Raw genomic sequence first — 57,155 nt, 5'->3', positions numbered from 1 at the left:
CGTGGTACGGCCCTCGCGGACCAGGTCCAGGGCGGATGCGCGCAGCAGCCGCAGGCCGCGCTGGCAGGCCAGCGCCTTGATCTGCGCCAGTGGGCGACGTTCGACGATCATCTGCCGCAGGTCATCGTCCAGGTGCAGCAGTTCGGCGATGGCACTGCGGCCGCGGTAGCCACTGCCGCGGCACTGGCCACAGCCCGGGGCACGGACGAACGTCCAGCCCTGCACGGCGTCACGGGTGAGGCCAGAGGCGGCCAGGGTTTCGTCATCGGCCTCGCACGGCGTGCTGCAATGGGGGCAGGCCAGGCGGATCAGGCGTTGGGCCAGCACGGCGTTGAGGGCGGAGACGAAGCTGTAGGGGTCGACCTGCATCTGGCTGAAGCGGCCGATCACATCGAACACGTTGTTGGCGTGGATGGTGGTGAACACCAGGTGGCCGGTGAGTGCCGACTGCACGGCGATTTGCGCGGTGTCGGGGTCGCGTATTTCGCCGACCAGGATCTTGTCCGGGTCGTGGCGCAGGATCGAACGCAGGCCACGGGCAAAAGTCAGGCCTTTCTTCTCGTTGACCGGGATCTGCAGCACGCCGGGCAGTTGGTACTCGACCGGGTCTTCGATGGTGATGATCTTGTCCACCCCGTGGTTGATCTCGCTGATCATGGCGTACAGGGTGGTGGTCTTGCCGCTGCCGGTGGGGCCGGTGACCAGGATCATCCCGTAGGGCTCGGCGGCCAGGCGGCGCAGGGCGCGCAGGGTTTCATCGGCAAACCCCAGGGCCTGCAGCTGTACGCCGCTGACCCGGTCGGACAAATCCTGCTTGTCGAGCACCCGCAGCACGGCGTCTTCACCGAAGATGCTAGGCATGATCGACACGCGGAAATCGATCTGGCGTTCGCCTACGGCAACCTTGAAGCGGCCGTCCTGTGGCACGCGCTTCTCGCCGATATCCAGCTCGGCCATGACCTTGATGCGCGAAATCACCTGGTCGGCGAAGGCGCTGCCACTGGCCTTGCCGGCCGCGTTGAGCACGCCGTCGATGCGGTATTTGATGGTCAGGCCCTGGCCGGTCATGCCCAGGTGGATATCGCTGGCATGCTGCTTGAGGGCGTCGTAAAGGGTCGAGTTGACCAGCTTGACCACCTTGCTCTGGTCTTCGCTGATGCTGGTCAGCGACAGCCGTTGCAGCGGGTCGCTTTCGCTGCTGGCTTCGGCGTCGTGATCCAGGGCATCGACGGCGTGAAAGCTTTCTTCGTGGCGGGCCAGGAACGTGGCCAGGTCGGCGGCGTGGGCCAGGTACAACGGCGCCCCTTGCAGCACATCGTCGATCCAGGCCAGGCGGGCGTGGTCGAAGGGGTCGGCGAACACGCCCAGCAGTTGACCGCCCTGCTCTATCAGCACGAACTCGCGCTTCAGGCATTGGGCCAGGCTGATCTTGTCGAACCGGGGGCTGCTGGCCAACAGGCGCTGGCTGTCCAGCACCGGGTAATGCAGGGTGCTGCCCAGGCGGCGGATGAAGGTGTCGGGGGTGTCGCAGGCGAGGCGCTCAAGGCAGTTGAGCAGGCGCTCCTCGCCGGCTTGCAAGCGGGCCTGGGCCAGCAAATCGCGGGGGTATCCCGAGATTGGCAGAGGTTGTACTGCATCGGACATGGCCTGCGACTCCGCTCAGGGGGCGCGTCGCAGGCTCGTTGAGGGCTGCGGGCGCCGCTATTCCCCGGTGAGCAGTTGGTCGTCGTCGGGTCCAGGGGGCTTGGCGCCATTACGGCGGCGGTCGGCCAATACCCAGCTACCATCGTACAACTGCAAGGGGAACGATTCGTTCCTGTTCTGGCGTCGTTCGACGAACCCTTCTGCCGGGTTGTCCGTGGCCCTGCGCCGGCGCTCGATGCCCATCAGGTCGAAGATCGGGCGCGCCAGTTCCGAGAGCGGGAACGGCTTGAACAGGACATGGGTCACGCCAAGTTCGGCGGCTCGCTCACGGACCTCGGCGGTCGGGTGGGCGGTGATGAGCACGAAGTGGCACTGCCTGTTCTTGCGCACGGTCTGCAGGACCTGAAAACCCTCCATATCGGGCAAGCGGTAATCCAGCACAATCACATCCGGTGCCAGGCGTTCAGCCAGGCCGATACCACTGGCACCGTCGTGGGCAACATGGACTTCCAGGCCTTGCGCCTGCAGGTACGCTTGCAGGTTTTGCGCAAGGGTCTGTTCGTCATCGACTACCAATACTCTGTTCACCAAGGTCGACTCCCAAGAACTGCCCGGTTCCCCGGTCTGCGAAGTGCGGCCTTGGGAAGGCTTGAGCAGGCTTCGTGCCAGGCATGAATAGTCATGTTGCACCACGTCAAGTTGTTGATTTTCAAAGCACCTCTGATAGCCCTACGAATAGGCCGAGGCCCGGTGCCCCACATCCGGGGCAGCTGATGGCACTTTGCCAAGCCGTTATTCCCCAGCTTTGGGGAAACGCCATCGCAGGCTTCAGTCAGCGATTTCCACTTTAGCGGATTCGCGCAAACGTTGGCGCGCCGCTTGCCGTGCTTGCGCCTGCAATTGGCTGATGAGCGAAGCCCTGGCCAGCACCAGGCCCTGTTCGCGTATGACCGAAGAATTATCACTTTGGTTCTGCGCTCCTTGCAGCCGCTGTTGGTTGGCCTGATAAAACGCTTCCACCTCGGCCTGGGTGGGTGCGGCTACCGCGCTGAGCTGGGCATACACCTGTTGCGCTGCCAGCTCCCGGTGCAGGTAGTCAGCGTATGCTGCGCGGTCGAACCCTGCATCTGCAAGCCGTCTTTCAAACAGCGCCGGGTCACCGAATGCTGCTTCCACTTCACCTAGCTGCGCCGACACCTGCTCATCGCTGATGGCGATGCCGCGGCGCTGGGCTTCTTGCCAAAGCAATTCCTTGTCGATCAGTTCATCCAGCGCCTGGCTACGCAGACGCTTGTACAGCGTGGGGTTACGGATGCTGGTCACAGCCCGCCCCTGTGCCTGCAGATATTCACTGAAATAGCGCTCCAGGCGCATCAGCCCGATGTCCACACCATTGACCCGCGCCGCCGGGCTATCGGCCCAGCCCGCCTTGGCGATCAGCAGCAACAGGCACAGCATCACGATACGCATGGCAACCTCCATTTATGGGCTGACCGGCACAGGCCGATAGGGGGCGACAGCGGTAAAGCGTGGCCCAGGCAGCGCCACCGCCACCACATGGGCACCGGCCAGGCCCTGGCGCTGGCCGGGCCCGAAACCCAGCGGCGGGGTCAGGCCGGTATCGACGTCATGCAGGCCCTCCAGCGCCGCCACCAGGCGTTCGCGACTGGCATCACGGCCGATCTGCTTGAGGGCTTCACCAAGCAGGCGCAGTGCGCACAGGGTGTTCACCTGCAACGAGGCCTGGCGTGGGTCGAGGCCTTGGCGCTGCTGCAGGCCGGCCAAGGTCGCCATGCCTTGTTCGGTCCAGTCGCTTGGCACGAACGGATAGGCCAGGAACACCCGCTGCGACCACTGCACCGGCAGCGCGGCCACGGCGCCGGCCACCTGGCTGGAGGTGGCGAACAGGTAGGGGTTACGGCCTGCCGCTTGCAACGCCGCAGCCACCTCGGCAAAGGCCTGGGCGCGGCCGACGAACACAATGCCCTGCCCCTGCACCGCCTGGCCACTGAAGGCCTCGATCGGCCCCGGCGCCCAACCCTGCTGCTGCAGGCGCTCGCGCACCTGTTCGGCCAGCATTGCCTGGTCATCGCCGGCGTACACGACGCGCAAGCCATCTGGCGCCAGGCCCAGGGTCTCGCGGGCATGCACGGCCAGGCTCAGCAATTGCGTGGCGATGCCTGGCAAGGGGTCGAAGATGTGCGCGTTGCCGCCGCTACGCGGTGCACTGCCAACCAGGGGCACGCCGTGTTGTTCGAGCAGCAGGGCCAGGCGCGACTCGAGCATCGGTGCCAACGGGCTGATCAGCGCAAATACCCGCTGCTGCTCTAGCAACTGGCGCAGCGCATGCTCGGCACTTGCCGCATCGCTGCCGGGGTCGACCACCATCAGCGCCAAGCGCCGGCCATGCACGCCGCCCTGTTGATTGAGTTGGGCCACCCCGTCTTCGAGCACCGCGCGCATTACGTGCCCGGCCTCGGCCAACGGCCCGCTGGCGGGCAACAGGGTACCCAGGCGTAGCACCCCTTCTTCCACGCCGGGGTCGCGCTCGTCAGCCAGGCGCTTGAGGTAGGCGGTGAGGTTGCGCTGGTCAGCCAGGGTGAGCTCGAATCGAGGCATGGCCGGGTCCAGGCGGTTGCCGGCGGGGTCCACCCCGTGCTGGATGGCGCGGGCCAGGCTGTTATCGGTGTAGGCCGGGTAGCTGCGGCCGTTGCTTTGGCGTGCACCCTGGCCCAGGGCCAGGCGCTGCCAGTCGAGGCTGGGCGGGCGCACCCCGCCTTCGGCGCGGCCACGGCCGTCATTGCCGTGGCAACTGGCACAGGGCAATACGCTAGCGGGGACGCTCATGTCGCTGGCACCTACCCGGGCCATCAACTGTGCATCGCTGCTGGATACGCCCTCGCGGTACAGGCGTTTACCGGCTTGCTCGTGAGCGGTGAGGTCCAGGGCAAGCGCCTGAACGCAGCCGGTCAGGCCTAGCGCCAAGCAAAGTAATCTCGCTGTGTTCATTCTGGCCTCATCGCCGGCAAGCCGGCTCCCACTGTGTTCTGCGCCGCTGCACAGATCCTGTCAGTGCTGCCACTGTGTTCTGCGCCGCTGCGCACAGGCTGTCAGTACATTCAGCGTCCGGCCAACGGCTGGGCCAGCAGCTTCATGCGCTGGGCGATGGCCGCTGGCGGTGCATCGGGGCGGATCTTGCTCCAGCGCTTGCCCGCCACGTCACCGGCTATCAGCTGGGTCGAGTGCTGCTCGGGGCTGGGCAGGAACTGGCCGATACGCCCCAGTACCAGGTCGACGCTGGCTTTGTCGCCGGTCAGGAACAGCCAGTTGGCGCTGTCCACCCCTTGTTTTTCAGCAAAGGCCTTGAGCGCAGCTGGGGTGTCGTTGAGCGGGTCGCTGCTGATGGACACGAAGGTCACCTGGCTGGCCAGCTCAGGGCCCATGGCCTCACGCACCTCACGCAGTTTGCGGGTGATCAGCGGGCAGGCATCGGTGCAGTGGGTAAAGATGACGTTGAGCATCACCACCTTGTCTTTGAGCACATCGCTGTAGAAACGCAACGCGCGGCCGTTCTGGTCCTGGAGCACGGTGTCGGTGAACCAGGTCTGCGCGTCGCGGGTGCCTTCGCCACTGGCCATCGCCGGTGGCGAAGGCTGAGGGCTGGGCGCGCTCGGTGCGTGGCCTTCATGGGCCAGGGCCACCGACGCGAAGATCCACAGGCAACCGGCCAGGGCCAGCCAGTCGAAGCTGCGCATGCCGACACGACAGGACGCTTGGCTGCTCATGGTTGCACCTCCTGGTGTTCGGCGATGGCCGTGCTCTTGGCATGCACCCGACGGGCGCTGAGGCGGTTGATTTCGTCGATCAGCACGGCCGGGTCGGTGAAGCCGTAATAACGCGTCCAGTGCCCGCTGTGCCCGTCCCCCACCAGAATCAGCGGCGGGTGCTGGCTGAGGTCGGCACTGAAGCTGCCCAGGCCTTTGAGGGTCTCGGTGATGGCATAGGGCGAGCCGGTCAGCCAGCTCCAGCCTGGGCCATGCTGGAAGGCCTTGGCGTAACTCTGCAAGCGTTTGGAGTCGTCACGTTGTGGGTCCACGCTGATCGATACCAGGCGCACTTCCTCGCCTACCCGCCCCCCCAGTTGCTGCTGAACCTTGCCCATGATCGAAGACACCACCGGGCACACCGTGGTGCAACTGGTGTAAATGAAGCCCATCACCACCAGATGATCGCCGACCAGGTCCTTTTCCAAGCGCACCGGCATGCCATCCTGGTCAAGCAGTGAAACATCGGCGAAACGCACGCTGGCTTTCTCCTGATGTGCCGCTGGCGGCTGCGCATGCCCACTGTGGTCATGGCCCGCGTGGGCCAGGGCGAGTTGGCTGGCCATGGCCATGGAAAGTACGAGCAGCTTGCAAGAATGTCTGGCGTTCATTGCACATTCCTCACTTCAGTCTGGGAAGCGGTAGACGCTGCGGCCGGCAGGACACGCAGGCTGGTGTAGTTCTCTTCGGCAAACTTGTGCCCCAGCGATGGCGACTGCACATGCAGGTACCACGCGCCGGCTTCAGGCAGCATCAGTGCAGCCTGGTAAATGCCCTCGCCTACTTCCTCCAGGCGCAGGTTGCGTGGCATCGATGACGGCGCCAGGAAGTAGCGCAGGGTCAGGTCGTCCAGGCCCACCCGCGGGCGGCCGTCGTCACCGAAGATGCGCACTTTGGCGGTGATGGCGCGGTGCTGCGCCAAGGGCTGGTCGAGGCCGATGAACTCGGCATGCGCGCCCTTGCGCTTGGCCGCATCCGGCACGGCGGCCACGTCGGTGCTGAAACAGTGGATGATCTGCGGCTGGTTGAGCAGGAACGCCACGTCGAACTTGCCCGACGCCGGCATCTTCACCGTCGAGCCATACACCCCAGGGGCCAGTTCGCGCAGGCTGCGGTCGATGACGATGGCGGCGCGGGCCTGGTGGCCGCGGTTGTTGTAACCCGACATCGGTGCATTCATGCCTTCGGTATAGAAGTACGTGGTGTTGTCCACCGGGTTGACCACGAACACCGAATTGTCATCGCGTGACACCGACAGCGCCTGGGCCAGCGGCAGGTCGCCGGCCTGGCGCGGCGCGGCGGGGCCGGCATCGAAACCCTGGACGATCGGCTGACGGCCTTCGCCCAGGCTGCTCAGGTTGATCATGCTGACCTTCGAAGACGCCAGGCCGCGCACGTAGGCATAACCTTTGGTGAACGTCAGTTGATACGGCTCGGCGGCGACCGGGATGCGGTGGATCAACCTGTCGGTACTGGCATCGATCACCAGGGCCTGGTTTTCCAGGGTGTTGAGGACGATGCCGTACCGGCCATCACTGCTGAAGCGCATCGGCCCGAGGCCTTGCTCGGCCTGGACGGTATGGCGCAACTGATGGCTGCGGGCATCGTACACCCGCACCGTGCCCTCTGAACCATCGCTGACGTACACCGCCTGTGACAGCGCCGAGTAGGCCACAGCCAATGGATGCGGGCCGACTTCCAGGGTGTTCACCAAGCGCATCTCGGGGATGTCGATAATGCTCAGGGTGCCGCCGTCGCGGTTGCTGACGAAGGCGTAGCGCGAATCGGCGCTGAAGGCGATTTCGTGGTGCCCGGAGCCGGTGGCGAAGCTTTTCAGCATGCTGCGGCTGTGCACATCGATCACCGTCACCCCGCCCTTGGCCGGGTCATCGCTGTTGTTGCCGACCCACAACCGGCGCTGGTCCGGCTGCAGGGCCACACGCAGCGGCATCTCGCCAGCCTCCAGGTTGGCCACACGGGTAAAGGTTTCGGTGTCGATCACCGCGACCTCGCCGCGCTCAGGTATCGACACGAATACCTGCTTGTCATCGGCGGTAGCCACCCAGTCCATGGGCCGCCCCGGCAGTTCGATGCGTGCCAGGGTGCTGGTGACACCGCCCACCGAGACGGTCGGGTCGATCACCGTCAGGCTGGCATCCTTGTTCAGCACCAGCAGGAAGTAACTGTTCAGATCCAGCAGCGGCCTGGCACCGATGCTGCTCTTGAGAAACAGCGCCACCCGGGCCTTGCAGCTCTGGTCACGGCTGCTTTCCTGCGGTGCCGCTTGTGCCGGGTCGATCCACGCCCCTGGCGCCATCCCCGACAGCGGTTGGCCGCTGGTCTGGTCGGTGACCTTGAAGCGGATATTGGCGAAGGCGCCTTCGCGCAACTCGCTCCCGGCCAGCGGCCGGGCCTCGAACTCCACCGTCACCCCATCCCGGCTGAGCCGGTGCAGCGCCTGCGGGTCGGCAGGCGCCTGCAGCAGCTCGCGCGGGTCGCACCAAAGCTCCTCGTAGGCCACGCCCAGGCCGATCAACGCCGCGCCCAGCAATACCCCCAGCACGGCGGGGCGGGTTTTCTTGTTATGCATGTTGGTACGCCCCTTTTCTTATTGTGCTGGCGCCGTTGCCGGCGGTGCGTCGTCGGTAACCCGCAGAATCCCCCACAGCCCCGATGTATTGCCGTAGGCGGCATAGTCACGGAACAGGTAGTCGCCCGGTACGGCGTTGGCGCCCCCGGCGCTGGGCAACATGAAGCTGAAGTGCGCGGCGGGCAGCACGCTCTCCTGGGCACCGATGTACATCGACATCGGGTTGTAGCCAAAGCGTACCGAGCCGATACCAGGCTGCTTCATCGGGTAGCCATCGAGGTCATTTTTCTCGGCCTGGTAGGCATGCAGCGGCCACAGGTGCCCATCGAGCTGGTAGGTGATGCCACGGCTGCCGCCACTGGGCATCACCACATGGCTGCGCACGGGTTGGCCGGGTTTGGCGTACAGCACCGGGGTTTGCGGGTCGCTACCCACCAGGGCATTGCTGTAGGCCATGTGCGCGTTGGGTACATCGCCGAAGCCAAAGCCATCGGCACGGCCGAACGGAGCGTCCGGTGCCAGGCCGAAGCGCAACCACAGCGGCTCGGTCTTGTAGTTGATGGCCATGTTGCCGTTGTCTTTCGGGTCACCCGGCACACCATTGCCTTCGGTGGCGATGCCCTCCACCGGGCGGCCGTCGGCCCAACGCATGTTCAGCGCCCGCTGCCAGACGGTGACGAAGTCACGGTAGTCTGGCTGGCCACTGACCTTGACCGTGGCTTGCACGCGGCTGGCCGCGTCCTCGGTGAAGGTAGCGGTCTGCGGCAGGATGCTCATGGCACCGACCAGGCCTTTCTGCGGTTGCTTGATGACATCCGCCGGGGTCAGGTTGAGAGCGCCGAACTCGATTGCCGTGTTGCGGATGTTGTCCACCGTGCGGCCCAGTTGCAGCACCGGCTTGCCTTCGCGCTCCAGGTGCCCGGCATAGTACTGGTACACCCTGGTCGGGTAGGCACCGCTGTTACCGCTGCGCGGCGGTACGGTCTGCACCGGGTTGAGGCCGACGTTGACGCCATCGGACTTGGTGATGTCATAGGCCAGCAGTTGGGCGTGCAGGCCGACGTGGCTGGAGGGCCGCATCAGGTTGTTGTTGAAGGCGGTGGAGCCTTCGCTGTCGTTGCGGTCGCGCTTGACCACGTTCTGCATCACTGCCGTGCTGGGCAGGTCCGGCATCACCAGCGGCAGGCGGTTCTCCAGGGTGATGCTGATGCAGTCCCCGGCATTGGCGCGCAACACCAGAGGCTCGACCGGCACCCCAGCCTTGAGCTTGCCGGTGCTGGTATCCAGGTCGGCCTTGCGCACGTACAGCACGGCGGTGGGGTCGTGCAGGGGCGCGCTGTGCCCGCCCACGGTGAAGGTGGTGCCGTCCTCCTCGTCGGTCACCGTCACCTGCGGGATGCTGGTGGTACGGCTGTTGAATACCAGGGTGCCGCCATTGGCCTTCAGCGGGCCGCCGACGTGCTGGCCGATACCGGCCGGGTCGCTGATGCTCACACCATGGCGGTTTTCCAGGATGTCGTTGGCCAGCGCGGCGACCACTTCGTAGTTGCGCTTGACCGTTGGCCGGGTGCCGACGCCGTTGGGGTTGGCCGTGGTTTTCGGGCAGATGCCATCGAAGTTCACGGTGTTGCGCATGGCCACCGGTTGCGGGTTGTTCGGCAACGCGAACAAGTCGGGCCGTTGCGCGGTGTAGTTGCGCATGACGCCCCAGATGCCGTTCCAGTAGCCTTCCAGCGCCGCGTCCAGCGAATACAGGTAGTCACCATTGGTGGCTGCCGAGCTGGAAATCATCGATACCGGCGCCAGGAAGCCCAGCTGCTCGGAAATGCCGATCATCTGCGAGGCCTTCCATCCCGAGTTGGAGCTGCTGCCGTAGCCGGTGCCGTTCTGCAGCCATTTGACGCCGTGCATCGTGACGTTGTGCTCCTCCTCATAGCCGCCCGCGTGCATACGCAACCGCACGTTGTCGCCAGAGTAGGTGCGCAGCATCGGGGTGAATGGGTCGCCTGGTTCGCTGCCTGCTGTATTGATGTGCGGTGGGAACAAGGTGGTGCCACCGGTGGGGCCAACCGCCGAGTTGATCGCCGAGGGGGCCAGGTTCATGGCCGGGATGGCTCGGTCGGTGCGGCTCTGCAGGGCATACCCCAGGTCGCCTCCCAGGCCATCGGCCTGCATGCCGCGTTTGCCATCCGGCGCCACCTTGTTCGGGTCGAAGACGCGCAGGGCCAATGGCTCGTTGCGGTAGTTGACGACGAACATGCCCGGGTCATCCACCGAGATCGCCTGTGGGCATGGCCGGGTCGGGCAACCAGGGTTGAGGCCCCCGCGCGATTCGACGACCGACTCCAGCAGGTTCGAGGCCTTCTGCCGAACGGGCGGGTTGATGGCGTAGCGGAAGCTGTCGCCCGAGGCTGGGTAGGCCTGGGCGTTAGGCACGCCATCGGGGCCGGCGCCCACATACACGCCTGCTTCATAGGCATGCTGAAAGTCGCTGTACTCGAGGAAGAACTCGCGGTAGCTGTCGTTCTTGCCATCGCCGTCATTGTCGCCGGTATTGATCACCGCCTGCCACGAGGTCGGGCCACCGTCCTGGCGCAGTGCCGGGTTGTACAGCTGCTCGCCGGTTTCGGCGTGGTGCCAGGTAGAGCCGGCAGGCTCGGCCAGCACAGTGGCGTACAGGCCCAACTGCTGGTGGGTCGATGGGCCGAAGTGGTCATGGGTGAAGATGGTGCCCAGCCCCCGGTCGACGTTGTGCACGTTGACCAGCGGGTCGGCGAACCAGCGCTGCATGGCCGTGCGCGCGCCCACCCAGTCGGCCCGGCCAAAGCGGCCGAAGTACGGGTGCGGCTTGGCCGTCGGGCAGGCTGCAGTGCCGTCGCGGCTGTCGCCCTCGGAACAGCCATTGAACGCACGGATGGCATGCACGCGCTCCACCACGCTGCCGGGCGAGAGGACACCGTCTTCGTAGTTCCAGCCATTGGCCGAACCGTCGGCTGAGGTCAGGTCCCACTTGGGCAGGTGAATGTGCTGGCCGATCACATCGGTCGGTGTGCGCACCTGGTAGTCGTCCATTTCATAGAACGCCGGGATCAGGTTGGTCTGCTGGTACATGGTGCAGTCGAAGGTGTTCATGCGCATCACCAGCGGCTCTGGCGGGCGCTGCTTGGTGATCACCGGCCAGGCGTCTTCCCACAGCGCAAGGATGCGCGTCTGCGGGAAGTGATAGCCGACCTTGTTGAACACCGCGTCGAACTGGATATTGGCCGCCTTGTAGATGCGAGGACGGTCGGCAGTGAACGTGGAGGCACCCCGGAAGCTGATGCTGGTCAGGCTTTCACCGCTGTTGTATTCGCCCGTGGACGAGGCTTGGGTCAGACGTTTGCCGCGGTCATCCATGCACGGCTCGAAGAACGGGGCGCCGGCGGTTGGCAGAGCACCGTTGGTGCGAAACGCCTTGGCCACCGGCTGGCTGCCAGGGATCAGGGCAAAGCTTGGGTGCTCGGCCTTGGCGTGGAACTGCATGGCGGCCTGCTCGACCTCGGTGCCCTCCTCGGGCAGGTAGATCGGTTTGGCCTTTTCCACCACCTTGGAGAAATCGAGCTTGGTGGTGGTGGTCACGGCTTCGCCCCCAGCGGAGACGCCATCGAGCGCATGTCGGCCCAGGCCGCCGTCCCATCCGTCGACCTGGTTGCCGTCGAGGTTGGCCCACAGCGCTGCGCCGCTGTCCTTGAGCTGGCGAGCCATGGCCGGGTCGAGCATGTCCAGCGGCGGGGTCGGCGGACGCTGGCCGACGCTGCTTTCCATACCGCCGATCCAGAAGGGGTAGCCTGGGTTTTTCAGGGTGCCATCAGCGTTGCGGTTGGTTTCACTGCGGTCGACCAGTGCCAGCGAGCCTATAGCCTTGGCCGCGCCCGGCGCACCGCTGTGATCGTCATCGCCATGCTCTGGGTCTTCGTGATCGTCGTCACCTTCGGCGACCAGCTCTTGCGCCAGCTTCGGCACGACCACCACCTTGCCCGGCATCGGCGCCATGGCTTTGCCTGGCAGCGGCACGATCGCCGGTATCGGCGTACCCGCGATGATTTCGCCGTCAGGCAGCGCACGTGCGCCGGCCGCCGGCTTGCCGCTGCGCAAGGCGAACGGCGTGTCATGGAAGCCATCCTGGCCCTGCCCGCTGACTTCCAGGCGGGTCCCCTCCTCGAACACATCGTGCACCCGCCACATGGCCCACATGCCTTGGGCGAAGTGCGGGTAGAAGTGGCAATGGTAGATGGCATCGCCCGCCACACGGTTACGGTTGCCCGAGCCGCCATTGGCTATCTCATAGGTGTACCCCACACCTGGGCCTATGCCCTGGGCATCGATGTAGTCGGAGTTGTCGTCATTGGGGTTGAACAGCCACTGGTGGCCGTGCAGGTGGAAAATGTGTTGCTCATGGCCGTTGTGGGTGTTGCGGAACTTGGTGAAGTCGCCAATGTAGCTGTGGTGCACGTTGGACGGCTCGGACGGGTACAGCGCCATGCTGGCCTTGACGCCAGTGGCGCTGGCCGGTGGGGTATCGCCTGGGCGAATGTGTTCAAGGCCGACGTTGGCTGGCACGTCCACCAGGGTGCCGATATCACCCACGGTGTGCGCGCTGAGGAAGAACTCCTCGAAGGCGCAGGACAGGCAATCGTGCATCGGCCCGACACCCAAGCGGTTGGCAACGACTTCGGCACCCATGCCGCCCGAGCCGTAGTTGATCATGAAGGCGTCGCGCGCAGGCTCCAGCACGTGGCCCATGACAGGGTCAGCCCAGTAGGCCGGGAAGGCCTGGGTGGAGGCCACTTCATCGGCAAACTGCGAGGCGAAGTCGCGAAACGCTTCCAGCCGGTTGGGCAAGGCTGGGTTGCGCTTGTTGATGCTTTCCAGGGGGTAGGTGGAACGTGGGAAGCTACCGTCCGGGTTGGGCCCCATGACGATGGCATCGGTTTCACTGCTGAGGATTTCGTTGCCGTCGACCATGGCGATGATCGGCTTGCCCGCCTTGCCTTCGGCGATCCACGGCTCAACCTGAGGGTAGCGGGCCTCATAATCGACCACGGGCTGGCCGGTGGCGGCCCGGCCGGTACTGGCCAGGCGCATCTCCTCTTCGCTCAGGGTGTTGCGGTAGGTGCGCCCACCTTTGGGTACCACGACCACTTGGCCAAACAGGCCATTGGCTACGTTGCCGGCGTTACCCTGGCCGCCGAACGTAGCGCCCTGGCTGGTGGCGGCGAAGGCACCTTCGCGTTCGGCATAAAGGGTGTAACTGCGGGTGGCGCCTGGGGCGATCAGGAAGTTGCCGTTGCGGCCGGTGATGGCGGCAATGTCGCCGATGCTGTTGACCGCCTGCAGGCCATTGACCTGAAAGCCGACGTGGCGGTCAGTGACCTGCTCGTCGACAACGAAGTTGTCGCCGCCCTCATTTTCCACCTCTGCGGCTTCTTCGCCTTCTTCGCCTTCTTCTTCCTCTACACCTTCGACCTCGTTGTCATCATGGTCGATACCGTGTTTATTGGGATTGGCCTGGTAAGCCAACAGGTTGGTCAGGTTGACCGTCAGGCAATCACCCGCGGCCACCCGCAGCACTATGGGGCGCGGGCGTTTGTCCGGGCGCAGGGTTACCTTGCCCGGCACTGCGGCGCCCCCCTTGCTCAGCGGTACCTGGTGCTCGTCCACCACATCCTGGCGCAGGGCGAACATCATGCCGTTGGCGTTTTGCGCACCAAGGCGGTTGAACATCAGCGGCTGGTCAAGGGCAATCACGTTGGCCACCAAGGTGCGCTGGCATTGCACAGCCGCTTCGCTGGTCGCTGTAACGCTCAGCAGGGCCAATACAAGTGATGTGAGGACGGGGCCTTTATTGGGGGTCGACATGCTGCACCTCCGGGACACAGAAACTGTGCAAGAGGGTCAGCAAGGTGTATGCCAGAAGAAAAATTTCCGTTTAGTCAATGACTTAGGCTGGCAATTGAACCGGATTGGGGAGGATTCCCCGCTGCGATCCCCACATCAGGGGATGGTATTGGTTGTCATTGCAGGGAGCGGCACACCTGGCAACGGATTATTCACGGATGGTTTTGGGGGCCCGGGGTGACTGTTTTGTCTACAACTTTCGAAAAAAATTGAACGTCCACGCACACGCGCTTTCAAGATGATGATTGAGACCAACTCCCTGGAGCCCCGCAACGATGAAGATGCCCGGCCGCGCCCCGAACGCCAATGTGCAACTCGATTATGTGCGCGACACGCTGTTTGGCCCGGTCGCCCTGAGCGTCGAATGCCAGTGCCAACTCGCCGCGCTTAATTTGCAGGGCCGCCCTGCCCTGCGCTTGCACATCTGCCCGCCGCTTCCGGACAAAGTCGAGCGCGCGCACAGTGTGGCTTTCGTGTGGGATGGCCGCAATTACCACGGCGTCGTTCGTGACAAGGGCAAATGCGGCGATGGCGGTCTTAATCTGCTGGTTGAATTGCAATGAAGCGGCGGTCAACCAACTTGAACTGGCAGGGGACTGACCTATATGTGCCATGGCCAGCCTCGGCTGACCTTGGCACACCGTGTGGTCAGGCAGTGGCCCTTAGCGACGCTGGCTGACGGTCGCGCAGCGCATGCAGCTGATCGACCAGTTTCACCACGTCACGGCAACTGTTCAGGTCCTGCAATGAGACCCCACTGAGCGTCACGCCCTGTTCCATGTTCTGCCCATGAGCTAAACGAATGGTCAGGCTGGTGCCGTCCAGGCAACTGACTTCACAGTGATCAGGCAGGCAGGCCTGTTCAATCATTTGCCTCATTTCCAGCATCGAAACGCCTATCAATGACATTGTCGCGACCCTCTCTTGAGTGGATGGCCTGTTTATTGGAATACGCCTTTGGCAGGCGCGGTGCCAATTGATAATGAGCATGCCAGGGCGGCCGTCCATGCGCCGCGGCAATAGTGATGCGGAGAATCATCTAGCACCTTAGTAAAAGAACGGGCGCGCCCCGCTACCGTTCGATCCAATCATGGCACTTCACGACAGGCGGTCAGCGGTGCAAGGCCGGTCAGCGTGGCTCAGCCGCCATCTGGCCGAAGCGCCCGGCATGGAAATCATCGAAGGACTCGGCAATTTCCGCTTGGCTGTTCATCACGAATGGCCCGTAGCCCACGATCGGCTCGTCGATCGGCTCGCCGCTGAGCAGCAGCACGCTTGCGCCTTCCAGCGCCTCTATGGCCACGCCTTCCCCCGCTCGCTCCAGCAATACCAAGCTGGCCGGCCCGGCGTCACGCTCACCGTTGACCCGCACAGTGCCGCGCAACACCACAAGTGCAGCATTGCGACCAGCAGCGACTGGCAGTTGCAGCGCAGCACCTGCACCCAGGCGCATGTCCCAGACATCCATCGCGGTGAAGGTGCGCGCCGGGCCTGGGTGCCCTTGATAACTGCCGGCGATGACCCGGAGGCTGCCTGCCTCGCCCTGCAACGGCACCTCAGGAATGTCCGCTGCCAGCAGCGTCTGGTAACCGGCAGCGGCGCGTTTGTCCTGGGCAGGCAGGTTGACCCACAGCTGCACCATTTCCAGTGTGCCGCCACTGCGGGCGAACGCCGGGGAATGGAACTCCTCGTGGAGGATGCCGTTGGCGGCTGTCATCCATTGCACATCGCCAGGGCCAATCAGGCCGCCGGCGCCAGTCGAATCACGGTGCTCCAGTTCGCCCTGATAAACGATGGTCACCGTTTCGAAACCACGGTGAGGGTGCTGGCCTACGCCACGCCGGGCACTGGTGGGGGTGAAGGCATGCGGGCCGGCATAATCCAGCAGCAGGAACGGGCTGATCTGGCTGGCCAGGTTGTCGTAGGTGAACAGGCTGCGCACCGGGAAGCCATCCCCCACCCAGTGGATGTGGGGGCTGCGATGAATACCCAGGATTTTTTTCATGAGAAGTCTCCTCTCTAAGGCTAAGTTAACCTTACCAATGAGACCAATCGGTCGGTAGCCCGCGCAAATGGCATGCATCGTCCCATTAATGGAACAGTCATTCAGCCCTGCAGATATCCCAGCACCTGCTGCGTTGCCATGCCGGGATCTTCCTGCATGAAACAATGGCCTCCGGCAACCTGGCAGGCTTCGACACGGGGGTTGATCGACGCCAGCCGCTGCACCGAACGTGGCACGAAGGGATAGGTCTGTTCGCCATACAGCACCCGGGTGGGCGTTTGGATGGCGGCAAGATGCGCCCACATGCGCGTGGGGAACGAGCTGAAAATTTCCACTTCTCGGCTCGGCCGGCACTTGAGCACCACGCCTTCACCGCACTCACCGATGGCATGTTCGATGTAGGCCTGCAGCGCGGCATCGCTCCAGCCCTTGAAGATGCCCCGCCCCTGCAGCGAAGCCAGTGCCGCTTCGCGGTCGGGCCAATGGCTGCGGCGGTTGGCGGCCTTGCGTGCCAGGGCGTGCCGGCGGTGCAGCCCCATCAGCGCGGCAGCCCCCATCACCCCGATCATGCGCCGGCTGAACAATACCGGGTCGAGCAATACGGCGCGCTCGAACAACCCAGGCCTGCTGGCCAGGATGAGCCCCGTGAGCACGCCGCCAAAACTGTGCCCCAGTGCATAGCGAGGTACCTCGCCGTACTCGCCACGGCCTGCTTCGAAGGCCTCAACCGCCAACTCAGCCGTGCGGTTCCAACCGCGGAACACACCGCCATGATCACTGTCGCCATGCCCCTGCACATCACTGAGCCACAGGTCGAAGTGCTCGCTCAGACGCGCCAGCATCGGCTGGTAGGCCAGGCAGCAAAAGCCATTGCCGTGCAAAAAGTGCAGCAGCGGCTTGCCGCTGGCCGGCGAGCGCCAGCCGCGCAAGGTGAAACCTTCGGAGCATTGGTGAGACCAGGGGATCAACTGCATGGGTGTGCCGTACTCGACGCGTTACGAAAACGCCGATTCTACAAACAGCAGCGGGTAAAGCGATATCACCAGCAGCAAGGCCATCAGGACATTGAACAGCATCAGCCAGCGCGGGTTTTGCAGCAGGTTACGCAGCGCACTGCCAAACATCACCCACACGCCGACGCTGGGCAGGTTGACCAAGGCGAACACAGCCGCGATGACGATCACGTTCATCACATAGCCTTGGGCCGGTGTGTAGGTGGTGATCGCCCCTACCGCCATGACCCACGCTTTGGGGTTGACCCACTGGAACGCTGCAGCCCCCCAGAAGCCAAGTGGCTTGCGGGCATTGGGCGAATCGGTGCTCAGCGGGCCGGAAGTGGCGATCTTCCACGCCAGGTAGAGCAAATAGGCAGCGCCCACGTAACGCAGCACGGTGTACAACGCAGGCCAGGCCTTGAACACCTCGCCCAGGCCCAGGCCAACGGCCAGCACCAGGACCATGAAGCCGATGCTGATGCCCAGGGCATGAGGGATGGAGCGCCGCACGCCAAAGTTCACCCCTGATGCCAACAGCATGGTGTTGTTGGGGCCCGGGGTGATGGAGGAAACGAAGGCAAACAGCACAAAGGCCATCAGCAGGTCGAAAGAGGCAAGCATGGCAGGCGTTCCAGAATCGTTATGAGTGCTGTCACACTACGGCAGTCGCCTTCCGCGCGACCGGTACAGTTACATTAAATTACGCAGATACACATGACTGTATCGATGAAACGCCCTGCATTTCAAGGAAGCCCAGCATGAGCCTTACCATCCGCCCCGCAGTACGCACTGACGCCGCGCAAATTCTTGCTTTCATCACCGAACTGGCCGACTACGAGCGGGCACGCCACGAAGTCATCGCCACCCTTGCCGATATCGAGCACAGCCTGTTCGATGAAGGCAGCACGGTTCACAGCCTGATCTGCGAGCGCGATGGCCAGACAGTGGGCTTCGCCGTGTATTTCTATAGCTACTCGACCTGGCTGGGGCGCAACGGTATTTACCTGGAAGACCTGTACATCACGCCAGAACAGCGCGGCGGTGGCGCAGGCCGCGACCTGCTGCGGCACATTGCCCGCGAAGCCGTGGAGAACCGCTGCGGGCGGTTGGAGTGGAGTGTGCTGGACTGGAATGAGCCGGCGATCGGGTTCTACAAATCGCTGGGTGCCGAGCCGCAGGATGAGTGGGTGCGGTACCGGTTGGATGGGGACAAGCTGCTGCAGTTTGCCCGGGGTTGACCGGTAGCCCGGATGCCCTTGGCGGTTGGTCGGTCGCTGGCAGTGCCGGCCTCATCGCCGGCAAGCCGGCCCACAATATGGACAGCGCCTGGACTTAGGATTGTTGTCCAAATCTGGCAATAACTGTCTTGCTCAACTTGCAAAAGCTGGCGCGATCCCTGTGGGAGCCGGCTTGCCGGCGATGGGGCCAGTATTGCCTACATCCATTTCACGCCCGTCACGCGCTGCTGCGCACCCGCTGCATCACCATCCCCACGAACACCACATTGACCAAGGCCAACAGGCACAAGGTCACCAGCACCCCCATCGCGCCGAAGTGCTCGAACAGGTAACCCCCCACCACGGGCGTCAACGCCTGCCCGATCAGCGAAGGCCGCGACATGCGCCCCATCAACAGCACGTATTGCGCAGGCGGCATCATCGCCAAGGGTAATAGCCCGCGCACGATCGCCCGCAAGCCATTACCGCAACCGAACACCAGCAGGCCCACGGCCGTGGCCGCCGGGACCAGCGTCACCAGCAGCAGGCCGACCAGCACCAGGCTGACCCAGGCCAGCGCCGTCCAGATCGGATGGCGTTGGCCGGCCAGAATCTGCAACACCCTGGACGCCACCTGGCTGGGGCCGAGCATCGCCGCCAGGCCGATGGCCACATGCAGCGAATGCCCCAGGCCCTGAAGCACGGCCACCAGTTGCACGGCAATGGCGGTCATGATGATCGCGCCAATGGCGAACATACCGGTCAACAGCAGGTAAAGCTGGCGATCGACCCCAATCGCGGTGCCTTGGCCCTGCGCCCTGCGTACCTCCACCCGCCCTCCGGCCGGCAACACTCGCCAATACAGCGGCGCCACCAGCAACAGCAGCACCAGCGCATAGCAACCGCACGTGGTGCGCCAGCCCAGGTGTTCGATGGCCAGGGCCACGGTGGGCCAGGACAGGGTCGAGGCGAAACCGGCGATCAGCGTGATCCCTGTGATGGCCTTGCCCGCACCCTCGCCATACAACCCGCCAAGGGTGGCGAACAGTGCCTCGTACAGCCCCATTGCCATGCCCACCCCGATCACCACCCACGCCAGCAAGAACAGCGCCAGGCTCTGACTGGTGGCTATGATCAGCAAGCCCACCGCGACCACCGCGCCGCTGGCGGCCATCTGTGGACGGCCACCGAAGCGTGCGATCAGGCGGCTGGACAGCGGGGCGCACAGCGCCGAGACCATCAAGCTCAGCGATAGCGCACCGTACACCCACTGGCTGGGCCATCCCGTATCGTGGCTGATCGGCTCGGCCATCACCGCCATGAGGAAGAACGAACCGCCCCACACCAGGATTTGCAGGATGCCCAGGCAGACGATGCCGAGGGGCCCGGGGAGTCGGGGGGAGCTGTTCACGATCGGGCCTTGGGTCACATGCGGGGAGAGATCAGAACGGGCACCCTACCATGCTCGCCATCGATGAAATATCCCGACCTATCATTGCGCGTGATATTAACCTTCGCTGCGTTCGATTCGTGCGTCACGCGCAAGGCACTCACACTCCGCCCACTACTAATACTTTGGCGGAGTTCTCCATGGACCACTCACTCAAACCCCTGCGCTTTCCCCTCGCTGCCCTGGCAGTGGTGGTGCTCAGCGCTTGTGGCCGCACCCCAGATGCCGTGCAGGCTCCCGCCGCGCCCAAGGTCACCGTCGCCAAGGTGATCGAGCAGCCGATCAACGAATGGGATGAATTCACTGGGCGCCTCGAAGCACCGGAAACCGTCGAAGTACGCCCGCGCGTGTCCGGCCAGATCGACCTGGTGGCCTTCACCGAAGGCGCCAAGGTCAAGAAAGGCGACCTGCTGTTCCAGATCGACCCCCGCCCGTTCCAGGCTGAAGTGCGCCGCCTCGAAGCCCAGTTGCAGCAAGCCAAGGCCACCGCCGTGCGCAGCGCCAACGAAGCCCGCCGCGGCGAGCGCCTGCGTGACAGCAACGCCATCTCCGCCGAGCTTGCCGAATCGCGCAGCAGCGCCGCCGCTGAGGCCCGCGCCGGTGTCGATGCGATCCAGGCTCAGCTCGACCTGGCACGCCTGAACCTGAGTTTCACCCGCGTCACCGCGCCAATCAGTGGCCGTGTCAGCCGCGCCCAGTACACCGCCGGCAACATCGTCACCGCCGATGTCACGCCACTGACCAGCGTGGTCTCCACCGACAAGGTCTATGCCTACTTCGATGCCGACGAGCGCGTGTACCTCAAGTACACCCAGCTGGCGCGTGAAGGCCAGCGCGGCCAGGCGACACCGGTCTACCTCGGCCTGACCAACGAAACCGGCAACCCGCACCTGGGCCAGATGAACTTCGTCGACAACCAGGTCAACCCGCGCACCGGCACCATCCGTGGCCGTGCCGTGTTCGACAACCGCGACGGCCAGTTCACCCCTGGCCTGTATGCCTGCCTCAAGCTGGTGGGCAGCGCCCAGTACGACGCTGTGCTGATCAACGATGAGGCGGTGGGCACCGACCTTGGCAAGAAGTTCGTGCTGGTCATGGACAAGGACAACAAGGCCAACTACCGCGCCGTTGAATTGGGGCCCAAGCTCGAAGGCCTGCGTATCGTGCGCAGCGGCCTGGACAAGGACGACCGCATCGTGGTCAGAGGCCTGCAGCGGGTGCGCCCCGGCTCGCCAGTCACCCCCGAAGAAACACCGATGGCCAGCGAACAGACCCTCGCTGCCCTCGCCCAGCAGCGCCAGGCGCTGGAGGCCAGCAACCCGGCGCCAAAGGTGGCCGGCACCAATGCAAAAGTCGCCGGCGCCCAAGCGCCGCGCGGTTAAGGGACAACACCGATGAACTTCTCCAAATTCTTCATTACCCGGCCAATCTTCGCCGCGGTGCTGTCGCTGGTACTGCTGATCGCGGGCTCTATCTCGCTGTTCCAGTTGCCGATCAGTGAATACCCGGAAGTGGTGCCGCCTACCGTGGTGGTGCGCGCCAACTTCCCGGGCGCCAACCCCAAAGTGATCGGCGAAACCGTCGCCGCACCGCTGGAGCAGGCCATCACCGGTGTCGAGAACATGTTGTACATGTCCTCACAATCCACCGCCGACGGCAAGCTCACCCTGACCATCACCTTCGCCCTGGGCACCGACCTGGACAACGCGCAGGTACAGGTACAGAACCGTGTCACGCGCACCCAGCCCAAGCTGCCGGAAGAAGTGACCCGCATCGGTATCACCGTGGACAAAGCCTCGCCCGACCTGACCATGGTGGTGCACCTGACCTCGCCGGACAACCGCTACGACATGCTGTACCTGTCCAACTACGCCATCCTCAACATCAAGGACGAACTGGCACGCCTGGGCGGCGTGGGTGATGTGCAACTGTTCGGCATGGGCGACTACTCGCTGCGGGTGTGGCTCGACCCGAACAAGACCGCTTCGCGCAACCTGACCGCCGGCGACGTGGTCGCGGCCATCCGCGAGCAGAACCGCCAGGTGGCGGCAGGCCAGCTGGGCGCCCCGCCCGCCCCCGGCTCCACCAGCTTCCAGTTGTCGATCAACACCCAGGGCCGGCTGGTCAACGAGGAAGAGTTCGAGAACATCATCATCCGCGCCGGTGCCGATGGCGAAATCACCCGCTTGAAGGACATCGCCCGGGTCGAGCTCGGCTCCAGCCAGTACGCCCTGCGCTCGTTGCTGAACAACCAGCCCGCAGTGGCCCTTCCGATCTTCCAGCGCCCTGGCTCCAACGCCATCGAGATCTCCGACGAAGTGCGGGCGAAGATGGCCGAGCTGAAGAAAGACTTCCCCGAAGGCATGGACTACAGCATCGTCTATGACCCGACCATCTTCGTGCGCGGCTCCATCGAAGCGGTGGTGCACACCCTGTTCGAAGCGCTGGTGCTGGTGGTGCTGGTGGTGATCCTGTTCCTGCAGACCTGGCGCGCCTCGATCATCCCGCTGCTGGCTGTGCCGGTGTCGCTGATCGGTACCTTCGCGGTGATGCACCTGTTCGGCTTTTCGCTCAACGCCTTGTCGCTGTTCGGCCTGGTATTGGCCATCGGTATCGTGGTGGACGACGCCATCGTCGTGGTGGAGAACGTCGAACGCAACATCGGGCTGGGCCTCAAACCGCTGGAAGCCACGCAAAAGGCGATGGGTGAAGTGACCGGGCCGATCATCGCCACCGCCCTGGTACTGTGTGCAGTGTTCGTGCCCGCCGCATTCATCTCCGGCCTTACCGGGCAGTTCTACAAACAGTTCGCCCTGACCATTGCCATCTCGACCGTGATTTCGGCGTTCAACTCGCTGACCCTGTCACCGGCACTGGCCGCAGTGCTGCTCAAAGAGCACCACGCACCCAAGGACCGTTTCTCGCGGTTGCTGGAAAAACTGCTGGGCAGCTGGCTGTTCTCCCCGTTCAACCGCTTCTTCGACCGCGCCAGCCACAGTTACGTCGGTGGCGTGCGCCGGGTCATCCGCTCCAGCGGCATCGCCCTGTTCGTCTATGCCGGCCTGATGGGCCTGACTTACCTCGGCTTCTCGTCCACCCCGACCGGCTTCGTACCGGCCCAGGACAAGCAGTACCTGGTAGCGTTCGCCCAATTGCCTGATGCCGCCAGCCTCGACCGCACCGAGGCGGTGATCAAGCGCATGAGCGAAATCGCCTTGAAGCAACCTGGCGTGGCCGACTCGGTAGCCTTCCCGGGCCTGTCGATCAACGGCTTCACCAACAGCCCCAACAGCGGCATCGTGTTCACCCCGCTCAAGCCGTTCGATGAGCGCAAGGACCCGAGCCAGTCGGCCGCTGCCATCGCTGCAGCGCTGAACGCCCAGTTCGCCGACATCCAGGATGCCTACATCGCGATCTTCCCCCCACCGCCGGTACAAGGCCTGGGCACCATCGGCGGCTTCCGCCTGCAGATCGAAGACCGCGGCAACCTGGGCTACGAAGCGCTGTACAAGGAAACCCAGAACATCATCGCCAAGAGCCACAACGTGCCGGAGCTGGCCGGCCTGTTCACCAGTTACCAGGTCAACGTGCCCCAGGTCGATGCAGCCATCGACCGGGAAAAGGCCAAGACCCACGGCGTGGCGATTACCGACATCTTCGACACCCTGCAGGTTTACCTGGGCTCGCTGTACACCAACGACTTCAACCGCTTTGGCCGCACCTACCAGGTCAACGTCCAGGCTGAGCAGCAGTTCCGCCTCGATGCCGAGCAGATCGGCCAGCTGAAGGTGCGCAACAACCTGGGCGAAATGATCCCGCTGGCGACCTTCCTGAAGGTCAGCGACACCTCCGGGCCAGATCGGGTGATGCACTACAACGGCTTCATCACCGCTGAAATCAACGGTGCGGCAGCCCCGGGCTACAGTTCCGGCCAGGCTGAAGCCGCGATCGAGAAACTGCTGAACGAGGAACTGCCCAACGGCATGACCTTCGAGTGGACCGACCTGACCTATCAGCAGATCCTCTCCGGCAACACCGCACTGTTGGTGTTCCCATTGTGCGTGCTGCTGGCGTTCCTGGTGCTGGCGGCCCAGTACGAAAGCTGGAGCCTGCCACTGGCGGTGATCCTGATCGTGCCGATGACCCTGCTGTCAGCGATCACCGGGGTGATCGTGTCCGGTGGCGACAACAACATCTTCACCCAGATCGGCCTGATCGTACTGGTGGGCCTGGCCTGCAAGAACGCCATCCTGATCGTCGAGTTCGCCAAGGACGAGCAAGCCAAGGGGCTCGACCCACTGGCGGCGGTGCTGGAAGCCTGCCGCCTGCGCCTGCGGCCGATCCTGATGACCTCGATCGCCTTCATCATGGGCGTGGTACCGCTGGTGTTCTCCTCCGGGGCCGGTTCGGAGATGCGCCATGCGATGGGTGTCGCGGTGTTCTCGGGGATGATCGGCGTGACGGTGTTCGGCCTGTTCCTGACCCCGGTGTTCTTCTTCCTGATTCGCCGTTTCGTCGAACGTCGCCAGGCGCGCAAGGCCGAACGCGTTCAATCGCTGGAGAACCACGCATGAAGCTGCTCAAACCCCTGACCCCGAGCCTGCTGGCCCTGGCCCTTGCGGCCTGCGCGGTAGGCCCGGACTACAAAGCGCCAGCCACTGAGCCTGCGCGTATGGCCAGCGACGTGCCGGCCAAGGCCTTCGACCGTAGCCGCTTCGAGAGCGTGTGGTGGAAGCAGTTCGATGACCCGGTACTGAACCAGTTGGTGCAGGCTTCGCTGGACGGCAACCGCGACCTGCGCGTGGCCTTTGCCCGGCTCAAGTCGGCACGGGCGATCCGCGATGATGCCGCGAACGACCAGTTGCCAGTGGTCACCAGCCGCGCCAGCAGTGAGATCGGCAAGGGCCAGGTGCCCGGCCAGACCGATCAGCGGGTCAACAGCGAGCGTTACGACCTGGGCCTGGACATGGCCTGGGAGCTCGACCTGTTCGGCCGTATTCAACGCCAGATCGAGGCCAGCGACGCGCAGGCCGCGGCCGCCGAGGCCGACCTGCAACAGTTGCAGGTCAGCCTGATCGCCGAACTGGTCGACGCCTATGGCCAGCTGCGCGGTGCACAACTGCGCGAGAAGATCGCCGTGGCCAACCTCAAGACCCAGCAGGAGTCGCGCAGCATCACCGTGACCCTGCGTGACGCCGGGGTCGGCAACGAGCTTGACGTGGTACGCGCCGACGCCCGCCTGGCCGGCGTCGAAGCCACCGTGCCACAACTACAGGCCGAGCAGGCACGCGCGCGTCATCGCATTGCCACCCTGCTCGGCCAACGCCCGGACGCCCTGAGCGTGGACCTCTCGCCCAAGGCCTTGCCGGCCATCGCCAAGGCCCTGCCGGTGGGCGATCCGGGTGAGCTGCTGCGCCGCCGCCCGGATATCCGCAGTGCCGAGCGCCAACTGGCCGCTGCCACTGCCAATGTGGGCGTGGCCACTGCCGACCTGTTCCCGCGGGTGAGCCTGAGCGGCTTTTTGGGCTTTACCGCGGCGCGCGGTTCGCAGATCGGTTCGTCGGCCGCCAACGCTTGGGGGCTGGGGCCAAGCATCACGTGGGCGGCGTTCGATCTGGGCAGCGTACGGGCCCGCCTGCGCGGTGCCAAGGCCGATGCCGAAGGCGCCTTGGCCAACTATGAACAACAGGTACTGCTGGCCTTGGAAGAGTCGGCCAACGCCTTCAGCGACTATGACAAGACCCAACAGCGGCTGCTGTCGCTGATGCGCCAGAGCGAGGCCAGCCGCAAGGCGGCTGACCTGGCCTCGGTGCGCTACCGCGAAGGCACGGTGGATTATCTGGTGCTGCTCGATGCCGAGCGTGAGCGGCTGAGCGCTGAAGACGCACAGGCGCAGGGCGAGGTTGACCTGTATCGCGGCATTGTCTCGATCTACAAGGCGCTGGGTGGCGGCTGGCAACCGGAAACGGTGGCCAGCGCCCGCTGACTCCCCTCTCTTCAACGACTCCTTTGGTTGGTTCCTCCCCCAACCGTTTGCCCCGCTGGCCTTGGCTTGCGGGGCTTTTTTTGCCAGGGTTGCAGGCCGCTGTCGGCGCGGCCAGGCGCATGGCCCGATTGCTGTGGCGCCCTTGCAGCCCAGGCCAATCTGCCCCAAGCTTCCACTTCTTCCGCCATGGCCCCTTCCGATGTCCACACGCCGCCGCTACCTGATCGCTGTGTTTCTGCTGATTCTGGTATCAGTCGGCATCGCTTACCTGCGCCGGGATACCCCGCCAGCACAACCGACATTACCGCCGCACAGCTACGCCAAAGCCCTGCGCCAGGCGCATGATGGCCTACCGGGCGCCGCCCGCGTGCTCTACCAGCAACTGCAACGCACCGACCTGGCGCCGATCCGTCGCGCCGCCCTGTATGCCGAGCTGCCCAATTACCCCTCGCCACAAGCGCTGAAACTGGCCCGCATGGACCTGGAAAACGATGAGCCCTTGGTTCGTCGTGCAGCGATCGCCAGCATCCGCCGCCTGCTGCCTGCCGCACAACGCAGCCTGGTGCTTGGCCCACTGCTCGATGATGCCGAGCAAAGCGTTCGCTTTGCCGCCGTCGATGCCTTGCTTGGCCTGGACCCCGACGCCATAGGCCTGTACTTCGGCCCACTGCAGGCGGCGCTGGAGCAGTATCAGCAAACGTTGGAGCAGCAGCCCCAGGATGCTGCGGCCCAGGTCCACCTGGCACGCCTGTACCTGCACGAAAATGACTACAACGGGGCCGCGTCCGCCCTGCAACGCAGCCTGGCGTCCAACCCCGACAACCTCGAGGCCCTGGCGACCCAGGTCCGCTTGCTCGAACGTCAAGGCCAGCATGACCAGTCCCGGCAGGTACTGGCCCAGGCACTGGCGCTGCGTCCGGATTCGGCCTTCCTGCAACACGAACTGGGCCGCTGGCTGATCCGCCATGGCCAGCGCGAGTTCGCCCTGCTCGCGTTGTCCCGCGCAGTCGAACTGGAGCCGGACAATGCCGACTATCGCTATAACCTGGCAGTGACCCTGCACGACCTGGAACAGTCCGATGCAGCGCAAAAGCAGCTTGAGACGCTGCTCAACCGGCAACCGGCCAATCGCCGGGCGCGGGTGTTGCTGATTCAATACTGGAAAGAAACAGGGCAGTTGCAGAACGTCCAGGTGCTGCTTGCCGAACTGGAGCGGCAGAACCCGGACGATCCATTTCTGCAACAAGGGCTCTAGATGCGTTGAACCCCAAGCGATTGCCTGTGGTCCAGTGGGTATCGGACCACTCACGGCTTGGCCAGACATGGCAGCCCCCAAGGAGAATCGCATTGGCCAGGTCGCTGTCGCTGGACGAACGTGCCTTGATTCTGGCACCCAGGCAACTTGCCACGCACGCCTCGACGTTTCTGACGAGCGCTGGCATCGAGTGCCTGTGTTCGCGTGACATGACCCACCTGCAAGATGGGCTGGGCAGTGGCGCGGGCTTGGTGGTCATCGACGAACACATGCTCAACGGCAGCCAAAGCGGCCTGTTGCAGGCTTTCATCGACCATCAACCGCCCTGGTCGGACCTGCCCATCGTAATGCTCACGCAAAGCCCGCAGAACTCAACCAGCCCCTGCACGCCCGCCGACCATCCACTGGGCAACCTGACCCTGCTGGCCGTTCCGTTCGAAAATGAACAGCTACTGGCGCTGATCAAGGTGGCGCTGCGTCACCGTCGCCGCCAGTATCTGGCGCGCGACCAGTTACTGGACCTGGAGCAACGCCTGGAAGCGCAAAGCGAGGCACTGCAGAGCGCCGAGCAAGCGCGGCACCAGACCCGCAAGATGGACGCCATCGGGCAATTGGCCGGCGGTGTGGCACACGATTTCAATAACTTGCTGACCAGCATCGGGGGCAGTTTCGAACTGATCGACAGGCGGGTGAAACAGGGCAGCACCAAGGGGCTTGAAAGCCTGTTGCACAGGGGGCAGGAGGCCGTTTCACGCGCAGCACGTCTCACTCATCGTCTGTTGGCGTTTTCCTCCCGGCAGTCGCTGCATAGCCGTCGCATCGACCTTCGGGCACTGCTGCAGCCGCAGCGGCTGGAGGCCGTGCTGCAACCGGGCGTGAAACTGCAACTGACAGTACCGGAAGACACCTGGCCGGTGGCCGGCGACGACACACAATTGCAAGAAGCGCTGGACAACTTGCTGCACAACGCCTGCGAGGCGATGCCCAACGGCGGCACGGTATTTGTCGAAGCCAGCAATCGAAAGGTCACCGCGCAACCGTTCGCCGATGGCAGCCTGGCGGCGGGCGACTATACCTGCCTGAGCGTCACCGACGAAGGCCAAGGCATGTCGCAGAGCACACTCGAACATGCCTTCGAGCCGTTCTTCAGCACCAAGCCGGTGGGCCAAGGTATCGGCCTGGGCCTGTCGATGGTCTACGGCTTCAGCAAGCAATCCCATGGGCATGTGGTACTGCATAGCCAGATTGGCCAGGGCTGCCGTGTGGACCTTTATCTGCCGCGCCACCTGGAGCAGGAACAAGCGCAGGCACCCGCAGCGCCTCCTCCTCCACGGCGTAACGGCCGCACGGTACTGGTGGTCGAGGATGACCCGGATGTGCGACAGCTTTTGTGCCAGACCCTTCAGGAGCAGGGCTTCCCGTGCCGCAGTGCCGGCAATGCCAGTGAGGCCCTGCAAATACTGCGCTCTTCCGAGGCGATCGACCTGCTGGTCAGTGACGTCGGCCTGCCAGGCATGAACGGCCGGCAATTGGCAGAAATCGCCCGTACCTTGCACCCGCATCTGCCCATATTGTTCATCACTGGCTACACCGAAACGGCAATGGCACGGGAGGGTTTTCTCGGCGCAGGCATGCAACTGATGTGCAAACCCTTCGAACTGGCACAATTGCATGCCCGAGTGAAACAGATTTTCGGTGAGGCCTGAGGGCCTCAGTCGTCCAGCAACAACAGCGCCTGGTTGGCCAAGGTCGACAATTCGAAGGGCTTGATCAACAGCGCCGTGCCTGGCACGTCCAGTATGTGCGGCTCCAGCGGCTGATCCACATAGCCGGTAATGAACAGTATCTTCTGGTCAGGGGTAATGGCGCGCATGGCTCTGGCCATCTGGCGACCACTGAAGCCTTCAGGCAGCCCGATATCGGTGATGACCAGTTCGTACGGGCCCTTATGACGAAAACACTCCAGCGCGGAATTGGCGTCTGTCACATCACTGACGGTAAAACCCCGCTCGCGCAGATACTCGGCCATGACTGCACGCAGGCTGTGCTCGTCGTCGACCAACAACACCCGCTGCCCGCTTGCCCGTGACGCCTGCGGTACTGGCACAGCAGGGGCTTGCGGTATCGCTTCCAGGCTTCGCGGGAACAGCATGCAGACTTTCGTACCTTGGTCAGGTGACGATTCGATCCACACGTAACCGCCTGATTGCCCGACGAAGCCATGCACCATCGCCAGCCCCATCCCAGAGCCACGCCCAATCGGTTTGCTGGTAAAGAACGGCTCAAAGGCCCTGGCCACATCTTCGGCCGGCATGCCGTGGCCATCGTCGATCACCTGCAGCCCCAGGTAGTCCCCCGGCGGGAGGCCTCCTTCTTCAGGAAACGCCGAGGCCAACCGTGTGTTGATCGTGCGAATCGCAACATTGCCCCGGCCCAGGCAGGCTTCGCGAGCATTGGCGCACAGATTGATCAGGGTGGTTTCCAGTTGGCCGGCATCCAGGCACACGGTCCATGGCTCGACATCCATTTGCCACGACAGAGACACCTCAGCCCCAAGCACATGGCGCAACATCGGCTCCAGGGTGGTCAGGTGGGCATTCACGTTCAAAGGTGCCGGGGCCAGGGGCTGATGGCGGGAGAACGCCAGCAGGCGGTGGGTAAGGCTCATGGCGCGCTGCACCGAATCGCGCGCCATCTCGACGTAGCCTTCGATGGCCTCCGTCCGGCCTTGGGTCAGACGCCGTTGCAACAATTCCAGGCTGCCGCTGATACCTGACAACAGGTTGTTCATCTCGTGGGCCATGCCGCCAGCCACTTGACCGACAGCCTCCAGCCTTTGGGTATTGCGCAACAGTATCTGGGACTGGCGCATGGCCTCTTCACGGTCGGCTGTAATGTCCCGCCCCACGGCAGTCAGCACCGAACCGTCGAAGCTGCCACTCCAGTGGAACCAGCGGTAATGCCCGTCGACATGACGCACGCGTGTTTCAAGCTCTGCAGGCCCTGTGCCGTTGACGAAATCGATTGCAGCTGCCTCGACTTCTTCCCTGTCGGCCGGATGAACCAGGTCCAGGATCGACATGCCCTGTATCTGAAGCTCGCTCCAGCCCAGGGCGCGATGCCAGGCCGGGTTTGCCCCGATCATCATGAGGTCCAGGCTCACCGTGATCATGACATCACGTGACAGACGCCAGATGTAATCGCGGTCAGCAATGTATCGCGCTATCTGCCGCTCGAATGACTGCGCCTGTTCGCGCCACCTGTCATGCACTGCAGCGCTGGCAGAGCTCGGGATCACCGTATGCAGCATGCCGACTACTTCATATTGCTCGTCACGAATCGGCGCATAGCTGAACACGAACCACCCCTCGGCTCCCATCTTTGTGCAGGTGATCTGATGAGGCTGATCCTCGACAAAACTGGTAGTACCTCCCAGCGCCTTGAACACCCATGGGCCGATATCGCCCCAGACGTTCTTCCACAACGCATCGAAACGCATGCCCAGCGCCTGGTCCCGGTCACCGATCAGCGCCACATAAGCATCGTTATGGACAACGTTCAGGTTCGGCCCCCAGACCACGGCACTGGGAAATGACCATGTCAGCATCATGTCGATCGCAATGCGCAAGGTGGCATCCCAGTGCGGCAAAGGCCCTAGGTCCGTATCCCGCCAGTCGAACTCCACGATTTTCTCTCGCATGCCAGCCGTCGACTGTGGGGCAGACGATGCCACGCCACGGGCAGAGATATCGCAAGGTGTACTGTTATCGGCCAAAACGTGGGTTCCACCGTTGCTCAAGGTTCAAGGACGTGCTCCTGCATCATCGACTCCATGGTCAAGCGCTGCAATAGGCCGTATGCGGGTTGCAGGGATTTTGACAGCGATGCACCGCCAGTGTTTCCAACGCCAGCTATGCTTTATTGGCTTCCCGCGCCATGTGCTGGCTTCCCCGTTCGATTACAGGCAGGAGTGCCGTGATGAGCAAGAAAATTCTGGTGGTACTGACCAATACCGCCAAATATCCGACCCTGAATCGCGCAACCGGTTTATGGCTGGGTGAAGCTGTGCATTTTGTAGACGCGGTCGAGCAAGCAGGTCATCCAGTGGACTACGTTAGCCCTGGCGGCGGATACGTGCCAATCGATCCGCACAGCTTGCAGATGGCCCCCGAGCTGGATTGGCGCTACTACACCGACAAGGCATTCATGAACCGCCTGGGCACCACGCTAAGCCCCGGCCAGGTCATGGCAGAGGAATACTGTGCCATGTATTACACCGGCGGCCATGGTGTGATGTGGGACTTCCCTGACGACCCGCAATTGCAGGCGCTGGCGCGCAGGATCTACGAGAACGACGGCGTGGTGGCCGCCGTGTGCCATGGCGTCGCAGGGCTGCTGAACATCAAGCTCAGTGACAACAAGTTGCTGCTCAAGGACCGACAGGTCACCGGATTCTCCAATACCGAAGAAAAGCTTGCCGAGCTTGAGGAGGTGGTGCCTTTCCTCACCGAAAACGAACTGGTCGCACGAGGGGGCAGTTACAGCAAACATGATGATCCCTGGAAGCCCTTCGTGGTCTGTGATGGCCGCCTGATCACAGGGCAAAACCCCGCCTCGACGCATTCACTGGCAGAGAAAGTGCTCCAGGCGCTCAAGCCGTAATCATTCTTACGCGCCAACCGCGCGAATCCTCACTCAAACACGGTTGGGGATTACAGTGGCGACTACGCAGAAAAAATAGGCTCTCCGGTCAATTGTCCATCTCGGACAATTCGAACCAGGAGGGCTGCAGTCCTATGTCGAAATTCAAGGTTCTCGGTCGCAGCATGATGGCGCTGCTGCTGACACTGGCGATCAGTTTGATACCCGTTGCGTCAGGCTTGATGGTGATGATCTACCAGCACGATAACAAGCTCAAAGAGACGGCTCGCGTATCGTTGAAGGAAGCCATTTTTTCCATTGATCTGTCCCTCAACCGCTTGCACGACGCGGCCTTGGCGGCAATGCCACTGGCGGGCAGTGCTTGCGAGACAGCCAGGACGCACTTGCTGAAACAAATTCAGGATGTTCGATACCTGCGAGCGCTGGCATTGGCTGTCGATGGCCGTACGTACTGTGACACGCTGGTTCCGCCGAGTGCACAAAACCGGTTTTCGCCTGACCTTGAGGCTCCGGTGCAACTGATCTTCGACTCGCCCGCAGCGCCCAATGAAGTGCTTGTGGCCTACCAGCTTCGTGATGAAAATCTGAGTGTGATCGCATCGACCTCCGGCTTGGAACTGCGCAACGAACTGCGCGCATTTCAAACCGGGCTGGTGCTGCTCCTGGAGTTCGGGGATTTTTACATCTGGGCCGATGGCGACAGCCGGGACCCTGCCCGCCCCTCGCAGTCCGAGTTTTCAATGACCGGGAAATCGGACAAGTACGGCTACACCGTGAAAGTCGGCTACCCGGACGGCTTTGCCGCTGATGAAAGGCGCCATATGCTGATGCAGATGCTGCCATCGCTTACGTTGATCGGCATCATTACAGGGTCGATCGTCTACTGGGGGCTGTTCAGGCAGTGGCGTAAAGCGGAACGTACCGCCGCCCCAAAAAAGTGACGGCGGTACAGTTCAGTTATTGAACGTCGAGCACGCCCCGGCGAACCTGGTCGCGCTCGATCGACTCGAACAGTGCCTTGAAGTTGCCTTCGCCAAACCCGTCATCACCTTTGCGCTGGATGAACTCGAAGAACACCGGCCCGAGCAGGGTTTCAGAGAAGATCTGCAGCAGCAGGCGCTTGTCGCCGGCCTCGGAGGCGCCGTCGAGCAGAATGCCGCGAGCCTGCAGTTGGTCAACCGGCTCACCGTGCCCTGGCAGGCGCTCCTCGAGCATTTCGTAATAGGTCTGCGGCGGTGCAGTCATGAAGCGCATGCCGTAGCCCTTGAGTGCATCCCAGGTCTTGAGCAGGTCATCGGTAAGGAAGGCGACATGCTGGATGCCCTCACCGTTGAACTGCATCAGGAACTCTTCGATCTGCCCCGCCCCTTTGGACGACTCCTCATTGAGCGGGATGCGGATCATGCCATCCGGAGCGGTCATGGCCTTGGAGGTCAGGCCGGTGTACTCGCCCTTGATGTCGAAGTAGCGGATTTCGCGGAAGTTGAAGAGCTTTTCATAGAAGCCGGCCCAGTAAGCCATGCGGCCGCGATACACGTTGTGAGTCAGGTGATCGATGATCTTCAGCCCTGCGCCGGCCGGATTGCGGTCCACGCCTTCGATGAAGTTGAAGTCGATGTCATAGATCGAGCTGCCTTCTTCGAAGCGGTCGATCAGGTACAGGGGGGCGCCGCCGATGCCTTTGATCGCCGGCAGGCGCAGTTCCATCGGGCCGGTTTCGATCTCGACGGGCTGGGCGCCCAATTCCAGGGCACGGGCGTAGGCTTCATGAGCGTTGCGCACGCGGAACGCCATGCCACACACTGACGGCCCATGCTCGGCTGCAAAGTAGGAGGCGATGCTTTTCGGCTCATTGTTGAGAATCAGGTTGATGCCACCTTGCCGATACAGGTGCACGTCCTTGGAGCGGTGTGTGGCGACCTTGGTGAAACCGAGCATCTGGAAGACGGGCTCAAGAACGCCTGGGGTTGGCGACGCCAGTTCAATGAATTCAAAGCCCATCAGGCCCATAGGGTTGTCGAAGATATCAGCCATGTTCGTGTCCTCATCTGCAGCGAAAATTATTGTGTGCCGGGGATGTGGTACGAAAATGGCGGCGAGCAGGGGATGCCGCGCACGCTTCTGGCGAGGAAGTCACCAATGATCAGCTTGAACCCTTGGTTTGTCATATATTCCCATTCTCGGTGGGGATGATCCTTCAGTGATGAAAGACCTTATTGTTGTAATCGTAAACCGATTCTACAGTGCGTAAATTTCTTTGTCGCGCATTTGTTCTCCGGCTGCGACGACAAACGGCTATCCTCAGTCATTTCAAGTCAAGATTACGCCAACATGCCCCTGCGCAGTAAAAGACCCGCCCGCTGGAGCTGGCGCACCCTCCTCCCTTGGGGCGTTGGCATCTTGCCCCTGGCGTTCGGCCTGATCGTGATGCACTGGCAAATCGAGCGCGAACTGCGCGCCAGCAGCCAGGCCACCACACGGCAAGTGGTCGAACAGGTCGAGCATATTCTCGACAGCCTTTCCGGTGCCGCTCAGACGCTGCTGCCATTGGCGGGCAGCCCGTGCGCGCAAGCCGAACTGGCCTTGCGTAAAGAGGTGACGCGCAACGCTTTCGTGCGCTCGACCAACCTGTTCCGGCAAGACACGCTGTACTGCACCTCGCTGTTCGGCGAATTCGACGAGCCGGTGGACCCCCGCGACTACAGCGATGGAAAGCTGTGGCTGATGGACGGCAACTCCGTGACACCGGGGCACCCATTGCTGGTGTATCGGGCCAGTGACGGCGACCGAGGCGCCATCACCACCGTCGATGGCGACCATTTGCTGACCGCGCTGCGCCTTATCGGCCCCAGCGAGGCACTGCACTTGCGTGTCGGCACGGCGTGGATGGGCAAGGATGGCGTGGTGCATCAAGGCCTGCCACCCCCTGCAGCCATTGGCGACGTGACACTCGGGTCGACGCACTACCCTTTCAGCGTCCACGGCGGTTACACCGCCGACAAACGCAGCGAATTGCTGCGCAGCCGCTACCCGGCACTGCTCAGCTTGCTGCTGTTGCTCGGTGTCGCAGCCGGTTGCACCTGCCGCTGGCAAATCCGCCGCGCCAATTCCCCCCGCGCCGAACTGCGCCGCGCGCTGGAAGCCGACGAGTTCCTGCCGTTTTTCCAGCCGGTGGTGCGCAAGGGCGACTATCGCTGGGCTGGCGCCGAAGTGCTGATGCGCTGGGACCACCCGCAAGAAGGCCTGGTGCGCCCCGACCTGTTCATTCCCTATGCCGAACACAGCGGCCAGATCGTCGACATGACCCGAGCTCTGATGCAGCACACCGCACAAAGCCTGGCGCCTTACGCAGCATTGCTGGAAGACGGCTTCCACATCGGCATCAACATCACGGCCGATCACTGCCGTGACCTGGCCCTGATCGACGACTGCCGCACGTTCCTCGAACACTTCCCCCCCGGGCGGGTGGTGCTGACGCTGGAGCTGACTGAGCGCAAACTGATCGAGGCCAGCGCAGTGACCCTCGAACTGTTCGAACAGCTCCATGAGATGGGCGTGATGATCGCACTGGACGACTTCGGCACTGGCCAGTCCAGCCTCAATTACCTGCGCCAGTTCAAGGTCGACTACCTGAAGATCGACCAGAGCTTCGTGGCAATGATCGGCGGTGATGCGCTGTCACAGCATATCCTCGACAGCATCATCGAACTGTCGGGGAAGCTGGGCCTGGGCATCGTTGCCGAAGGCGTGGAAACCGAAGTGCAGCGCGATTATCTGGCCCGGTATGACGTGGACTTTCAGCAGGGCTATCTGTTCGCCAGGCCAATGCCGGCAGCGCAATTTCTCCAGGCACTGGCCACGCGACCAGGCGTGCCGCGGTTGCCGCATGACGCGGCCCCTGAGATCATGCGCGGCTGATCCCACCGCCCACCCCGCTATTCGAGGCATTCGTGTCAAAAGGCATTCTCTGTTCGGTCATGGCCTCCTGCCTGTTCGCCGTGATGTACTTCTATACCTCCCTGCTCACTCCGCTCGATGGCGAAGAAATCTTTGGCTGGCGCACGCTGCTGACGCTGCCCTGCCTGACACTGTTCATGCTGGCCAGCAAAGACTGGAAACGGGTCGGTGACTTGCTCGCGCGCGTGCGCCAGACCCCAGCGCTGCTGCTGGGCATGGTGGGCACCTCATGGCTGATGGGCGTGCAACTGTGGCTGTTCCTCTGGGCGCCCCTGCACGGGCGTAGCCTTGAGGTGTCGATGGGCTACTTCCTGCTGCCGCTGGCGATGGTGCTGACGGGCCGCCTGGTGTACGGCGAGCGCCTGTCACGACTGCAAAAAGTGGCGGTGGCCTGCGCTGCGCTGGGCGTGGCGCACGAGCTTTACCAGCACGGCAGCTTCGCCTGGGAAACCATGCTGGTGATGATCGGCTACCCCGTCTACTTCGTGCTGCGCCGGCGCTGCCGCACCGACCACCTGGGCGGCTTGTGGTGCGACATGTGCCTGTTGCTGCCCTGGGCCCTGTACTTCGTCAGCCAAGGCCCGCTGTCCAGTGCTGACCTGGTTGCGCATCCTGGCCTGTACGGTCTGATTCCACTGCTTGGCGCGATCAGTGCCTCAGCCCTGATCGCCTATGTGCTGGCCAGCCGACTGCTGCCGTTCAGCCTGTTCGGCCTGCTCAGCTATGTCGAACCGGTGCTGCTGGTGGGCGTAGCGCTGCTGCTGGGCGAGACGATCGGCCCGGATCAGTGGCTGACTTACCTGCCGATCTGGGCCGCGGTCCTGGTGCTGGTGCTTGAGGGTTTCAAGCACCTGCTGCGCCAACGTCGCCGTTCGGTTTAAGGCGCACCTGGCGCACCCGCCGTTCTTCCACCGCCACCACCGTCATGCTCCAGCCGTTCCAGGCCAGGTGGTCACCGACCACCGGCAGGCGGTCGAGCAGGCTCATCACCAGGCCGGCAAGGGTCTGGTAATCTTCGGTCGCACGCGCGCTGAAGCCGGTGCGCGCCTGCACCTGGCTGAGGTTCAGCGCGCCGCTGACGACGAAGCCATCAGCGTCTTCGACGATCGCCGGGCCTTCCACCTCACTGGCATCCGGCAGCTCACCGGCGATCGACTCGAGAATGTCGGTCATGGTCAGCAGGCCGGTGAAGTCACCGAATTCGTTCACCACGAAGGCGATGTGCGTCGACTGGCTGCGCATCTGCTCCAGCGCGTTGAGGATGCTGAAGCTTTCCAGCAGGTTCAACGGCGCCCGGGCCATGCGCTCAAGGTCTGGCTGGTTGCCAGAGAGCAGCTCTTTGAGCAGTTCTTTCTTGTGCACAAAGCCCAGCGGCTCGTCGATGCGGCCGTCACGGATCAGCGGCAGGCGCGAGTAAGGTGAGTTGGCCAACGCCTCGGTAATCGTCGCCGCAGGCTGCGCCAGGTCGAGGACGTCGACTTCGGTACGGGCAGTCATCACCGTGCGGATCGGCCGCTCGGCCAGGTTCAGCACACCACTGATCATCACCCGTTCACGGCGGTCGAACAGCACATGTTCCTCACCGCCCGCGACCAGGTCAGCGATCTCCTCACCGACCTCGTCAGCCTCCACCCTGCGCCCGCCGAGCAGGCGCAGCACGGCGTGGGCGGTACGCTCACGCAGTGGCCGGTGCTGCTGCAGGCTTCGCTTGCGGCGAGCACGCGCCAGCTGGTTGAACAGCTCGATCAGGATCGAGAAACCAATGGCCGCATACAGATAGCCTTTGGGGATATGGAAGCCCAGGCCTTCGGCGGTCAGGCTGAAGCCGATCATCATCAAGAAGCCCAGGCACAGCATGATGACCGTCGGGTGGGCGTTGACGAAGCGGGTCAGCGGCTTGCTGGCGACGATCATGATGCCGATCGAGAAGATCACCGCGATCATCATCACCGACAGGTGTTCGACCATACCCACTGCAGTAATCACCGCGTCGAGCGAGAATACGGCGTCGAGCACCACGATCTGCGCCACGATGGGCCAGAACGCGGCATGGCGCACCGCGCCACTGGCTTGGGTGACATGGCCTTCGAGGCGTTCATGCAACTCCATGGTGGCCTTGAACAGCAGGAACACACCGCCGAACAGCATGATCAGGTCACGGCCGGAGAAGCTCTTGCCGAACACCTCGAACAACGGCGCGGTCAGGGTAACCATCCACGAGATACTGGCCAGCAGGCCCAGGCGCATGATCAGCGCCAGGCTCAGACCGATCACCCGCGCGCGATCGCGCTGATGCGGCGGCAGTTTGTCGGCCAGGATGGCGATGAACACCAGGTTGTCGATACCCAGCACCAGTTCGAGGACGATAAGCGTCAACAGGCCCAGCCAGGCCGTGGGGTCGGCTAGCCATTCCATTAGCGGGTACTCAAGAAAGAAGCGTCACGAAGACGGGTGAAGGATGGCCAGGACGGCCGAAAACTGGGGGGTTCCGCGAAGGTGCTCATGGGGACCTGGATAGAAGATAGGGAAAATAATCCTACAAGAGCGAAATATCATTCTGATAGCGCCAAACTATTACAAAACCTGTACGCGATTTGGCAATGGCCGCGTACGCACTACCAACATCTCGAGGAAATGGGCGGCATAGCATACCTCTGACGCCCATCCCCACTACGTGTTACTCCTGCATAAGGTTTGTTCAACCGCCCGTTGACGCCAGTTCAGCTCAAGGCATCACCGGCGGGACATACTGCAAGGTCGTCCCCAACGCCCAGAGCAACACCAGCACCAGCGGCACGTGCACCAGCAGTTGCACGAACGAAAAGCCGATCAGGTCACGCGCTTTCAGGCCCAGCACCCCGAGCAGCGGCAGCATGTAAAACGGGTTGATCAGGTTCGGCAGTGCCTCGGCGGCGTTGTAGATCTGCACTGCCCAGCCCAGGTGGTACTGCAGGTCATTGGCCACCAACATGACGTAGGGCGCTTCGATGATCCACTTGCCACCCCCCGAGGGGATGAAGAACCCCAGCACCGCCGAGTACACGCCCATGAGCACGGCATAGGTGTCATGGGTGGCGATCTGGGTGAAGAACAACGAGATGTGGTGGGCCAGGGTCTGCTCGTCGACTCCCTTCACCTGGGTGAGGATGGCGGCGATCGAGCCGTACAGCGGAAACTGGATCAACACCCCGGTGGTGGTCGGCACCGCACGCGCCACGGCGTCCAGGAAGCTGCGGGGGCGCCAGTGCAGCAAGGCGCCAAGCATGATGAACAGCAGGTTGTAGGTATTGAGCCCGGAGATTGCGGTAATGGCAGGCTTGGTGGCGAACTCTTGGTACAGCCAACCACCAGCCAGCGCCACCATCAGCAGGATCAGGATCGGGCTGTATTCCAGCCATTCACCCGGGCGCGTGCGCTGGGGTGCGGGCGGTGCGGTGAAGCTGGGGTCGACGCCGCACTCTTCGGCACTGCGCGCACTGTTCGGGCCAGGTGCGGTGGCGTAGGCGATCACCAACGAGACGATGACCAGCGCGGCCAGCAATACCCCGGACTGCCAGAGGAAGATGGTCTCGGTGAATGGGATCACGCCGGTTATCGACAAAATGGACGGCGGCAGGCTGGCCGGGTTGGCCTGCAACTGCGCCGCTGAAGATGACAGCCCCAGGGCCCAGACGGCCCCCAGGCCAAGGTACGCAGCAGCACCGGCGGCGCGGTAGTCCATCTTCAGGTCACCGCGCCGTGCCAGCGCGCGCACCAGCAGGCCACCGAACACCAGGGACAGGCCCCAGTTGAGCAAGGATGCCAGCATCGAGATCAGCGCCACCCAGCACACCGCCGAACGGCCGTTCTTCGGCACCCGCGCCAGGCGATCGATCAGCCGAGCGGCCGGGGGCGAGCTGGCCACCACATAGCCGCCGATGACCACGAAGGCCATTTGCATGGTGAACGGGATCAAGCTCCAGAAGCCATCGCCAAAGGCCTTGGCGGTATCGGTAGGTTTGGCGCCCATGGCCATGGCGCCAAGGCATACCAGCACCACTGCCAGGGCAGCGAACACCCAGGAATCGGGGAACCAGCGCTCGGCCCAGTTGGAGCACCGCAGGGCAAATCGGGCGGAGCGGCTGTCTTGGATTTCAGCGGCCACGGCAACTTCCTTTTATTGGTTTTATGGGGTGTAACGTTTCAGGCACAACGCACAAAACCCTGTGGCAGCAGCGCCACCGGCGAAAGCGTTGGTGCATTCACCACCGCATTCGCCGTTGCCGCCACTGCCACAGGGCTGGGCAGGTGTATCAGAAAGACATTTCCTTCACATCATCCGGCACGATCAGCTTGCCGGCGGTTTTCGCGACGATTTCTTCGACGCTCACCCCCGGTGCGGTTTCGCGCAGGATGAAGGCACCGTTTTCGATCTCCAGGTAGGCCAGGTCAGTGAGCACCTTGCGGATGCAGCCGGCGCCGGTCAGCGGCAGGCTGCAGCGTGGCAGCAGCTTGGATTCGCCGTCTTTCGAGGCGTGAGTCATGGTGACGATGATGTTCTCGGCCCCGGCGACCAGGTCCATCGCGCCGCCCATACCCTTGACCAGCTTGCCCGGGATCATCCACGAGGCGATATTGCCCTCGACATCCACTTCGAAGGCGCCGAGCACAGTGAGGTCGACATGGCCGCCACGGATCATGGCGAACGATTGTGCCGAATCGAAGATCGAGGCGCCGCGACGGGCGGTGACGGTCTGCTTGCCGGCATTGATCATGTCGGCGTCGATCGTGCTCTCGGTAGGGAATTCGCCCATCCCCAGCAGGCCATTTTCCGACTGCAGCATCACATCCATGTCAGCAGGGACGTAGTTGGCCACCAGGGTGGGGATGCCGATGCCGAGGTTGACGTAGAAGCCGTCCTGCAGTTCGCGTGCGACGCGTTGTGCCATCTGTTCGCGGGTCAGTGCCATGGTGAAAGTCTCTTTATTGTTCTGGAGGACGGCGCTCAGGCCTTGACGGTGCGCTTTTCGATGCGTTTTTCGAAGGTGCCGACGATGACCCGGTCGACGAAGATGCCAGGGGTATGGATCTCGCTGGGCAGCAGCACGCCTGGCTCGACGATTTCTTCGACTTCGACCACGGTGATCTTGCCGGCGGTGGCGGCCAGCGGGTTGAAGTTTTGCGCGGTGTTGCGGTAGACCACGTTGCCGTAGTGGTCGGCCTTCCAGCCTTTGACGATGGCGAAGTCACCGGTGATCGATTCTTCCAGGATGTAGTTGCGGCCCTTGAACTCGCGCACTTCCTTGCCCTCGGCAACTGGCGTGCCGTAGCCGGTTGCGGTGAAGAAGGCCGGGATGCCGGCGCCGCCAGCGCGCATTTTTTCGGCCAGGGTGCCTTGCGGGGTCAGTTCCACTTCCAGCTCGCCACTGAGCAACTGGCGCTCGAATTCGGCATTCTCGCCGACGTAGGAGGCAATCATCTTGCGGATCTGCCGCTCTTCCAGCAGTACGCCCAGGCCAAAGCCGTCGACGCCGCAGTTGTTGGAAACCACGGTGAGGCCCTTGACGCCACGGCGCTTGATTTCGGCAATGAGGTTTTCCGGGATGCCGCACAGGCCGAAGCCGCCGGCCAGTACCGTCATGTCGTCGGTCAGGCCTTCGAGGGCCTGTTCATAGGTTGCTACGCGCTTGTCCAGTCCGGCCATGCTGATCCGCCTTTTGTAGTTGTTGACCGACGAGGCTGTCGGTGAGCGTGTGCAGGCATCTTCACCGCTGGCGACTGATTTGTTAATTTTGTTTTCGTCATCGATTGATAACTTTTTCAAAACAGCCTGTGAGCCCGCCATGAACGTCAAGCAACTGCGCGCCTTCGTCGCCGTGGCCAAGTACCAGAGTTTTGCCCAGGCCGGCGAACACCTGCATGTCTCGCAACCGGCGCTGAGCCTTACCATCAAGGCACTGGAGGAGAACCTGGGTGGCGCCCTGCTCACCCGAACCACGCGCAGCGTCAGCCTGACCGCCGAAGGTGAGGTCCTGCTGCCACTGGCCCGGCGCCTGCTGGCCGACTGGGACGACACCGAGGAGATGCTGCGCCAGCGGTTCACCCTGCAATTGGGGCGGGTGTCGGTGGCGGCCATGCCGGCGTTTGCCGGCAACCTGCTGCCCCACTCACTCAAGGTGTTTCGCCAGCGTTACCCTAAGGTCAACGTCACGGTGCACGATGTGATCAACGAGCAGGTTCTGGAACTGGTGCGCCACCGCCGCGTCGAACTGGGCATCGGCTTCGAGCCGGAAAACACCGACGGCCTGCGCTTCCACCCGCTGTACCTGGACCGTTTCGTTGCCGTGGTGCCCACCGACTCCCCGTTGTCCGAGCTGGCCGAAGTCAGCTGGGCGCAGTTGCTGGGCGAAGATTTCATCGCCCTGCAGCGCCCTTCGGCCGTGCGCCTGCTGCTGGAGCAGAACGTGGCGGCACTGCATGGCAAGCTGGCGGTGGCGTTCGAAAGCCACCAGCTCTCGACCATTGGCCGCATGGTCGCCAGTGGGCTGGGCGTGAGCGCGGTGCCGGCGCTGTGCATCAACCAGATGCAGGAGCTCGGCGCGCGTTGCATTACCCTGGTAGAGCCCACTGTCGAACGGCGGATCGGCGTAATCGCCTTGAGCGACCATAAACTGTCCACTGCAGCGCAGGCGCTGCTTGAGGTACTGCTTTCCCATACCCAGATTCCGGAGGTGACATGCGTTACATGAAACTGGCAGGTTGCAACGTGCCGGCCATCGGCCAAGGCACCTGGTACATGGGCGAAGACCCGGCACGCAGGGCTGCTGAGGTTGCCGCCCTGCAACACGGCATCGACTTGGGTATGAACCTTATCGACACCGCCGAAATGTATGCCGAAGGTGGCGCCGAAGAAGTGGTCGGCCAGGCTATCGCCGGGCGGCGCGATCAAGTCTTTTTGGTCAGCAAGGTGTACCCGCACAATGCCAGCCGGCGCGGCGTACCCGCTGCCTGTGAACGCAGCCTTGCTCGCTTGGGCACCGATGTCATCGACCTGTACCTGCTGCACTGGCGCGGCCAGTACCCGCTGGAAGAAACCGTCGAGGCGTTCGAACGCTTGCGCGAACAGGGCAAGATTCGCCGCTGGGGTGTTTCCAACTTCGATGTCGACGACCTGATCGAGCTGGACCGCCCTGACTGTGGCACCAACCAGGTGCTGTACAACCCCGTGCAGCGTGGCATCGAGTTCGACCTGCTGCCCTGGAGCCGGCAACACGGGCTACCGACCATGGCCTACTGCCCATTGGCCCAGGCCGGCAAGCTGCTGCAGCATCCGTTATTGCAGGAGATTGCCGAGCGCCATGGGGCCACCCCGGCGCAGGTCTGCCTGGCCTGGGTGACGCGCGAGGACGGTGTCATCGCGATCCCCAAGGCGGTGTCGCCGGAGCACGTAAGGTTGAATGCGGCAGCCGCAGGCTTGACCTTGACCAGCGAGGACTTGCAAGCCATTGACCGGGCATTCCCGGCGCCCACACGCAAGCAGCACCTGGCAATGGTTTGACAGCTCGGCAACAACGGCGACTGGGGCTGCTGTGCAGCCCGTTCGCCGGTCGAATCAATGAAAGTCCCGGCTGCGTACGTCCAGCCCCTGCAGCAACACGCTGACATCCTCCAGCCGCCGTGCAATCAGGTGCCGCACCCCGTCCTGCTGTTCCAGGCGGCCATTCACCTTGAGCAATCGAGACCCGACCAGCGCACGCCGCTGCCGCTCGGCCAGCTCGCGCCAGACCACCACATTGACCATGCCGAATTCATCCTCAAGGGTCACGAAGGTCACCCCGCTGGCGGTCTGTGGCCGTTGCCGCCCCACCACCAGGCCGGTCACGGCGACTGCATCGCCATGCTCAACGCCCGCCAACTCATGCGAGCTGCGACAGCCCAGCGCCCGCAGACGCGGGCGCAGCAAGGTCAGCGGGTGAGGCCCCAGCGTGGTTCCCAAGGTGGCGTAGTCGGCCACCAGGTCTTCGCCCACGCTAGGCACAGGCAAGGCCACCGCGGCTTCGGGCGTTGCCTGAAGCTCGGCGAACAGGGGCAGTTGCGGCTGCACCGCCGCGACCTGCCAGCGCGCCTGGTAGCGGTCACGTGCCAAGGCGCGCAACGCACCGGCATCGGCCAGCCGGGCGCGGGCTCTGCTGTCGAGGCCGGCACGCAAGCACAGGTCCTCGACATCGCGCCACGGCCTGAGCGCCCGCGCCGCTTCGAGCCGGCGCGCGTCGGCTTCGGCGAAACCGCGGATTTGCCGCAACCCCAGGCGGATGGCAAGGACACCCTCGGTAACCGGTTCCAGCGTGCAATCCCAGTGGCTGTGGGCGACATCCACCGGCCGTACCTCGATCCCCTGACGGCGTGCCTCCTGCAACAGTTGGTCGGGGCTGTAGAAGCCCATCGGCCAGCTATTGACCAGCGCACAGGTGAAAATCGCCGGTTCATGGCATTTGAGCCAACTGCTGGCATAGCACAGCAAGGCGAAACTGGCGGCGTGCGACTCCGGGAAGCCATAACTGCCAAAGCCCTTGATCTGCTCGAATATGCGCTCGGCAAACGCCAGGTCGTAGCCGTTGCGCAGCATGCCTTGCACCAGCCGTTCGCGGTGTGGTTCCAGGCCGCCATGGCGCTTCCAGGCGGCCATGCTGCGGCGTAACTGGTCGGCCTCGCCCGGGCTGTAGTCTGCGGCCACCATGGCCAGCTCCATCACCTGCTCCTGAAACAGCGGCACACCCAAGGTACGCTCGAAGACTTCCTTGAGCTTGGGCGATGGGTAGGTCACCGGCTCCTGCTTCAAACGCCTACGCAAGTAGGGGTGCACCATGTCGCCCTGAATCGGCCCCGGGCGCACGATCGCGACTTCGATCACCAGGTCATAGAAGGTGCTGGGCTTGAGCCGTGGCAGCATGGCCATCTGAGCGCGTGATTCGATCTGGAACACGCCCATTGTCTCGGCGCGGCTGATCATCGCGTAGGTGGCCGGGTCTTCGGGAGGGATCGTCGCCAAGGTCAGGTGCCGCCCCCGGTGCTGCTGCAGCAGGTCGAAACAGCGGCGCAAGGCACTGAGCATACCCAGGGCGAGCACATCGACCTTGAGCAGGCCGACCATGTCCAGATCGTCCTTGTCCCACTGGATGACCGTGCGCTCAGCCATGGTGGCGTTCTCGACCGGCACCAGGTGGTCCAGCGGTTGCTCGGAAATGACGAAACCGCCTGGATGCTGAGACAGATGGCGGGGGAAGCCTATCAGCTGCCCGGCCAGCACCAGAATGCGCCGCAGCGAGGGGCTGCCGGGTTCGAAGCCGGCCTCGGCCAGGCGTTGCTCGTCCGGAATGCGGTCGGTCCAGCGGCCACAGCACTTGGCCAGGGCATCGACCTGGTCGGCAGGCAACCCCAGCACACGGGCGACATCACGCACCGCGCCGGCAGCATGATAGGTGTTGACCACCGCAGTGAGCGCTGCGCGGTGCCGGCCATAACGGCGAAAAACGTACTGGATCACTTCTTCGCGACGGTCGTGCTCGAAGTCGACGTCGATGTCCGGTGGCTCGTTGCGCTCGCGTGACAGGAAACGTTCGAACAGCAGCCGGTGCTTCATTGGGTCGAGCTCGGTGATGCCCAGCACGAAACACACCACAGAGTTGGCCGCCGAACCGCGGCCCTGGCAAAGAATGTGCTGGCTGCGGGCAAAGGCCACGATATCGTGCACAGTCAAAAAGTAGCTTTCGTAGCCAAGCTCAGCGATCAGCGCCAGCTCCTTGGCCAGCACCTCGCGCACCTTGTCGCTCGCCCCCGCCGGCCAGCGGTGGGCCAGCCCACCCTCGCACAGCTGGCGCAACCAGCTGGCCGCGGTATGCCCCTCGGGCACCAGCTCACGCGGGTACTGGTAGCGCAATTGGCCCAGGTCGAACTGACAGCGTTCGGCAATGCAGAGCGTTTCGCTCAGCAGGTCGGCCGGATAGAGTTCGGCCAGTTGCTCCAGCGTGCGCAGGTGACGCTCGCCGTTGGCAAACAGATACCGCCCTGCCTGGGCGACGGTGCAACGCTGGCCGATAGCGGTCATGCAATCCTGCAAGGCCCGCCGGCCGCGGACATGCATGTGTACGTCACCACAGGCCACGGCGCGAATGCCCAGTTGCCCGGCCAGGCCACGCAGCTGGGCCAGGCGGCGCTCGTCATCACTGCCACGGTGCAGGTGCACACCCAGCCAGAGGCGCTCGCCGAACATGCCCTGCAACCATTGACCGGTTGCCAGGTCGCTGGAGTCCTCGGCAAGCCATAACGCCAGCAACCCTTGATGCAGCTCGCGCAAGTCGTCATGCAACAACTGATAGTCGCCCTTCTCCGCTCGCCGACGCGCACGGGTGATCAAGGCGCACAGGTTCTGGTAACCACCCAGGTCCTGGACCAGCAACACCAGCTTCGGGCCATCCTGCACGCGCACTTCACTGCCGACTATCAAGCGTATCTGCTGTGCTTTGGCAGCCTGCCAGGCACGCACGATGCCGGCCAGGGTGCACTCATCGGTAATCGCCAAGGCCTGGTAACCCTGCTCCCGCGCTCGGCGCAGCAGTTCTTCGGCGCTGGATGCGCCGCGCTGGAAGCTGAAGTTGGACAGGCAATGCAGTTCGGCGTAACCCGGCGCGCTCATGCGAACCAGCCTTGCAGCCACAGGGCTCCGGGCTGGGCCAGGTCGCGATAGGCCCAGCCGCGCAGGCCTTCACGCGTTTCGATGCGGTAATAGTCGCGGCGCACATCACCGCCATCCCACCAGCCCGACTCGATACGCTCAGCCTGCCCCAGCAACCTGTGAACGCTGGGGTCCAGTGCCAGTGGCTGGGGCAACAACCAGCCTGGGCGGCTCCCGGGCAAGGTGGGCAGGCTGCCCTGCCCGCCATACTCGGCGGCCTGCCAGGCACATTCGGGGCGGTGGTCGGCTTCAGCGCGCAGGCCCGTGACCGCGTCGTCGCCCAGCCGGGCACGCAAGCGCTCACGCAGTTGCTCCCAGGGTTGGGCCTGCTGGGCCCGTGGGTCGAACAACGCGTGGTGCTGGGGCACGAAAGCCGGCAAGTCATCGGCCACCAGGCGCAGATTACGCACCGGTGCCGGGATGCGCAGCGGCTCCAGGCGCCCGCGCGCCAGTTCGAAGAGCATTGCCGCATCACGTTCTGCCGCCAGCAGGCCGACCTGCAGTGGCGTGTCCGGCCCCTCGGCGTGCTCCAGGTACAGGCTGAACCGCTGTACCCCGCAGTCTCGCCCGGCCAGGAAGGCGGCCAGGTCGTTGAGCATGCGCCGCAACGGGAACAGCAACGCCTGGTGCGATTCCACGTCGAAGTTGAGCTCCAGCCGCGTTTCGAAGCGGTCCGGCGGCTGATAGAAGCTCAAGCCGAGCGTACGCAGCCCCAGCAACTGGTCCAGGTGCAACTGGACCTGGGCACCGAAGCGTCTGGCCAGGGCATCACGCGGCAAGGCCAATACCTGGTCAAGCTGATGCAGCCCCATGCTGGCGAACGCTTCAGCGGCGTCCTGTGGCAACCCCACCCGCGCAATGGGCATGCGCGCCAGCGCTGCGCGGGTTGCTTGCGGGCAGCTCAATGCCAGGCCGTCATGACCATTGGCAAGCATGCGCGCCGCCACCGGGTTGGTGGCCAGGACAATCCGCTGACGCAGCCCGAGGGCTGCGAGCTCCTCGCGCAGACGCGCCTCGAACACGGGCCATGGGCCAAACAGTTGCAGGCTGGAGCCCACTTCCAGCAACACGGCACGCGGGTAATGCAAGCTGACCTGGGCACTGAAGCGGTACGCCCAGGCCGCCAGCAATTGCTGCAGTTGCTCGATGCGCGCCGCGTCTGCTTCAACGCAGGTGAAACCGTCGGCCAAGGCGCGGGCGGCGGTGAGGGTTAGCCCAGCACGCAGACCGAGCGCTGCCGCAGCAGGGTTCACCGCTTGCAACACACGCCGTTGTACCGGCCCGCCGATCAGCACCAGGGGCGCATCGGCGTCATCACGTTCACGCAGGATCGAGTCCAGCGCCAATTGCGGCAGTAGGATGCAGGCCCAGAGCATGTTGCATCATCCCTGCCAGGCACAGGGGATGGCTGCAGCCGGCGGCAAGCCACCGCGGCACTTGAGCACACGCCATTGCGCGGGCCGCGCGTCGATGGCGATGCGTACCGCGGCCGGGGATGGATTGTGCGCAGCCTGCTGCGGCCGGCAGGCAAAAGCCAGCGCCTGCCCGGTTTCTGCCGCCACCTGCAGGCGGCGCAACGCACGGTCATCGGCTCGCTCCGGCCAGCACAGTACTGCGGCGCAACTGCCAGAGCGCAGGCACTGCTCGGCAGCCCAGAGGGCATCAGCCTGCTGGGCATCGACCTGGACCAGCCAGCGCAAGTCCACCCCGGCCGCTTGCCATGCCGGTGCGTAAGGGATAAAGGGAGGCGCCACCAGCACCACTCGCCCGCCATCGGCGGTCAGCCGGGCCAATGAGGGCCACAAGAGTTGCAGTTCGCCACATCCAGGGCTGGCCAACAGCAACTCGCTCAGCGCAGCTGCGGGCCAGCCACCCTCCGGCAGCCGTTGATCAAGCGCCGCATGGCCGGTGGGCTGCAACCCGGCCGGCCGGACCCGCGCCTGCCGGCCGCGCCAGACCTGGCGCTGGTCCAGCAAGCGGTCAAGGTCGACCACCGCGCCCATCAGTCGCGCCTCAACAGGCCGCAGAACACGCCTTCGATGAAGAATTCGCGCTCAGGCCCGACATCGATCGGCGCATAGGCAGGGTTGCGTGGCAGCAGCCGGTAGCCGCCGGGTTGGCGTTGCAGGCGTTTGATGGTGACCTCGCCGTCGAGGCGGGCGACCACGATCTGGCCATCGCGGGCCTCACCTTGCTGGCGAATACCCACCAGGTCACCGTCGAAGATGCCGTCATCGATCATCGAGTCGCCGCGCACTTTGAGCAGGTAGTCCGGTGTACGCCGGAACAGGCTGGGGTCAATCAGCAACTGCTCGTGAATGCCCAGGTCGGGGCCGATCGGCGCGCCTGCAGCCACCTGGCCCAGCACGGGCACTTCGAGAATTTCCGGGCGGCGCAAGGGTGCGGCCAGGCGGATGCCACGTGCCTGATTGGGCGTGACGTCGATGTAGCCGGCCTGGCACAGGGCAGTGATGTGCTTGCGCGCAACACTGCGGGAGGCGAAGCCGAAACGCTGGGCGATGTCGGCAAGGCTCGGCGGCTGGCCATGATCGGTGATGCGTTCACGGATGAAGTCGAGGATTGCGCGGCGTTTGGGGGTAAGATTGTCCATGGAGCACATTTGTACTCTTTTCAGCGAAGACTGAACAGCCCCCTTCGTCGCTGGGTTTGGTTATGATGCCCCGACGTGTGTTTTCTACTGCCTGGATGCCTGATGCTGACTGTACTGCTGTTCGACCTCGACGGAACCCTCACCGACACCGACACCCTGCATTTGCAGGCTTTCCGTCAGTTGTTGCGCGACCATGATGGCCGTGAGCTGACCCAGGCCCAGTTCGATGCCCAGATCAGCGGCCGGGCCAATGGGCCCTTGTTCGCCGAGCTGTTCCCAAACGCCGGCGCGCAGGAATGCCTGGCGCTGGCTGATCGCAAGGAAGCGCTGTTCCGCGAGCTGGCCCCTGCCCTTGAACCCATGCCGGGGCTGCTGCGCCTGCTGGACTATGCCCGGGCACGCTGTATCGGCATGTGCGTGGTGACCAACGCACCGCGGCTCAATGCCGAGCACATGCTCACTGCCATGGGCCTTGGCGCACATTTCGAGCATGTGCTGGTGGCCGAGGAGCTGGCACGGCCCAAGCCTGATCCGTTGCCGTACCTGACCGGCTTGCAGCGCCTGGGGGCAACGGCCGGGGAGGCGCTGGCGTTCGAGGATTCGTTGCCAGGTGTGAAAGCGGCGAGCGGCGCCGGGATCTTTACCGTGGGGGTTGCCACGACACAGACAGCAGAACGGCTGATGGCTGCGGGGGCCAGGCTTGTGGTGGATGATTTTGACGATCCGCGGTTGTGGGAAGTGATAGAAGCGATGCAGTGCAGCGCTTGAGCTTCATGCTGTGACTGGACTTGCCGGGCCCTGACCACTCGTCGCGAGCACAGGGCCTGCTGTCGATCTCATCCCTGCCCGCTCGACCACACTTGAACCCCACGTGTGGAGTCATCCCCATGAACCCTCAAAAGCCCGACATCGTCTCGCGCAGCCAATGGTTGGCCGCCCGCCGTCAGCTATGGCTGCATGAAAAAGCCTTTACCCACCAGCGCGACGAACTGGCCGCCGCCCGCCGCGCCCTGCCCTGGGTCAAACTGGAACAGCCCTACCGTTTTCAAGGCCCGCACGGCGAGCTGAGTTTAGGCGACCTGTTCGCCGGGCGCAGTCAGTTGCTGGTCTACCACTTCATGTTCGCCGAAGGCTGGAGCGAAGGCTGCCCCGGCTGCTCGTTCCTCGCCGACCATTTCGACGGCGCCAACCTGCACCTGGCGCATCACGATGTTTCGCTGGTCGCCGCTTCGCGTGCGCCCCGCGCTGAGTTCCAGGCATTTGCCCAGCGCATGGGCTGGCGCTTTCCCTGGTACTCGTCAAACGGCAGCAGTTTCAATGAAGATTTCGGCGTCAGTGTCGCCACGGACGGCAACAGCCACTACAACTACGAACCCTACACCGGCAACGACAGCGAGCTGCCTGGGTTGAGCGCCTTCTACCGGGACCAGGACGGCAGCGTCTTTCATACCTACTCAACCTATGCGCGCGGGCTCGACATCCTGGTCAATACCTACAATTTCCTCGACATTGCGCCATTGGGGCGCAACGAGGAAGGCACCATGGACTGGGTGCGGCATCACGATCGCTACGAAAGCCAGCCCGGCAAACCGCATTGCTGCCATGACTGAACAGGCCACAGCGCCGCCTGCGCCATGGCTGAGCCAGCCGGGCGGCGCAATGGCAGCGGTTCGGCAGAATACGGCCATACTTGAGCCCGTCGCCCTCGCATTACAGGCCCCCCATGCTCAAGCGCTTGCCCATGTTCCACCTACGCACCCTGGTCGTTGGCATTGTCATGCTGGCGTGCCTGGCAACCCTGTGCAACACCCTCGCGGTCGCCTACCGGGTACAGCACCGCGCCTTGGTCGACCTTGAGCTGAAGGCCAACCAAGCCTATGCGAGCAAACTGGCATCGGATATCGACGAGTTCCTGCGCTCGGCCCGCAACCACCTGTCCTACAGTGCCGGGCAACTGGGCGGCGGCCTGGACGACCTGGCGGCGCTGCAAAGTGAAGCCGAGCGGCTGCAGGTGCAGGACAAGGACTTCAACTCCATCGTCATCGTCAACGCCCAAGGCCAGGTGCTGGTGGCGCATCCGGACATAGAACAGGTCACCAGCCACCACCAGCACTCCAGCGAAATCCGCCAAGCCGTGCAAGCCCGCCAGCCGTGGGTCAGTTCCGCCTACACCTCGCGCGGGGGCGATTTGGTGATCTTCGTTTCGCAGCCGATCTTTGCCGCCGATGGCCGCTACCTGGGCATTGTCGGCGGTTCGGTGTTTCTCAAGAAAGAAAGCGCATTGCATACGTTGATCGGCCTGCACTACCAACAGGACGGCACCTTCGCCTTCGTCGCCGACGCCAACCTACGCCTGCTGCACCACCCCGAGCATGCGCGCATTGGCACCCAGGTCAGCGACAGCCCAACGATCAGCGCGGCGCTGCGTGGCCAGACAGGCACCCTCGAAGTGCCCAACTCTGCCGGCGTTCCCATGCTTGCGGGCTTTGCCCCGGTGCCTGAAGCGCACTGGGCAGTGGTGGTGCAGACACCGCGGGACCTGGCCTTGGCGCCCCTGGGCGAAATGACCCGCAAGGTGCTGCTCTATATCCTGCCGGTCAGCATCATCGGCTTGCTGTTGATGCTCTGGATGACCTACCGCCTGACCTTGCCGTTACGCCAACTGGCACACAGCGCCAGCCACCTGTCCGCCACCCAGACCGGCGATCAGCTGCGCCGTATCGATGCGTGGTACGTGGAGGTCGCAGCCATCCGCCGCGCCTTGCTGACAGGCGAGCAATTGTTGCAGGAAAAATTCGGCAAGCTGCGCCAACAGGCTCAGAGTGATGCCCTGACCGGCCTTGCCAACCGGCGTGCCATGCAACTGACGCTGGACGCCTTGATGCAGAGCCCAAGAGCATTCGCCGTGCTGGCCCTGGACATCGACCATTTCAAACAGGTCAACGATACCTTTGGCCACGATGCGGGCGATGAGGTGCTCAAACACCTCGCCGAGCTGTTGCGCCATAATTCACGCCACGACGACCTGCCCTGCCGGGTCGGCGGTGAGGAATTCACCATGCTGCTCCCGGACACTGGCCTGGCCGATGCCCGGCGCATTGCCGAACGCATACGCGCCGCGGTCGAACAGGCCGATGCACCGCATGTGGGCAAACTCAGCGTGTCGATTGGCGTGGCCTGCCGCCGGCCCGATACGCATCAGGCCGACAGCGTGCTCAAGCAAGCCGACGAGCAGTTGTACAAAGCCAAACACAACGGCCGCAACCGCATCGAAGTGCTTGACCTCAGCCCCTCACCCCCAGCATCCCCCGCTCGACGATGAAGTCGATCACCGCCTGCAGGCCCTCGCCTTTCTTCAGGTTGCTGAACGTCCACGGGCGCTCCGGGCGCATACGCTGGGTATCACGCTCCATCACCTCCAGCGAGGCACCGACGTAGGGCGCGAGGTCGGTCTTGTTGATCACCAGAAAATCGGACTTGGTGATGCCAGGCCCGCCCTTGCGCGGGATTTTTTCGCCTTCGGCCACATCGATCACGTAGATGGTCAGGTCGGCCAGCTCAGGGCTGAAGGTGGCGCTGAGGTTGTCGCCACCGCTTTCCACGAAGATGACTTCAAGGTTGCCGAACTTGCGCGCCAACGCTTCCACGGCAGCCAGGTTCATCGAGGCATCCTCGCGGATGGCGGTGTGCGGGCAGCCACCGGTTTCGACGCCGACGATGCGCTCGGGCTCCAGCGCGCCGGCCTCGGTAAGGATGCGCTGGTCTTCCTTGGTGTAGATATCGTTGGTGACCACGGCGATCTGGTAGTGGTCGCGCATGGCTTTGCACAAGCATTCGAGCAGCGCGGTCTTGCCAGAGCCGACCGGGCCGCCGACACCGACGCGCAGGGGTTGCTGATAGCTTTGCATTAAGGCAGTCCTCAGGAACGGAATAAACGGGTGTATTGGGTTTCGTGACGCGATGATGCAATGGCCAGCAGCGGCAAGCCGCCACCGAGCTGGTCGTCACCAAGCGCCAGGGCTTGGTCGATGATGCCGGGCAGTGTCTCACCCAGGTCGCGCAGCAGGGTCTGGGCCGCCTGCTGGCCGAACGGCACCAGTTTGACCCCAGCCATGACCGCGCCCTCCAACCAGGCGAAGGCATGCCCAAGGGCAAGCTGGCGCAACGGGATCGACCAGTGCACGGCCAGCCAGGCCATGCCGCCCAACTGGCTGAGTTCCAGGCTTGGGCGCCAGACCGGGGCCTGGCCCAACTGCCAACCATCGAGCAAGCGCGCCAGCGCCGCGCCCCGCTGCTGCTCTTCAAGGCGCAGCTCGGCGGTTTCGCGGTTGGCCAGCAGAAAGCGGCTCCAGCGCGCAAACGCGCCAGCATCATCGGCCTGGCACGCGTGGTACAGGCGCGCCAGGACCGGCCAGTCCAGGTAAGCGAGGGTGTCGTGCATCTGCTCGCACTGCCAGGCGCTGAAGCTTTTGATGTCTCGCACCCACCCCGCCTCAACGGCCCACTCAAGGCCTTGCGAGTAGGTGAAGCCCCCCACCGGCAAGCCGGGGCTGGCCAGCTGCAGCAGGCGCAGCAATGCCAGGTCGCTGTTCATCAACCGGCCAGCACCACTGCGGCGCCGGCAAGCATGCCGCCACCAAAGGCTTTCTGCAGCGCGCTATGGCGGCGCAGCAGGCAACCGACTGCGAAGCCCACGACCAGCAGCAAGCCGCTGACGGTGACGAAACCGGCGCTGAACAGCCAGAAGGCGCTGGGCGTGGCCTCAACGCCATGGGCCCAGCCATGGAACAGGGCAAACACAGGCATGGCCAGCGCCAGCAGCAACTGGCGGCTAGGCAGCAGTACGGCGACGCCTGCCACCAGCACCGACACGGCGATCATGGTCTCCATGCCCAGCACATCACCGAACAGGTGGCCACACACGGCGCCAGCGAACATCGCCGTCAAGGTTGCCAGCGGCAAGGCCAGGTTGCGTCGAGTCAAGGCCGCCAGCACACCGGTACCCAACAGCATCAACAGGTGATCGAGGCCGGTCAGCGGATGCAGCAGGCCATCGTGCAGCGGATTGCTGTCATGGCCCGGGTGGGCGAAGGCCGGCAGAGCAACCAGCAGCAGCGCAAGGGCAAGCGTTTTTTTCATTGTGAGCTCCAAGGTTCAGGAATGGGCTGGCAGGCGCACGAAGGGGTGATCGTGCCCATGGCTGTGGCTGTGCGGCGCGCTCTGGTAGGCCCCGGCTTCTGGCTCGAACGGTGCCTGCTCGGCCTCGACCGTCAGGCCCAGGCCGCGCAGCATGTCGTCAAGCACGTGGTCGTGCTGGTAACGCAGCAGGCCCGGCTCGATCTGCAGGGGGACGTGGCGGTTGCCCAGGTGGTACGCGGCACGCGCCAGCAGGTGCGGGTCGCTGCAACGCACGGTCGATACTGCCTCGGGCGCTGCGAGCACCTGCACCACCTGGCTGCCCGCGGCATCGGCCAGCAGCTCGCCACCGCGCAGCAGGTGGCCGCGCTCAAGCATCAGGCCCGCCTCCCGGCCATCGTCGAGGGCAACCCGCAAGCGGCTCTTGATACGGCTATCGACGTCCAGGGTAACGGTGCCGGTGATAGTGTCGGATGCATCGATCCGGCGGGTCAGGACAATCATCTTCGCTCCTTCAGAACAGGAAATAACGCTGGGCCAGCGGCAGTTCGCTGGCCGGCTCGCACACCAGCAGTTCGCCGTCGGCGCGTACCTGGTAGGTCTGCGAATCGACTTCGATCACCGGTTGCAACGTGTTGTGGACCATATCGGCCTTGCGTACCTGCCGGCAGCCGTGGGCCACGCCGATCAGGCTCTGCAAGCCCAGTTCATGGGCCAGGCCGCGGTCCATGGCGGCCTGGGGCAGGAAGGTCATGCGCGTGGCATGGCGGGCAGCACCGAGCGCCCCGAACATGGGCCGGTAATGCACCGGCTGTGGGGTCGGAATCGAACCGTTGATGTCGCCCATGGGCGCGGTGACGATCATCCCGCCCTTGATGACCAGTGCCGGCTTGACCGCGAAGAAGGCCGGCGACCACAGCACCAGATCGGCCAGCTTGCCCACCTCCACCGACCCCACCTCATGGGCGATGCCATGGGTCAGCGCCGGGTTGAGGGTGTATTTGGCGATGTAGCGCTTGACCCGGAAGTTGTCGCTGTAGCTGCTGTCCGGTGCCAGAGGCCCGCGGCGCACCTTCATCTGGTGGGCGACCTGCCAGGTGCGCAGCACCACCTCACCGACGCGGCCCATGGCCTGGGAGTCGGACGAGGTCATGGCGAACGCGCCCATGTCATGCAGGATGTCTTCGGCGGCGATGGTTTCGCGGCGGATGCGTGACTCGGCGAACGCCACGTCCTCGGCGATGCTCGGGTCCAGGTGGTGGCAGACCATCAGCATGTCGAGGTGTTCATCGACGGTGTTGACCGTATAAGGCAGGGTCGGGTTGGTCGAGGATGGCAGCACGTTGGCCTGCCCTGCCGCGCGGATGATATCGGGTGCATGACCGCCGCCGGCCCCTTCGGTGTGGAAGGTATGGATGGTGCGGTCACCGATGGCGGCCAGGGTGTCTTCGATGCAGCCGGACTCGTTGAGGGTGTCGGTGTGAATCGCCACCTGGATGTCCATTTCCTCGGCAACGCCCAGGCAGCAGTCGATGGCGGCCGGGGTAGAGCCCCAGTCCTCGTGCAGTTTCAGGCCCACCGCACCCGCAGCGATCTGCTCGCGCAGCGCGTCAGGACGCGAGGCATTGCCCTTGCCCAGCAGGCCGATGTTGATCGGCAGGCTGTCGGCCGCCTGGAGCATGCGCGCCAGGTACCAGGGCCCCGGGGTGCAGGTGGTGGCATTGGTACCGGTGGCCGGCCCGGTGCCACCGCCGATGAACGTGGTGACGCCACTGGTCAGCGCTTCTTCCACCTGCTGAGGGCAGATGAAGTGAATGTGCGAATCGATGCCCCCGGCGGTGACGATCTTGCCTTCGGCCGCGATCACTTCGGTGCCTGGGCCCACTGGCACGGTCACGCCCGGCTGCACGTCAGGGTTGCCGGCCTTGCCGATGGCAGCGATACGCCCGTGCTTGACGCCGATATCGGCCTTGACGATACCCCAATGATCGATGATCAAGGCGTTGGTCAACACCAGGTCCATGGCCTGGGCAGCAAGCATCTGGCCCTGGCCCATGCCGTCGCGGATGACCTTGCCACCCCCGAACTTGACCTCTTCGCCGTAAACCGTGAAGTCCTTCTCCACCTCCACCCACAGCGCAGTGTCGGCCAGCCGTACACGGTCGCCGACAGTAGGGCCGAACATGTCGGCATAGGCCCGACGTGAAATACGGCTCATGCCTGGCCCTCCAGTGCGCCCATCACTTTGCCCTGAAAGCCATACACCTCGCGCTTGCCGGCGTAGGCGACCAGCTGCACGGTACGCGCCTGGCCCGGCTCGAAGCGCACGGCAGTGCCGGCCGGAATGTCGAGACGAAAGCCGCGGCTAGGCTCGCGGTCGAACACCAGGGCATCGTTGACCTCGTAAAAGTGGTAATGCGAGCCCACCTGCACCGGCCGGTCGCCATGATTGGCCACGTTGACACTGACCGTTTCGCGGCCGGCGTTGAGTTCGATGTCGCCGGCGGCGACCTGGATTTCACCTGGGATCATGCTGGGCTCCTCGGCCAGGTCAGACGATGGGGTCATGCACGGTCACCAGCTTGGTGCCGTCAGGGAAGGTGGCTTCGACCTGCACGTCATGGAGCATCTCGGGCACACCGTCCATGACGTGCTCGCGGCCGATCACTTCCCGGCCCAGGCTCATCAGCTCGGCTACCGTACGCCCATCACGGGCGCCTTCGAGCACTGCGGCGCTGATCAGCGCCACCGCCTCGGGGTAGTTGAGCTTCAGGCCACGGGCCAGGCGCCGTTCCGCCAACAGTGCGGCAGTGAACAGCAGCAGTTTGTCTTTCTCTCTCGGGGTCAGCTCCATGGCGCTCTCTCAAGTGGCCCAGATGCGCGGCGGGCACGCCGACAGGCCGAGGACGGCCGGCCGCAGGACGTGCCAGAGGCGCTGCAGGGTGTGTTGCAGATGTTGGTTGTCGTGGTCCAGCAGGCGAATCACCAGCAGCGAACCGAGCAAGGTGGCGCCGCCCGGCGTTTTCAGTTCATCGAGCAGTGGCCGCACCTTTTCCAGCACGGCTGGATCTGCCGGGTAGGCACAGAAAGTGGCGAGCAAGGGGTGCCCGCCGAGTTTGTCGAGTTGGCCCCCTGTGATGCGCAGGCGCTCGCTCAAGCCAGGGTCGTCGGGCAC

At 63.9% G+C, this 57,155-nt stretch carries 48 protein-coding genes (2 of these 48 cut by a window edge); 16 read left to right on the top strand and 32 right to left on the bottom strand.

The genetic code is table 11. From position 1 onward, the window contains the following. The 8 genes from ABRP30_RS11770 to mnxG all read right to left on the bottom strand — a co-directional run. Nucleotides 1-1,644, bottom strand: the 5' portion of a protein-coding gene (locus ABRP30_RS11770; RefSeq protein ID WP_349974214.1) for a GspE/PulE family protein. 36 nt of this gene lie to the left of the window's left edge; only the first 1,644 of its 1,680 coding nucleotides appear in the window; it begins with the start codon at nucleotides 1,642-1,644; its stop codon lies off the left edge, out of view. A gap of 57 nt (nucleotides 1,645-1,701) precedes the next feature. Continuing rightward, nucleotides 1,702-2,235, bottom strand: coding sequence for a response regulator (locus ABRP30_RS11765; RefSeq protein WP_241805738.1), 534 nt, complete (start codon nucleotides 2,233-2,235; stop codon nucleotides 1,702-1,704). A gap of 237 nt (nucleotides 2,236-2,472) precedes the next feature. Continuing rightward, a complete protein-coding gene (locus ABRP30_RS11760; RefSeq protein ID WP_349974215.1) occupies nucleotides 2,473-3,114 on the bottom strand; it encodes a SurA N-terminal domain-containing protein in 642 nt (213 codons plus the stop codon). A gap of 12 nt (nucleotides 3,115-3,126) precedes the next feature. Continuing rightward, complete coding sequence (locus ABRP30_RS11755) at nucleotides 3,127-4,653, bottom strand: ABC transporter substrate-binding protein (protein ID WP_349974216.1); 1,527 nt, start codon at nucleotides 4,651-4,653, stop codon at nucleotides 3,127-3,129. A gap of 110 nt (nucleotides 4,654-4,763) precedes the next feature. Next, complete coding sequence (locus tag ABRP30_RS11750) at nucleotides 4,764-5,429, bottom strand: SCO family protein (RefSeq protein ID WP_267823462.1); 666 nt, start codon at nucleotides 5,427-5,429, stop codon at nucleotides 4,764-4,766. After that, on the bottom strand, nucleotides 5,426-6,079 hold the full coding sequence (locus ABRP30_RS11745) for an SCO family protein (RefSeq protein WP_241805742.1): 654 nt from the start codon (nucleotides 6,077-6,079) through the stop codon (nucleotides 5,426-5,428). Before ABRP30_RS11745 ends, ABRP30_RS11750 begins: the two co-directional genes overlap by 4 nt. After that, entirely contained in the window at nucleotides 6,076-8,058 is a 1,983-nt protein-coding gene (locus tag ABRP30_RS11740; protein ID WP_349974218.1) for a cytochrome D1 domain-containing protein, read from the bottom strand. The genes ABRP30_RS11745 and ABRP30_RS11740 overlap by 4 nt, the downstream gene beginning before the upstream one ends. Nucleotides 8,059-8,076: 18 nt before the next feature. Next, nucleotides 8,077-13,956: a manganese-oxidizing multicopper oxidase MnxG gene (gene mnxG / locus ABRP30_RS11735; RefSeq protein WP_349974219.1), complete on the bottom strand. Its 5,880-nt coding sequence runs from the start codon at nucleotides 13,954-13,956 to the stop codon at nucleotides 8,077-8,079. 314 nt (nucleotides 13,957-14,270) lie between these two features. On the opposite strand from mnxG, the gene ABRP30_RS11730 reads away from it, so the two are divergent. After that, nucleotides 14,271-14,558 carry a hypothetical protein gene (locus ABRP30_RS11730; protein WP_349974220.1) on the top strand — a complete coding sequence of 96 codons (288 nt, stop codon included), beginning with the start codon at nucleotides 14,271-14,273 and terminating at the stop codon, nucleotides 14,556-14,558. A gap of 85 nt (nucleotides 14,559-14,643) precedes the next feature. Here the strand turns inward: ABRP30_RS11730 and ABRP30_RS11725 are convergent, their stop codons facing one another. From ABRP30_RS11725 to ABRP30_RS11705, 5 genes are all read right to left on the bottom strand, one after another. Beyond that, nucleotides 14,644-14,904, bottom strand: coding sequence for a DUF1652 domain-containing protein (locus ABRP30_RS11725; RefSeq protein WP_241805745.1), 261 nt, complete (start codon nucleotides 14,902-14,904; stop codon nucleotides 14,644-14,646). Continuing rightward, on the bottom strand, nucleotides 14,858-15,034 hold the full coding sequence (locus ABRP30_RS11720) for a hypothetical protein (RefSeq protein WP_241805930.1): 177 nt from the start codon (nucleotides 15,032-15,034) through the stop codon (nucleotides 14,858-14,860). Before ABRP30_RS11720 ends, ABRP30_RS11725 begins: the two co-directional genes overlap by 47 nt. A gap of 90 nt (nucleotides 15,035-15,124) precedes the next feature. Beyond that, nucleotides 15,125-16,000, bottom strand: a complete 876-nt coding sequence (locus tag ABRP30_RS11715; RefSeq protein ID WP_349974221.1) for a pirin family protein — start codon at nucleotides 15,998-16,000, stop codon at nucleotides 15,125-15,127. A gap of 101 nt (nucleotides 16,001-16,101) precedes the next feature. Continuing rightward, a complete protein-coding gene (locus ABRP30_RS11710) occupies nucleotides 16,102-16,974 on the bottom strand; it encodes an alpha/beta hydrolase (RefSeq protein WP_349974222.1) in 873 nt (290 codons plus the stop codon). A gap of 21 nt (nucleotides 16,975-16,995) precedes the next feature. Further along, nucleotides 16,996-17,616, bottom strand: coding sequence for a LysE family translocator (locus tag ABRP30_RS11705; protein WP_267823449.1), 621 nt, complete (start codon nucleotides 17,614-17,616; stop codon nucleotides 16,996-16,998). A gap of 137 nt (nucleotides 17,617-17,753) precedes the next feature. Between ABRP30_RS11705 and ABRP30_RS11700 the strand changes: the two genes are divergently transcribed. After that, a complete protein-coding gene (locus ABRP30_RS11700; protein ID WP_349974223.1) occupies nucleotides 17,754-18,233 on the top strand; it encodes a GNAT family N-acetyltransferase in 480 nt (159 codons plus the stop codon). 217 nt (nucleotides 18,234-18,450) lie between these two features. Here the strand turns inward: ABRP30_RS11700 and ABRP30_RS11695 are convergent, their stop codons facing one another. After that, on the bottom strand, nucleotides 18,451-19,572 hold the full coding sequence (locus ABRP30_RS11695) for an MFS transporter (protein WP_349974598.1): 1,122 nt from the start codon (nucleotides 19,570-19,572) through the stop codon (nucleotides 18,451-18,453). Between the two features lie 230 nt (nucleotides 19,573-19,802). Here ABRP30_RS11695 and mexE point away from each other — a divergent pair, with 230 nt between their 5' ends. From mexE to ABRP30_RS11670, 5 genes are all read left to right on the top strand, one after another. Then, nucleotides 19,803-21,044 carry a multidrug efflux RND transporter periplasmic adaptor subunit MexE gene (mexE, locus tag ABRP30_RS11690; protein ID WP_349974224.1) on the top strand — a complete coding sequence of 414 codons (1,242 nt, stop codon included), beginning with the start codon at nucleotides 19,803-19,805 and terminating at the stop codon, nucleotides 21,042-21,044. Nucleotides 21,045-21,056: 12 nt separating this feature from the next. Further along, nucleotides 21,057-24,236, top strand: coding sequence for an efflux RND transporter permease subunit (locus tag ABRP30_RS11685; protein ID WP_241805751.1), 3,180 nt, complete (start codon nucleotides 21,057-21,059; stop codon nucleotides 24,234-24,236). Continuing rightward, on the top strand, nucleotides 24,233-25,648 hold the full coding sequence (locus ABRP30_RS11680) for an efflux transporter outer membrane subunit (RefSeq protein ID WP_267823442.1): 1,416 nt from the start codon (nucleotides 24,233-24,235) through the stop codon (nucleotides 25,646-25,648). The genes ABRP30_RS11685 and ABRP30_RS11680 overlap by 4 nt, the downstream gene beginning before the upstream one ends. A 199-nt stretch (nucleotides 25,649-25,847) precedes the next feature. Further along, nucleotides 25,848-26,903, top strand: a complete 1,056-nt coding sequence (locus ABRP30_RS11675; RefSeq protein ID WP_267823440.1) for a tetratricopeptide repeat protein — start codon at nucleotides 25,848-25,850, stop codon at nucleotides 26,901-26,903. Between the two features lie 92 nt (nucleotides 26,904-26,995). Then, nucleotides 26,996-28,609: a response regulator gene (locus ABRP30_RS11670; RefSeq protein WP_267823438.1), complete on the top strand. Its 1,614-nt coding sequence runs from the start codon at nucleotides 26,996-26,998 to the stop codon at nucleotides 28,607-28,609. A gap of 5 nt (nucleotides 28,610-28,614) precedes the next feature. Here ABRP30_RS11670 and ABRP30_RS11665 read toward each other — a convergent pair whose 3' ends face one another. Then, nucleotides 28,615-30,603, bottom strand: coding sequence for an ATP-binding protein (locus ABRP30_RS11665; RefSeq protein ID WP_349974226.1), 1,989 nt, complete (start codon nucleotides 30,601-30,603; stop codon nucleotides 28,615-28,617). A gap of 278 nt (nucleotides 30,604-30,881) precedes the next feature. On the opposite strand from ABRP30_RS11665, the gene ABRP30_RS11660 reads away from it, so the two are divergent. Continuing rightward, nucleotides 30,882-31,565 (top strand): type 1 glutamine amidotransferase domain-containing protein, encoded by a 684-nt coding sequence (locus ABRP30_RS11660; protein WP_267823434.1) that lies wholly within the window; start codon nucleotides 30,882-30,884, stop codon nucleotides 31,563-31,565. Between the two features lie 134 nt (nucleotides 31,566-31,699). Next, nucleotides 31,700-32,506, top strand: a complete 807-nt coding sequence (locus ABRP30_RS11655) for a CSS-motif domain-containing protein (protein ID WP_267823432.1) — start codon at nucleotides 31,700-31,702, stop codon at nucleotides 32,504-32,506. A gap of 16 nt (nucleotides 32,507-32,522) precedes the next feature. Here ABRP30_RS11655 and hppD read toward each other — a convergent pair whose 3' ends face one another. After that, on the bottom strand, nucleotides 32,523-33,599 hold the full coding sequence (hppD, locus tag ABRP30_RS11650) for a 4-hydroxyphenylpyruvate dioxygenase (protein ID WP_241805758.1): 1,077 nt from the start codon (nucleotides 33,597-33,599) through the stop codon (nucleotides 32,523-32,525). A gap of 297 nt (nucleotides 33,600-33,896) precedes the next feature. Between hppD and ABRP30_RS11645 the strand changes: the two genes are divergently transcribed. Together ABRP30_RS11645 and rarD are read left to right on the top strand one after the other, a co-directional pair. Next, on the top strand, nucleotides 33,897-35,483 hold the full coding sequence (locus tag ABRP30_RS11645; protein ID WP_267823429.1) for an EAL domain-containing protein: 1,587 nt from the start codon (nucleotides 33,897-33,899) through the stop codon (nucleotides 35,481-35,483). A gap of 32 nt (nucleotides 35,484-35,515) precedes the next feature. Beyond that, the gene (rarD, locus tag ABRP30_RS11640) at nucleotides 35,516-36,403 is read left to right on the top strand and encodes an EamA family transporter RarD (RefSeq protein ID WP_241805760.1); all 888 of its coding nucleotides are present in this window, start codon (nucleotides 35,516-35,518) and stop codon (nucleotides 36,401-36,403) included. On the opposite strand, the gene ABRP30_RS11635 is transcribed toward rarD, so the two are convergent. The 4 genes from ABRP30_RS11635 to ABRP30_RS11620 all read right to left on the bottom strand — a co-directional run bounded on the left by ABRP30_RS11635 (nucleotide 36,366) and on the right by ABRP30_RS11620 (nucleotide 41,205). Beyond that, nucleotides 36,366-37,937 carry a TerC family protein gene (locus tag ABRP30_RS11635; protein WP_241805761.1) on the bottom strand — a complete coding sequence of 524 codons (1,572 nt, stop codon included), beginning with the start codon at nucleotides 37,935-37,937 and terminating at the stop codon, nucleotides 36,366-36,368. The genes rarD and ABRP30_RS11635 overlap by 38 nt on opposite strands. A 310-nt stretch (nucleotides 37,938-38,247) precedes the next feature. Continuing rightward, nucleotides 38,248-39,666: a TIGR00366 family protein gene (locus ABRP30_RS11630; RefSeq protein ID WP_349974228.1), complete on the bottom strand. Its 1,419-nt coding sequence runs from the start codon at nucleotides 39,664-39,666 to the stop codon at nucleotides 38,248-38,250. Nucleotides 39,667-39,814: 148 nt separating this feature from the next. Then, nucleotides 39,815-40,471 (bottom strand): CoA transferase subunit B, encoded by a 657-nt coding sequence (locus ABRP30_RS11625; RefSeq protein ID WP_241805763.1) that lies wholly within the window; start codon nucleotides 40,469-40,471, stop codon nucleotides 39,815-39,817. Nucleotides 40,472-40,506: 35 nt separating this feature from the next. Beyond that, nucleotides 40,507-41,205: a CoA transferase subunit A gene (locus tag ABRP30_RS11620; protein WP_241805764.1), complete on the bottom strand. Its 699-nt coding sequence runs from the start codon at nucleotides 41,203-41,205 to the stop codon at nucleotides 40,507-40,509. Nucleotides 41,206-41,344: 139 nt separating this feature from the next. Here ABRP30_RS11620 and ABRP30_RS11615 point away from each other — a divergent pair, with 139 nt between their 5' ends. Further along, complete coding sequence (locus tag ABRP30_RS11615) at nucleotides 41,345-42,250, top strand: LysR family transcriptional regulator (RefSeq protein ID WP_349974229.1); 906 nt, start codon at nucleotides 41,345-41,347, stop codon at nucleotides 42,248-42,250. Further along, a complete protein-coding gene (locus ABRP30_RS11610) occupies nucleotides 42,238-43,059 on the top strand; it encodes an aldo/keto reductase (RefSeq protein ID WP_267823422.1) in 822 nt (273 codons plus the stop codon). Before ABRP30_RS11615 ends, ABRP30_RS11610 begins: the two co-directional genes overlap by 13 nt. A 54-nt stretch (nucleotides 43,060-43,113) precedes the next feature. Here ABRP30_RS11610 and ABRP30_RS11605 read toward each other — a convergent pair whose 3' ends face one another. The 4 genes from ABRP30_RS11605 to lexA are packed head-to-tail and all read right to left on the bottom strand — an operon-like array spanning nucleotide 43,114 to nucleotide 48,853. After that, the gene (locus tag ABRP30_RS11605; protein WP_349974230.1) at nucleotides 43,114-46,194 is read right to left on the bottom strand and encodes an error-prone DNA polymerase; all 3,081 of its coding nucleotides are present in this window, start codon (nucleotides 46,192-46,194) and stop codon (nucleotides 43,114-43,116) included. Beyond that, nucleotides 46,191-47,609 (bottom strand): DNA polymerase Y family protein, encoded by a 1,419-nt coding sequence (locus ABRP30_RS11600; protein ID WP_349974231.1) that lies wholly within the window; start codon nucleotides 47,607-47,609, stop codon nucleotides 46,191-46,193. Before ABRP30_RS11600 ends, ABRP30_RS11605 begins: the two co-directional genes overlap by 4 nt. 6 nt (nucleotides 47,610-47,615) lie before the next feature. After that, a complete protein-coding gene (imuA, locus tag ABRP30_RS11595; RefSeq protein ID WP_267823417.1) occupies nucleotides 47,616-48,236 on the bottom strand; it encodes a translesion DNA synthesis-associated protein ImuA in 621 nt (206 codons plus the stop codon). Continuing rightward, nucleotides 48,236-48,853 (bottom strand): transcriptional repressor LexA, encoded by a 618-nt coding sequence (gene lexA / locus ABRP30_RS11590; RefSeq protein ID WP_241805770.1) that lies wholly within the window; start codon nucleotides 48,851-48,853, stop codon nucleotides 48,236-48,238. Before lexA ends, imuA begins: the two co-directional genes overlap by 1 nt. Before the next feature lie 93 nt (nucleotides 48,854-48,946). On the opposite strand from lexA, the gene ABRP30_RS11585 reads away from it, so the two are divergent. The 3 genes from ABRP30_RS11585 (at nucleotide 48,947) to ABRP30_RS11575 (ending at nucleotide 52,166) form a co-directional block, all read left to right on the top strand. Further along, nucleotides 48,947-49,612 carry an HAD-IA family hydrolase gene (locus ABRP30_RS11585; RefSeq protein WP_349974232.1) on the top strand — a complete coding sequence of 222 codons (666 nt, stop codon included), beginning with the start codon at nucleotides 48,947-48,949 and terminating at the stop codon, nucleotides 49,610-49,612. A gap of 119 nt (nucleotides 49,613-49,731) precedes the next feature. Next, nucleotides 49,732-50,454 carry a thioredoxin family protein gene (locus tag ABRP30_RS11580; RefSeq protein ID WP_349974233.1) on the top strand — a complete coding sequence of 241 codons (723 nt, stop codon included), beginning with the start codon at nucleotides 49,732-49,734 and terminating at the stop codon, nucleotides 50,452-50,454. A 131-nt stretch (nucleotides 50,455-50,585) separates the two neighbouring features. After that, nucleotides 50,586-52,166, top strand: coding sequence for a sensor domain-containing diguanylate cyclase (locus ABRP30_RS11575; RefSeq protein ID WP_349974234.1), 1,581 nt, complete (start codon nucleotides 50,586-50,588; stop codon nucleotides 52,164-52,166). On the opposite strand, the gene ureG is transcribed toward ABRP30_RS11575, so the two are convergent. The 8 genes in view from ureG to ABRP30_RS11535 are tightly spaced (at most 19 nt apart) and all read right to left on the bottom strand, a layout consistent with a single transcriptional unit that may run on beyond the window. Further along, nucleotides 52,129-52,752: an urease accessory protein UreG gene (ureG, locus tag ABRP30_RS11570; RefSeq protein ID WP_119688944.1), complete on the bottom strand. Its 624-nt coding sequence runs from the start codon at nucleotides 52,750-52,752 to the stop codon at nucleotides 52,129-52,131. The two genes, ABRP30_RS11575 and ureG, sit on opposite strands and share 38 nt — an antisense overlap. An 11-nt stretch (nucleotides 52,753-52,763) precedes the next feature. Further along, the gene (locus ABRP30_RS11565) at nucleotides 52,764-53,438 is read right to left on the bottom strand and encodes an urease accessory UreF family protein (RefSeq protein ID WP_349974235.1); all 675 of its coding nucleotides are present in this window, start codon (nucleotides 53,436-53,438) and stop codon (nucleotides 52,764-52,766) included. After that, the gene (locus ABRP30_RS11560) at nucleotides 53,438-53,983 is read right to left on the bottom strand and encodes a HupE/UreJ family protein (RefSeq protein WP_267823406.1); all 546 of its coding nucleotides are present in this window, start codon (nucleotides 53,981-53,983) and stop codon (nucleotides 53,438-53,440) included. The genes ABRP30_RS11565 and ABRP30_RS11560 overlap by 1 nt, the downstream gene beginning before the upstream one ends. 15 nt (nucleotides 53,984-53,998) lie before the next feature. Then, nucleotides 53,999-54,484 carry an urease accessory protein UreE gene (gene ureE, locus ABRP30_RS11555; RefSeq protein WP_267823404.1) on the bottom strand — a complete coding sequence of 162 codons (486 nt, stop codon included), beginning with the start codon at nucleotides 54,482-54,484 and terminating at the stop codon, nucleotides 53,999-54,001. 10 nt (nucleotides 54,485-54,494) lie between these two features. Further along, nucleotides 54,495-56,198: an urease subunit alpha gene (gene ureC, locus ABRP30_RS11550; RefSeq protein WP_349974236.1), complete on the bottom strand. Its 1,704-nt coding sequence runs from the start codon at nucleotides 56,196-56,198 to the stop codon at nucleotides 54,495-54,497. Continuing rightward, nucleotides 56,195-56,512 carry an urease subunit beta gene (locus tag ABRP30_RS11545; protein WP_267823945.1) on the bottom strand — a complete coding sequence of 106 codons (318 nt, stop codon included), beginning with the start codon at nucleotides 56,510-56,512 and terminating at the stop codon, nucleotides 56,195-56,197. The genes ureC and ABRP30_RS11545 overlap by 4 nt, the downstream gene beginning before the upstream one ends. A gap of 19 nt (nucleotides 56,513-56,531) precedes the next feature. Further along, nucleotides 56,532-56,834: an urease subunit gamma gene (locus tag ABRP30_RS11540; RefSeq protein WP_241805779.1), complete on the bottom strand. Its 303-nt coding sequence runs from the start codon at nucleotides 56,832-56,834 to the stop codon at nucleotides 56,532-56,534. A 9-nt stretch (nucleotides 56,835-56,843) separates the two neighbouring features. Beyond that, nucleotides 56,844-57,155, bottom strand: the final stretch of a protein-coding gene (locus ABRP30_RS11535) for an urease accessory protein UreD (protein WP_349974237.1). The gene runs 522 nt beyond the window's last position; only the last 312 of its 834 coding nucleotides appear in the window; the start codon falls outside the window, past its right edge; the stop codon is at nucleotides 56,844-56,846.

This window comes from Pseudomonas sp. WHRI 8519, from assembly GCF_040224055.2.
Lineage (GTDB): Bacteria > Pseudomonadota > Gammaproteobacteria > Pseudomonadales > Pseudomonadaceae > Aquipseudomonas > Aquipseudomonas putida_X.
The sequence above is the reverse complement of the archived record's forward strand: the minus strand, read 5'-3'. Positions and strand labels throughout refer to the sequence as shown.

What these genes read in the sequence shown, in the direction of transcription:
- ABRP30_RS11760 (WP_349974215.1), bottom strand. Translation starts at nt 3,114, where the DNA reads ATGCGTATCGTGATGCTGTGCCTGTTGCTGCTGATCGCCAAGGCGGGC.
- ABRP30_RS11755 (WP_349974216.1), bottom strand. Translation starts at nt 4,653, where the DNA reads ATGAACACAGCGAGATTACTTTGCTTGGCGCTAGGCCTGACCGGCTGC.
- ABRP30_RS11750 (WP_267823462.1), bottom strand. Translation starts at nt 5,429, where the DNA reads ATGAGCAGCCAAGCGTCCTGTCGTGTCGGCATGCGCAGCTTCGACTGG.
- ABRP30_RS11745 (WP_241805742.1), bottom strand. Translation starts at nt 6,079, where the DNA reads ATGAACGCCAGACATTCTTGCAAGCTGCTCGTACTTTCCATGGCCATG.
- ABRP30_RS11740 (WP_349974218.1), bottom strand. Translation starts at nt 8,058, where the DNA reads ATGCATAACAAGAAAACCCGCCCCGCCGTGCTGGGGGTATTGCTGGGC.
- mnxG (WP_349974219.1), bottom strand. Translation starts at nt 13,956, where the DNA reads ATGTCGACCCCCAATAAAGGCCCCGTCCTCACATCACTTGTATTGGCC.
- ABRP30_RS11730 (WP_349974220.1), top strand. Translation starts at nt 14,271, where the DNA reads ATGAAGATGCCCGGCCGCGCCCCGAACGCCAATGTGCAACTCGATTAT.
- ABRP30_RS11725 (WP_241805745.1), bottom strand. Translation starts at nt 14,904, where the DNA reads ATGTCATTGATAGGCGTTTCGATGCTGGAAATGAGGCAAATGATTGAA.
- ABRP30_RS11720 (WP_241805930.1), bottom strand. Translation starts at nt 15,034, where the DNA reads ATGATTCTCCGCATCACTATTGCCGCGGCGCATGGACGGCCGCCCTGG.
- ABRP30_RS11715 (WP_349974221.1), bottom strand. Translation starts at nt 16,000, where the DNA reads ATGAAAAAAATCCTGGGTATTCATCGCAGCCCCCACATCCACTGGGTG.
- ABRP30_RS11710 (WP_349974222.1), bottom strand. Translation starts at nt 16,974, where the DNA reads ATGCAGTTGATCCCCTGGTCTCACCAATGCTCCGAAGGTTTCACCTTG.
- ABRP30_RS11705 (WP_267823449.1), bottom strand. Translation starts at nt 17,616, where the DNA reads ATGCTTGCCTCTTTCGACCTGCTGATGGCCTTTGTGCTGTTTGCCTTC.
- ABRP30_RS11700 (WP_349974223.1), top strand. Translation starts at nt 17,754, where the DNA reads ATGAGCCTTACCATCCGCCCCGCAGTACGCACTGACGCCGCGCAAATT.
- mexE (WP_349974224.1), top strand. Translation starts at nt 19,803, where the DNA reads ATGGACCACTCACTCAAACCCCTGCGCTTTCCCCTCGCTGCCCTGGCA.
- ABRP30_RS11685 (WP_241805751.1), top strand. Translation starts at nt 21,057, where the DNA reads ATGAACTTCTCCAAATTCTTCATTACCCGGCCAATCTTCGCCGCGGTG.
- ABRP30_RS11680 (WP_267823442.1), top strand. Translation starts at nt 24,233, where the DNA reads ATGAAGCTGCTCAAACCCCTGACCCCGAGCCTGCTGGCCCTGGCCCTT.
- ABRP30_RS11675 (WP_267823440.1), top strand. Translation starts at nt 25,848, where the DNA reads ATGTCCACACGCCGCCGCTACCTGATCGCTGTGTTTCTGCTGATTCTG.
- ABRP30_RS11665 (WP_349974226.1), bottom strand. Translation starts at nt 30,603, where the DNA reads ATGCGAGAGAAAATCGTGGAGTTCGACTGGCGGGATACGGACCTAGGG.
- ABRP30_RS11660 (WP_267823434.1), top strand. Translation starts at nt 30,882, where the DNA reads ATGAGCAAGAAAATTCTGGTGGTACTGACCAATACCGCCAAATATCCG.
- ABRP30_RS11655 (WP_267823432.1), top strand. Translation starts at nt 31,700, where the DNA reads ATGTCGAAATTCAAGGTTCTCGGTCGCAGCATGATGGCGCTGCTGCTG.
- hppD (WP_241805758.1), bottom strand. Translation starts at nt 33,599, where the DNA reads ATGGCTGATATCTTCGACAACCCTATGGGCCTGATGGGCTTTGAATTC.
- ABRP30_RS11645 (WP_267823429.1), top strand. Translation starts at nt 33,897, where the DNA reads ATGCCCCTGCGCAGTAAAAGACCCGCCCGCTGGAGCTGGCGCACCCTC.
- ABRP30_RS11635 (WP_241805761.1), bottom strand. Translation starts at nt 37,937, where the DNA reads ATGGAATGGCTAGCCGACCCCACGGCCTGGCTGGGCCTGTTGACGCTT.
- ABRP30_RS11625 (WP_241805763.1), bottom strand. Translation starts at nt 40,471, where the DNA reads ATGGCACTGACCCGCGAACAGATGGCACAACGCGTCGCACGCGAACTG.
- ABRP30_RS11620 (WP_241805764.1), bottom strand. Translation starts at nt 41,205, where the DNA reads ATGGCCGGACTGGACAAGCGCGTAGCAACCTATGAACAGGCCCTCGAA.
- ABRP30_RS11615 (WP_349974229.1), top strand. Translation starts at nt 41,345, where the DNA reads ATGAACGTCAAGCAACTGCGCGCCTTCGTCGCCGTGGCCAAGTACCAG.
- ABRP30_RS11610 (WP_267823422.1), top strand. Translation starts at nt 42,238, where the DNA reads ATGCGTTACATGAAACTGGCAGGTTGCAACGTGCCGGCCATCGGCCAA.
- ABRP30_RS11605 (WP_349974230.1), bottom strand. Translation starts at nt 46,194, where the DNA reads ATGAGCGCGCCGGGTTACGCCGAACTGCATTGCCTGTCCAACTTCAGC.
- ABRP30_RS11600 (WP_349974231.1), bottom strand. Translation starts at nt 47,609, where the DNA reads ATGCTCTGGGCCTGCATCCTACTGCCGCAATTGGCGCTGGACTCGATC.
- imuA (WP_267823417.1), bottom strand. Translation starts at nt 48,236, where the DNA reads ATGGGCGCGGTGGTCGACCTTGACCGCTTGCTGGACCAGCGCCAGGTC.
- lexA (WP_241805770.1), bottom strand. Translation starts at nt 48,853, where the DNA reads ATGTGCTCCATGGACAATCTTACCCCCAAACGCCGCGCAATCCTCGAC.
- ABRP30_RS11585 (WP_349974232.1), top strand. Translation starts at nt 48,947, where the DNA reads ATGCTGACTGTACTGCTGTTCGACCTCGACGGAACCCTCACCGACACC.
- ABRP30_RS11580 (WP_349974233.1), top strand. Translation starts at nt 49,732, where the DNA reads ATGAACCCTCAAAAGCCCGACATCGTCTCGCGCAGCCAATGGTTGGCC.
- ABRP30_RS11575 (WP_349974234.1), top strand. Translation starts at nt 50,586, where the DNA reads ATGTTCCACCTACGCACCCTGGTCGTTGGCATTGTCATGCTGGCGTGC.
- ureG (WP_119688944.1), bottom strand. Translation starts at nt 52,752, where the DNA reads ATGCAAAGCTATCAGCAACCCCTGCGCGTCGGTGTCGGCGGCCCGGTC.
- ABRP30_RS11565 (WP_349974235.1), bottom strand. Translation starts at nt 53,438, where the DNA reads ATGAACAGCGACCTGGCATTGCTGCGCCTGCTGCAGCTGGCCAGCCCC.
- ABRP30_RS11560 (WP_267823406.1), bottom strand. Translation starts at nt 53,983, where the DNA reads ATGAAAAAAACGCTTGCCCTTGCGCTGCTGCTGGTTGCTCTGCCGGCC.
- ureE (WP_267823404.1), bottom strand. Translation starts at nt 54,484, where the DNA reads ATGATTGTCCTGACCCGCCGGATCGATGCATCCGACACTATCACCGGC.
- ureC (WP_349974236.1), bottom strand. Translation starts at nt 56,198, where the DNA reads ATGAGCCGTATTTCACGTCGGGCCTATGCCGACATGTTCGGCCCTACT.
- ABRP30_RS11545 (WP_267823945.1), bottom strand. Translation starts at nt 56,512, where the DNA reads ATGATCCCAGGTGAAATCCAGGTCGCCGCCGGCGACATCGAACTCAAC.
- ABRP30_RS11540 (WP_241805779.1), bottom strand. Translation starts at nt 56,834, where the DNA reads ATGGAGCTGACCCCGAGAGAGAAAGACAAACTGCTGCTGTTCACTGCC.